Here is a 56,341-nt window from a genome sequence, read left to right on the forward strand (position 1 = left end):
CGGCGCGTTCCGGCTGCTGGCGGACAAGGCGTACTCCCATCCCAGTACGCGGGCGCACCTGCGGGCGAAGAAGATCGCTCACACGATTCCCGAACGCAGCGACCAGATCGCACGCCGCAAGGCCAAGGGCTCGGCCGGTGGGCGACCACCGGCCTGCGATGCCGAGCTCTACAAGGACCGCAACACCGTCGAACGCGGGTTCGGCCGGCTCAAGCAGTGGCGCGCTATCGCCACCCGCTACGACAAATACGCCACCACCTACCTCGGCGGTGTCCTCCTCGGCTGCATGATCATCCATCACCGCGTCCGCAGTTAGCAGACACGCTCTAGGCACCGGCCCGGGGGCGGGACAGGATCGCCGCCCATGGAGAAGAAGACGCTCGTCCTGGACTGCCTGCCCGGTGAGCCCCTGGAGATCCCCTACGCCCGCATCGAGGGCCGTCGGGGCGAGGGCCCGCACCTGACCGTCCTCGCCGGGGTGCACGGCGGGGAGTACACCGGCCCGGCCGCAGTGCTGCGCCTGCTCCGGGAGCTCGACCCCGCCCAGCTGCGCGGCACCGTCACCGCGGTGCCGGTCCTCAACCAGCCGGCCTTCTGGAGCCGGACGGCGTTCGTCGTCCCGGCCGACGGCAAGAACCTCAACCGGTGCTTCCCCGGGGACCCGGCCGGGTCCTACACCGACGTCCTGGCGCACGAGGTCTTCACCCGGCTGATCGCCCCCAGCGACGCCCTGCTCGACCTGCACGCCGGCGACCTGCCCGAGTCCCTCGAGCCGTTCTGCCTGTACGAGGAGTCCGCGGTCGAGGAGCGGTCCCGGGCGTTGGCGCTGGCGTACGGCCTGGGCCACGTGGTGCGCCAGAGCCGGGCCGTGCGGACGGTCGGGGGCAGTACCAGCAGCGCCGCGGCCGACGTCGGCATCCCGGCGATCATCGCCGAGATCGGCGCCAACGGGATCTGCGACGAGACGTCGGTGGCCGGCCACCTCCGCGGTGTGTTGGCCGTCTGCGCCTCGCTGGGCATGCTGCCGGGAAGCCCGGCCGCACCCGCGTCCGCGCCGGCCGAGCACACCGGCTGGGCGTGGCTGCGCAGCCCGGTCCGGGGCTTCTGGCTGGCGGCGGTACCCGCCGGGACGCAGGTCGCTGCGGGCGACGTGCTCGGCGTGCTGCTGGACCCCTACGGGGAGGAGCTGCACCGGGTTCTCGCTCCGGTCGCCGGCTGCCCGCTGTTTGTCACCAGCAGCCCGGCAGTGGTCCCCGACGGCCTGCTCCTCGGGCTCGCCACCGCCTGAGGGCGGCGGGCGAGCGGTTCGTGACGTGTCGGAACGAGCCGTTCCGGCACGTCCTCGGGCCCGTTCCAAACGTAACAGGAAAGAAATGCTTGGCGCCCGCTGTAATGAACGCTACGGTCCCTCCACCCGGTCGGGACGCGTTCCCCGGCCTCGCTCCGCACCGCGCACGACCAGGCCACTCCCACCACAACCCGCTGCGGCGGGCAGGACGATGAGGCAGTCGATGACACGTTCAACCCGAATCAGGTCAGCCGGGATCGCGGCGGTCGCCGCGGTCACCCTCGCCGCCTGCGGCGGTGGGTCCAGCGGCGGCTCCAGCAGCTCGGCCGCCGGGAGCTCCGGGCCCGTCGAGGGTGGCGACCTCACCATCGCGCGGGCGGCCGACATCATCTCCATGGACAAGACCACCACGTTCGACAACAACTCGATCTACGTGATGGAACAGATCATGGAGCCGCTGTTCACCGTCAGCGCCGACGGCACGAAGGTCGAGCCCTGGCTGGCCACGGACTACGCGATGTCCGATGACAAGCTCACGTACACGATCAAGCTCCGCGACGGCGTGACGTTCTCCACCGGTGCCCCGATGACCGCCAAGGACGTGAAGTTCTCCATCGACGAGGACACCAAGACCGGCGCCGACGGCTGGGGCTTCATCAACACCGCGATCGACTCGGTCGAGGCCACCGACGACTCCACGGTCACCGTCAAGCTCAAGTACCCCTGGGCGCCGCTGCTGGCCGACCTGTCCCTGTTCTCCAACGGCGTCATCCCGGCCGACTACGGCGGCAAGACCGCCGAGGAGTTCTACCAGGCCCCGGTCGGCACCGGCCCGTTCATCTGGAACGAGTGGAAGAAGGGCCAGTACGTCAAGATCGACAAGAACCCCGACTACTGGGGGGAGAAGGGCCCGTACCTGGACAGCGTGACCTGGACCGTCGTCCCGGACGCGAACACCCGGAAGCTGCAGGTCCAAGGTGGACAGGTCGACATCGACGAGTTCCCGGACTGGTCCAGCTTCAGCTCGCTGAAGGACAGCCCCGGCATCACCGCCACGGCCTTCCCCTCGACCCGCATCGACTACGTCGCCTTCAACGAGCAGAAGACGCCGTTCTCCGACGTGCACGTGCGGCGGGCGATCGCCTACGCCCTGGACCGCGAGTCGATGGTGAAGTCGGTGCTCTACGGCAACGGCAGCGCCGCGGACTCCCTGCTGTCCCCGGGGACCCCGTACTACGCGAAGAACCCCGACGCCCCGAACCTCGACGTGGACAAGGCCAAGGCCGAGCTCGCCCAGTCCTCGGCGGCCGGCGGCTTCTCCACCAGCATCACGATCAACGCCGGTGACCCCAACCAGGCGTCGGTGGCGCAGATCATGCAGTCCGAGCTCAAGGAGCTCGGCATCACGCTGGAGATCAAGACGCTGGACCCGACCGCGCTCAAGCAGGCGCGCAACAGCGGCGACTTCAACATGATCATCAGCGGCTGGACGATGGACATCCCGGACCCGGACGAGTGGACGTCGTTCGCCGTGGACCCCGAAGGTGGCTCGCACTCGGCGTACACGTACTACGACAACCCCGAGGTCATCGCACTGAACAAGCAGGCCCAGGCGGAGACCGACGACGCCAAGCGGGCCGACCTGTACCAGCAGCTGCAGGAGAAGACCGCCTCCGACGCCTGGGCGGCCTACCTCTACTACTCGCCCTACGCCTACGCGACCACGGACAAGGTCCAGGGCTTCCACGTCACGCCGCTCGGCAACTACCACCTGGAGGACGTCTACAAGACCCAGTGACCGCGATCCGGGGGGGCGCCGTCGATCGGCGGCGCCACTCCCCGGCCCGGCACCGCAGAGCCCGCACCACAGAGGGGGAAACGTGCTCGACCGGCTCAGGTTCGTCCCGGCACGGCTGCTGCAGTCCGTACCGGTCGTCTTCGGGGTCACCGTGGTGGTCTTCTTCATGGTCCACCTGCTGCCGGGCAATCCGGCGCTGACCATCCTGGGGCAGACCGCGACCCCCGACCGCGTCGCAGCGCTCAACACCCAGCTCGGCCTGGACAAGCCGCTGGTGGACCAGTACTTCATCTTCCTGGGGCGGCTGTTCCGGGGCAGCCTGGGAGACAGCCTGACCTACCAGCGACCGGTCCTGGAACTGGTCCTCCAGGCCATTCCGATCACACTGTCGCTGCTGGTGTTCGCGCTGGTGCTGTCCCTGGTCATCAGTGTTCCGCTGGCCGCGCTCGCGGCCACCGCACCCGGCCGCGGCCGGGACCTGGCCGTGCGGGTCTTCACCCTCCTCGGGCAGGGCATGCCGCAGTTCTGGGTCGGGATCATGCTGATCCTGCTGCTGGGGGTGAAACTGCGGCTGTTCCCGGTCGGCGGCTACGGGATGACCTTCGGCGAGCACCCCTACTACCTGTTCCTGCCGGCGCTCACGCTGGCCATCGCGATGTCGCCGACGACGATCCGGAGCCTGCGCGCCTCGACGATCAACGTGCTCGGCTCGGACTACGTCGGGACGGCGCGGTCCAAAGGCGCCGCCGGGGTGTCGTTGTTCCGCGGCCACGTGTTGCGCAACGCCGCGATCCCGACCGTCTCGATCATCGGGGTCAACCTCGGCTACCTGGTCGGCGGCTCCCTGGTCATCGAGAAGGTCTTCGCCATCCCCGGGCTGGGCTCGCTGATGATCAACGCGATCTTCACCCGGGACTTTCCGACCATCCAGGCGGTGGCGCTCTTCGTCGCCCTCTTCGTCATCGTCGTCGGCATCCTCACCGACGTCGTCTACACCCTCATCGACCCCCGGGTGGACCTGTCCAGCAAGGAGCGCGCATGACCACCGCCGTCGCCACCGCGGCCCGGGCGATGCGCCGGCCGGCCCGGTCCCGGTCGCTGCGACCCTGGTACCGCAACGGCACCCTGGTCGCGGGTCTGGTGATCGTCGGACTCCTGCTGCTGGCCGCGGTCCTCGCCCCGCTGCTGACGCCCTTCGACCCGATCGAGCAGGACCTGCAGAACGCGCTGCAGTCACCCAGCGGGTCGCATTGGCTGGGCACCGACAAGTACGGCCGGGACGTGCTCACCCGGCTGCTCTACGGCGCCCGGGTGGACCTGCGGATCGGCTTCCTCGCCGTCCTCATCCCGTTCGTCGTCGGATCGGTGCTCGGTGCGCTGGCCGGCTACTTCGGCGGCTGGTTCGACGTCGTCGTGATGCGGATCGTCGACGTGTTCTTCGCCTTTCCCTTCTACGTGCTGGTGATCGTGCTGGTCTTCGTGCTGGGCGCCGGGGAGAGCAGCATCTACCTGGCCATCGCCGCGGTCTCCTGGGTGTCCTACGCCAAGATCATGCGTGGCGAGCTGCTGGTCGCGAAGAAGCAGGACTACGTCGTCGCCGCCCGGCTGGGCGGCATGTCGCACGGCCGGGTGCTGATCCGGCACATCACCCCGAACGTGCTCTCGCAGGCGCTCATCTACGCGATGAGCGACATCGTCATGGACATCATGGCGATCGTGACCCTCGGCTACCTGGGTCTGGGCATCGCCCCGCCCACCGCAGAATGGGGCTCCATGATCCTGGACGGCCAGGAGTTCATCACCACGCAGTTCCTGCAGGCCACCATCCCCGGCCTGGCCGTCGTCGTCACCAGTCTGGGCCTGTCCCTGCTGGGGGACGGCCTGTCCGACCTCCTCTCCCCGGAGCGGAGGAAGTGACCATGTCGCAGGGTTCCAGTGACGTCATCTCATCGACCGGCATCGCGCCGGCCGACGAGCCGGCCTCCACGGCCGAGCTCAGCCGGGGCGGCGTGCCGCTGCTGAGCGTGCAGGACCTCAGCATCGGCGTGCGGCTGCCCGGCGGCCGCACGGTGTCGATCGTCGAGGGCGTCTCCTTCGACGTCGACCCCGGCCAGCGGATGGGAATCGTGGGGGAGTCCGGGTCCGGGAAATCGCTGACCCTGCGGGCCGTCGCCGGGTTGCTGCCCAAGCCGGTCGAGGTGCTGTCGGGCCGCGTCGAGTACGGCGGCACCGATCTGCTCACGATGCCGGCCAAGCGGCGCCGCGCGCTGATGGGCCCGGAGATCGCGATGATCTTCCAGGAGCCGATGAGCGCGCTGAACCCGGTGATGCGGGTCGGCGACCAGATCGCCGAGGGGCCTCGCCGGCACCTGGGGCTGTCGGCCAAGGAGGCCGGTGAGCTGGCCGTGTCGATGATGGCCCGGACCGGCATCCCCGACCCCGTGCGCCGGGCCCGGGCCTATCCGCACGAGCTCTCCGGCGGCCTCCGCCAGCGGATCATGATCGCCATGGCCGTCTCCTGCGGCCCGCGGCTGCTGCTGTGCGACGAGCCGACCACGGCACTGGACGTCACCGTGCAGCTGCAGGTGCTGCGGCTGCTGGAACGGCTGTGCGCCGACACGGGCACCTCGCTGGTCTTCGTCACCCACGACCTCGCCGTGGTCAACCAGACGTGCTCGGAGCTGGCGGTCATGTACGCCGGGAACATCGTGGAGTCCGGCCGGGTCAAGGAGGTCTTCCGCCAGCCGCGGCATCCCTACACCCGCGGCCTGCTGGAGTCCGCGCCGGACTTCGACCGCCCCGACCGCGAGCTGGTGCCGATTCCCGGGTTCCCGCCCAACGTCGCCGACCGGCCCTCCGGCTGCCCGTTCGCACCGCGCTGCGGCTACGTGCGCGACCACTGCAGGCAATCCATGCCGCCGCTGGCCGAGGTCGCCCCCGGCCGGCAGGCCGCCTGCTTCGAGAGCTCCCGGCTGACCGAGGTGCTCGCATGAGCGACACCGCGATGCTGCGGGTGGCCGGGCTGACCAAGACCTACAGCCTGGGGACGTCGTGGCTGTCCCGGCTGACCTCGAGAGCCTCGGGAACGCTGAAGGCGCTGGACGGCGTGGACCTGCACCTGTGTCGCGGGGAGATCCTGGCCCTGGTGGGCGAGTCCGGCTCCGGCAAATCGACGCTGGCCAAGATCCTGGTCGGCAGCACCGCGCCCAGCGGCGGCGAGGTGCGGTACCGCGGTGAGGCTGCGCCCGCGCGGCGGGACAAGGAGTCCTCCCGCCGGGTGCAGATGGTCTTCCAGGACCCCTACTCCTCGCTCAACCCGCGGCTGACCGTCGGTGCGATGCTCGCCGAGCTGCTCCTGCTGCACCGGGTGGTGCCGCGCCGGGAGGTGCGGGCGGAGAGCATCCGGCTGCTGAACCTGGTGGGCATGGAGGCCGACGTGCTGAGCGCCTATCCCAGCCAGTTCTCCGGCGGGCAGCGCCAGCGGCTGGCCATCGCCCGCGCGCTCGCCGTGCGGCCCGACGTCCTCATCGCCGACGAGCCGGTCTCCGCGCTGGACGTGTCGGTGCAGGCCACCATCCTGGAGCTGTTCGCCTCGCTGCGCGCCGAGCTGGGCGTGAGCATCCTGTTCATCGCGCACAATCTCGCCGTGGTGCAGCACCTGGCCGACCGGGTGGCGGTCATGTACCTGGGCCGGATCGTCGAGGTGGCCACGACCGCGCAGCTGTTCGCCGCCCCCCGGCATCCCTACACGCGGGCGCTGATCGACTCGATCCCGCGGATGACCGAGGCCAGCGTCAACGACGAGTTCGAGCTCGACGGCGAGCCGCCGAGCCCCTACGACGTCCCGGCCGGCTGCCGCTTCCATCCGCGCTGCCCGCTGGCCAGCGAGATCTGCGTCGCCAACGACCCACCGCTGCTCCCGGTCGGCCCCGCGCACGAGAGTGCGTGCCTCAAGGCCGGCGAGCTGGCGCTGATCCCCCTTCCCGACACCCCGCAGGAGCACCGATGAAGATCTGGATCTCGTTCGACATGGAGGGCGTTGCCGGGATCGTCGACTGGGATCAGTGCCGTCCCAGCGGCGGTGCCCGGTACGAGGTGGGCTGCCAGTTGATGCTCGCCGAGGTCAACGCGGCCATCGAGGGTGCGCTGGCCGGCGGCGCGACCGAGGTCGTGCTCAACGACTCGCACGGCACGATGGCCAACCTCGACCCGCGGGCCATCGCCGGCAACGCCACCTACGTCGCCGGCCGGCACAAGCCGCATTACATGATGCAGGGGCTGGACGAGACCTTCGCCGCGGCCTTCCTGGTCGGCTACCACGGGTCCATCTCCGGGCCACCCTCCACGCTGTCGCACACCTACAACCCCGAGGTGTTCGCCGCCGCCCGCGTCAACGGCGAACTGGTCGGGGAGAGCGGCATCAACGCCCTGGTCGCCGAGCACTACGGCGTCCCGATCGCCTTCGTCTCCGGCGACTCGGTGACCTGGGCGGAGACCGAGCGCTTCGCCAAGGGGGCCGTGCACGTCACCACCAAGGAGTCGATCACCCGGTTCAGCGCGGCCAACCTGCACCCGGCGGAGTCCTGCCGGCTGATCCGGGAGGGGGCCGAGCAGGCCGTGCGCCGGGTGGCCGAGGGCGGCGTCGACACCCCCGGCATCGCCCGGCCGGCGACGCTGGACCTGGAGCTGCAGACCGGCGACATGGCCGAGGTGGCCACCTGGGCCCGCGGCACCGAGCGCACCGGCGAGCGCTCGGTGCGCATCGCCGCCGACGACCTGCTGGAGATGTTCACCTCCTTCGTCGCGGTCACCTACATCACGCGTCAGGCCGGTGGCCGTTGAGCCGCCCGGCTGATCCTCCACACCTCGACCGGCACGCGGGAGACGCGACCCAGATGCACCTGTTCCAGGCCGCCCCGGCGGCGAGCGGTTGGGCCCTGGCCCTGCACGGTGGGGCCGGCGGCCGCGTCGAGGAGCTGTCGCTGGAGGTGGGCGGCTCCTACGGCGAGGGTCTGACCGGGGCCTACCTCGCCGGCGCCGCTGTGCTCGCGGCCGGCGGCACGGCGCTGGACGCGGTCTGCGTCACCGTCTCGCGGCTGGAGGACGACCCGCTGTTCAACGCCGGCCGGGGCGCGGCGCTCACCGCCGCCGGCACCGCGGAGCTGGACGCCTGCGTGATGACCGGCGACGGCCGGGCCGGGGCGGTGGCGGCCTGCCGGCACGCCCGCAATCCGGTGTTCGCTGCCCGGAAGGTCATGGAGGAGACGCCCGCGGTGCTACTCATCGCCCCGGACGAGGACCGGCTCTGCGGCTGGGCGCTCGAGACCGTGCCGCCCGAGTACTTCCTCACCCCGGCCCGTCAGCAGCAGCTCCGCAACGTCCAGGAGCGGACGCTGGAGGGCTCACGGCACGGCACGGTCGGCGCGGTCGCGATCGACGTGCGCGGGCGGGTCGCGGCGGCCACCTCCACCGGGGGCATGGTCAACCAGAGCGAGGGTCGGATCGGGGACACCCCGATCGTCGGTGCGGGCACCTACGCCCGGGACGGCGTCGGCGCCCTCTCGTGCACCGGGCAGGGCGAGGCGTTCATGCAGGGCGTCGTTGCCCATGACGTGGCCGCCCGGGTCCGCTACCTGGGAACGCCGATGGCCGAGGCCATCGAGGCGACCGTGCAGGCCGAGCTCGCCGCGCGGGCGGCTACCGGCGGGCTGATCGCCGTGGCCGCCGACGGCTCGGTCGTCGTCGCTCACAACTCTCCGGCGATGTTCGCCGCCTACCACGACGGCGACCGCCTCGTGATCCACAGCTGACCGGCGGCGGGGCACGGTCATGACCCAGATCAGAGACGCCGTCTTCGCCCGGATGGACGAGCTGAGCCCGGCGGAGAAGAAGGTGGCCCGCTCACTGCTGGCCAACTACCCCAGCGCCGGGCTGGCCAGCGCGGCCACCCTGGCCAGGGCCGCCGGCACCAGCACCCCGACCGTGCTGCGGCTGGTCGCCCGGATCGGCGTCGGGAGCTACCCGGACTTCCAGGAGCAGCTGCGCGAGGAGATCACGCAGCGGATGAACTCCCCGGTCAGCCGGGCCGCGCACCGGCTGCGCGGGGACGGCGACGGGACGCTGTTCCAGCGGTCCACGGCGCAGCGCCTGGAGCTCGTGGAGCGGCTGACCTCGACGGTGCCGCCGAGTGAGTTCGAGGCCGCGGTGGCACTGCTGGCCGCCCCGGCCCGGCGGGTCGTCCTCAACGGCGGCTACTTCTCCCGGCACGTCGCCCGGATCCTGGCCATGCAGCTGGACCAGCTGGTGCCCGGGGTGAGCTACGCCGACGAGCCGCTGGGCCGCGACATCGGCACCTACCTGGACCTGGGCAAGGACTCGGTGGCGATCGTGTTCGACCTGCGCCGCTACGAGCTGCCCGCCAAGCAGGTAGCGGCGCTGGCCCGCCAGCGCGGCGCCGCGGTCATCGTGATCACCGACGAAGGGCTGTCCCCGGCGGCCGACGACGCCGACGTGGTGCTGCCGATCGCCGTCGAGGGCACGCCGTTCGACTCCTTCGCCGGGCTCATCGTGCTGGTCGAGGGTCTCGTCGAGGCGGTCTTCCAGCGGGTCGGCAGCGCCGGGCTGGACCGGATGCGGCAGTGGGAGGAGTCGGTGCTCATCCACCGCGCCTTCCGCGCCGGCCCCGAGCCGGTGGACAGCGACAGCGACGACGCCAGCGACAGCGACGACACCGACGACACCGATCCCGACGGGGAGGACTGAGCCCATGGCCGAGCTCGACGGCAGACTCGACGGTGCCGTCGCCGTCGTCACCGGGACCGCACAGGGCATCGGGCAGGCGATCGCCCGCACCCTCGCCGACGCCGGCGCCACCGTGCACGAGGTCGACAAGGACGACGTCGACCTGTCCGTCAGCGCAGCGGTCGAGGAGTTCTTCGCCGGCATCGGCGACGTCGACGTCCTGGTCAACAACGCCGGGGGCGTCACCGGGCAGACCCATACGCCCATCGACGAGCTGACCGACGCCGCGTGGGACGCGGTGGTCGACGCCAATCTGCGGACGACGCTGAACTGCACCCGGGCCGCCGCCCGGTCGATGAAGCGCCGCCGCTACGGGCGGATCGTCACCATCTCCTCCGGTGCCGGGCGCAGCGTCAGCCTGACCGGCATCCAGGCCTACGCCTCGGCCAAGGCCGCGCAGATCGGCTTCACCCGGCAGATGGCGCACGAGCTGGGGCCGTTCGGGATCACCGTCAACTGCATCGCCCCGGGCTTCGTGCTCTCCAACCCCACCACCCAGCGGCAGTGGGAGAGCTACGGCGCGGACGGCCAGCAGGCGCTGCTCGAGCGGATCGCCGTGCGGGCCACCGGGAAGCCCGCCGACATCGCCCGCGGCGTGCTGTTCTTCGCCGTCCCCTCGGCCGGGTGGGTCAGCGGCCAGACGCTGTCCATCGACGGCGGCCACTCGCTCTTCTGACCCAACCCCTCCCCGAAGACAGGACCCATGCCCCACCCAATTCCCCCGGACGCCTCGACGGCGCTCGCCGAGCTCGGCGAGCGGTACTTCCGCACCCAGCACACCTACGACCCCTACAACGCCACGCTGCTCGGCATCACCGAGTTCGACCACCTCGCCGGGGATCCCGGCCAGGCCGCCAGCGAGCGGGCCGCCGCAGACTTCGCCACCATCGACGCCGAACTCGCCGCGTTGGACCTCGCGGGCCTGGACCCGGCCGGGCGGGTCGACCACGGCGTCCTGACCGTGCTCTCCCGCGGCGCCGGGCGCGACGCCCACCACGCGCTGTGGGCGGCCAACGCCTCGGCGAAGGGCTACGTCAGCCGGCAGGGGCTGGTCTTCCAGGCCGTGCCGGCGATGACCATCGCCGATACCGACGGCGCCGAGCGGTACGAACACCGCCTGGCCGGCCTCGGATCCTTCCTGCGGGCGCTGGGCGAGCGGTATCGGGAGGAGGCGGCGCGCGGCCGGGTCCCGACCGCGCTCGGGGTGACCCACGCGGTCGCCCAACTGGAGGGCCACCTCGGCCTGGATCTGGACGCGGACGCGCTGCTGGGACCGGCCACCCGCGCCGGGAACCCGGAGCTGCGCGATCGGGCGGGGGAGACGATCGCCTCCTCGGTGCGCCCGGCGATGGCCGCCCTGGCCGACCTGCTGCGCACCGAGCTGCTGCCGGTAGCCCGCCCCGACGACCGGGTCGGCATCGCGCACGTGCCCGGTGGCGAGGAGGGCTACGTCGACGCGGTCGCCCGGCACACCACCACCGAGCTGAGCCCGGCCGAGATCCACCAGATCGGCCTGGATACGCTGGCCGAGCTGGAGCCCCGCTGGTCCGAGGTCGGCCGCCGGGCGCTGGGCGTGGGCGACTTCCCGGCGATCGCCGAGCGGCTGCGGACCGACCCCGCACTGCGGTTCCGCACCCGCGAGGAGATCGTCGACGTCGCCGAACGGGCGCTGGAGCGCGCCCAGCAGGCCCAGGACGACTGGTTCCCCCGATACGACATCCCGCCGTGCGTGATCGAGGAGATCAACCCGATCGACGCCGAAGGGTCAGCGCTGGCCTACTACCGGCCCCCGGCCGTCGATGGCAGCCGGCCCGGGGCGCACTGCCTGCTCTCCACCCACCCGCAGCAGCGCTTCCGCTTCGAGTACGAGGCCCTCGCCTTCCACGAGTCGGTGCCCGGCCACCACCTGCAGCTGGCCACCGCGCAGACCCTGGACCTGCCCCGCTACCGCCAGCACCTGGACGTCGAGGCATGCAGCTTCAACGAGGGCTGGGGGTTGTACGCCGAGCGGCTGGCCGAGGAGATGGGTCTCTACAGCAGCGACATCGCACTGCTGGGCATGCTGTCCTTCACGGCGCTGCGGGCCTGCAGGCTGGTCATCGACACCGGGGTCCACCACCTGGGCTGGTCCCGCGGTCAGGCCGTGGAGTTCATGTGGCAGCACACCGCGACCACCCGGGAGAACGCCACCAGCGAGGTCGACCGCTACATCTGTTGGCCCGGCCAGGCGCTGGCCTACACCATCGGCCAGCGGGAGATCGTCCGGCTGCGGGAGCGTGCCCGCCGCGAGCTCGGGCCGCGCTTCGACCTCGTCGGCTTCCACGGTGCCGTGCTCGGCAGCGGTGCGCTGCCGCTGCCGGTCCTGGACCAGACCATCGCCCGCTGGACCGCGGGCATCGCCGGGCCCGCCCGTGGCCCCCTCACAGAGGAGGCGTCCGCATGGACGTGACCATCAACGGCTGCCGGCTGAACGTGGAGGTGCTCGGCCCGGAGGACGGCCCGGTGCTCATCGCCCACCACGGCGGCGGCGGCATCGGCTCGCTCGCCGAGCCGAAGGCCACCTTCGGGCCGCTGGCCGACCGGTTCCGGGTCGTCGTGTTCGACGCCCGCGGGTGCGGCCTGAGCGAAGGCATCCCGCCCTACTCCCACGAGCAGTGGGCGGCCGACGTCGAGGGCCTGCGGGAGTGGATCGGCGCCGAGCAGGTCGTCATCGCCGGCGGGTCCTACGGCGGGTTCATCGCCCTGGAGTACGCCGTCCGGTATCCGGGTCGGGTGTCGGCGATCGTGCTGCGCGACACCTCCGCCGACGGCAGCAACCTGAAGCTGGCGTTCGAGAACGCCCGCAACCAGGACCGGGTGGAGATCGACTGGGAGCGGTTCAACCGCTACTGGCACGGCGAGGTGCACGACGACGCCGACCTCAAGTCTCTGTGGTCCGAGCTGATCCCGCTCTACGACTACGAGTACGACCCGGTGAAGTCCACGGCGGCGGTGGAGGCCGGCATCTACCGGCACGAGGCGCACAACTGGTGCTTCCAGCACAACTGGGGCTCCTACGACCTCAAGGACGCGCTCCCCGCGGTGACCGCACCGACGCTGGTGACGGTGGGCCGGCGGGACTGGGTCACCCCGGTCAGCTCCTCGGAGATCATCGCCCGGCTCCTGCCGAACGCCGAGCTGGTGGTCTTCGAACGGTCCGGGCACTCCCCGCAGGTCGAGGAGCGGGAGCTGTTCCAGTCGACCGTCCGCGGCTTCCTGGACCGCGCCGTCCCGGTCGGGACGCCCGCATGAGCGGCCCGCTGGTGATCATCGGCGCCGGCGCCATCGGCGGCTCCCTGGGAGCCCACCTGGCCCGGGCCGGGCACGACGTCCTGCTCTGCGATGCCGACGCGGCGCACGTGGCCGCCATCCGGGAGAACGGCCTGCGGATCGAGGGCCCGGTGGACGAGTTCACCGTGACCGTCCCGGCGGTGACCCCCGACGAGCTCCCCGACCGGATCGACCGGGCGATCGTCGCGGTCAAGAGCCTGCACACCCGCGCGGCCGCCGACCTGCTGCGCACCCGGCTCGCCCCGGACGGCTACGTGCTCACTGTGCAGAACGGGCTCACCGCCGACGTCCTGGTCGAAGCCGTGGGCGCCGACCGGGTGGTGTCCAGCTTCGTCAACTTCGGCGCCGATCTGATGAGCCCGGGCGTGATCCTGCAGGGCAACGTGGCCACGTTCCGGGTCGGTGAACTGGACGGCGGCACGATCACCCCGCGGGTGCGAGAGCTGGCCGAGCTGCTGCCCTACGCCGAGCCGACCGGGAACGTGCTGGGCTATCTGTGGGGCAAGGAGGCCTACGGCGCGATGCTGTGGGCCGGGGCCGTCTCCGACCTGCCGATCGCCGAGACCCTCGAGCGGTCCGCCTACCGCCCGGTGATGACCGCCGTCGCCCAGGAGGTGCTGGACCAGGCACCGGTGCCGGTGGAGAGCTTCGACGGCTTCGTCCCCGACGACCTCGAGGGGTCGCTGGACCGGCTCGCCGCCTTCAACCGGCGCAGCGCCAAGACCCACAGCGGCATCTACCGCGACCTCGCCGTCCGCAAGCGCAAGACCGAGATCGACGAGATGCTCCGCGACGTCTCCGGGCCGGTCTTCGACAAGGTCGCCGAGCTCATCCACGACATCGAACAGGGTCGGCGCGTCTGCGAGGCGGCGAACCTCGACGAGCTGGCTGAGTTCGTCGCGGCCCGCACCGCGGCCTGATCACCCCTCGAGAGGAACCCACCATGCGCGCTGCCCTCTACCAGGCGGCCGGCACCGTCGTCGTCGACGACGTCCCGGACGCCGCTCTGGGCGAACCCACCGACGCCCTCGTGCGGGTGCTCCGCTCCTGCGTCTGCGGCTCGGACCTGTGGGCCTACCGCGGGGTGGCCACCCGCGCGGCCGGCTCCCGGCTCGGCCACGAGTTCATCGGCGTGGTCGAGGAGATCGGGTCGGCGGTGACCACGCTGCGGCCCGGCGACTTCGTGATCGCTCCGTTCCAGTGGTCGGACAACACCTGCCCCGCCTGCCGGGACGGCATCCAGACCCGCTGCGACAACGGCGGCACCTTCGGCGCACCGGGCACCGACGGCGGCCAGGGCGAGGCCGTCCGGGTGCCGCAGGCCGACGGCACCCTGGTCGCCGTCCCGGGCGGGACCGCCGGCGTGGACGCCGCCCTGCTGCCGGCCCTGCTGGCACTGACCGACGTCGCCGGTACCGGCCTGCACGGCGCGGTGCTCGCCGGGGTCACGGCCGGCTCGACCGTCGCGGTCATCGGGGACGGCGCGGTCGGGCGGGCCTTCGGTGCCACCGACGTCATCGCCGAGCGCGGCGAGGCCGGCATCGCCTCGGTCCGCGAGCTGACCGGCGGCCGGGGCGTGGCGCACGTCGTCGAGGCGGTCGGCACTCCCGAGTCCTGGGACATGGCGATCGGGATGGCGCGCGCCGGCGGGTCGATCGGCGCCGTCGGCGTGCCGCACACGACACCGCAGCTGGGCCTGTTCCCCGCCTTCCGGCAGCACCTCAGCATCAGCATGGGCGTCGCGCCGGTGCGCCGGTACCTGCCCGATCTGGTCGAGCGGGTGCTCGCCGGAACCTACGACCCCGGTCCGGTCTTCGACCTCACGCTGCCGCTGGAGCGGGTCGCCGAGGGCTACGCGGCCATGGACGTGCGCCGCTCCATCAAGACGATGCTGGCCGCCTGACGTGCCGGCCCTGCGGATCGCCGAGGTGCTTCCCGTGCCCGTCCGCGGCGGGTTCTTCGCCGACGACCAGGCGGCGATCCGCGCCGGGGCGCAGCACGACGGCTTCGGCTACGTCGGGTCGCCGCTGACCCCGGGGTTCACCGCGGTCCGGCAGCCGGGAGAGGCGCTGTCGGTCGTCCTGGTGCTCGACGACGGCTCGGTGGAGTTCGGCGACTGCGCCGCCGTCCAGTACAGCGGCGCCGGCGGCCGCGATCCGGTGTTCTCCGCGGAGCAGGCGGCCGACGACGTGCGGTTCCACCTGGCACCCCGGCTCGTGGGTGTCGAGCTCGACAGCTTCCGGAACCTGACCGGTGCGCTCGACCGGGTGTGCACCGATGCCGGGCCGCTGCACACGGCGGTGCGTTACGGCGTGAGCCAGGCAGTCCTGGCGGCCGTGGCCCGGGCCGCCCGCGTGACGATGGCCGAGGTCGTCCGGGACGAGTACCGGACCGGCGCCCCGCTGCTGCCGGTGCCGCTGTACGCGCAGACCGGCGACGACCGGTACGTCAACGCCGACAAGATGATCCTCAAGGGCGTCGACGTCCTGCCGCACGGGCTGTTCAACTCCCCGGCGGTCCTGGGGCCGGCGGGGCGGGGGCTCGAGGAGTACCTGCGCTGGCTGGTCGCCAGGATCGGTCAGCTGCGCCCGGACGGCGACCACCGCCCCCGGCTGCACGTGGACACCTACGGCACCCCTGGTCTCGCCTTCGGCGGCGATGTCGCCGCGGTCGCGGCCTACCTGGCCCGGCTCGGGGACCTGTGCGCGCCCTTCGAGCTGGCCGTCGAGCACCCGATCGACGCGGGCGGCCGGGACGCGCAGATCGAGGCGTACGTCCGGCTGCGCGCCGAGCTGGCCCGGCTGGGCAGCGGCGTCCGGGTCGTGGTGGACGAGTGGTGCAACACGCTGGACGACGTCCGGGCCTTCGTCGCCGCGGCGGCGGCCGACGTCGTGCACGTGAAGACGCCGGATCTCGGCTCGCTGACCGACACCGTCGAGGCGCTGCTGCTGGTGCGCGACGCGGGGCTCGAGGCCTACTGCGGCGGCACCTGCAACGAGACCGACCGGTCGGCGCAGGTGTCCGCGCACATCGCGATGGCGTGCGAGGCCAGTCAGGTGCTGGCCAAGCCGGGGATGGGCGTCGACGAGGGCCTGATGATCGTCGGCAACGAGATGGCGCGCACCGCGGCGCTGGTCGCCGCCCGGCGCACCCCGGTCCCGGCTGCCCGGCCGGAACCCGACGACGACCGGAGGACCCGCTGATGACCAGCACCGTGCCGATGCGACCGGAGGCCGAGCTGCTCGCCGGGCTCGCCGAGTACGTGGCGATCCCCAGCGACAGCCGCAGCGCCTCGGCGGAGACCATGCGGGCGGCTGCCGGCTGGCTGGCCGGCCGCCTGTCCTTCGCCGCCGGCCGGGTGGAGGAGACCGACGGCTTCCCGGTGGTGCGCGGGGAGTGGCTCGGCGCGCCGGGTGCGCCGACCGTGCTGGTGTACGGCCACTACGACGTCCAGCCCACCGGGGACCTCGCCGAGTGGCACACCCCGCCCTTCGAGCTGGTCGTGGACGGCAGTGTCCACGGCGGGGTCGTCCGGGGGCGCGGAGTCACCGACGACAAGGGTCCGGTGCTGCTCGTGGTCGAGATGGCCCGGGCGATGCTGGCCGAGCGCGGCGCGCTGCCGCTGAACGTGCAGTTCCTCGTCGAGGGGGAGGAGGAGATCGGCAGCCCGCACCTGCCGGCCTACGTGCACGCGCACGCCGACGAACTCGCGGCGGACCTGGTGATCTCCGCCGACGGCGCGATGTGGCGGCCCACCGAACCGTCGATCTCGATCGCCTCCAAGGGCCTGGTGTCGATGGACATCGTCGTCACCGGCGCGGCCGAGGACCTGCACTCGGGGCGGTACGGCGGAACCGTAGCCAACCCGGTGCACGCGCTGAGCACTATCCTCGCCGGCCTGCACGGCCTGCACGGCCTGCACGGCCTGCACGGCCCGGACGGCTCGGTCGCCGTCCCCGGCTTCTACGACGGCGTCGACGACCTGTCGCCCGGGCGGCGCACCGAGATCGACGCGGTGCCCTTCGACGAAGAGGAGTACCGGGCGACCGTCGGGGCGCCGGAGCTGTTCGGCGAGGCCGGCTACGGCACCCTCCACCGACTGTGGGAGCGGCCGACGCTGGAGGTCAACGGCATCACCGCCGGCGGCAAGTACACCGTCATCCCACACCGCGCCGTCGGACACGTGTCCTGCCGCCTGGTCGGCCGGCAGGACCCCGACCGGGTCGTCGCGGCGATCGGCGCGCACGTCGCCGCGCTGGCCGTGCCCGGCGTCCGGGTCGAGGTGCGGGTCGACGAGGGGCGCGTGCCGGCCTACCGGATCGACCCCGACCACCCGGCCGTGACCGCGGCGCGCGAGGCGCTCGCCGAGGTCTACCCCGGGCAGGAGGTGCTGCTGGCGGTCATCGCCGGGACCCTGCCGGCAACCACGCTGTTCGAGACGGCGCTGGGCGCCAAGACGCTGTTCTTCTCCTTCGCGACCGCGGACGAGAAGCACCACGCGCCCAACGAGTTCCTGCGCATCGCCCGGATCGCCGAGGGCATGCGCGCCTGGGCGGCGCTGTGGGACCGGCTGGCCGCCTGGACGCCGGCGGAGGTGGGTCGATGAGCGCCTACTCCTCCTACGACTACCTGGACGGCGATCTCGGGCTGCCGGTCGTGGAGCTCGCCCCGGAGTCCGGCCGGGTGCCGCCCTACGACGGCGAATTCACCCCCGAGCAGGTGGAGCGGGCCGAGCGGCTGCTGGCGGAGAACGTCACCATCAGCCTGCACGACCACCCCGTGCTCTTCCCGGCGGACATGGCCGACACCCCGCGGTACAACCGGACCGGCCGACAGCACACGGCCTTCGCCGGACTGCGGGCTTCCGGGCTGACCGTCGTGTTCGACAACATGATGGACGGCACCGCGTGCGTCACCGGCAACGCGCCCTGGCAGTGGGACGACGTCGTCATCGACCTGGGCATGCGCCTGGCCGACCTCGCCCACCAGTCCGAGGTCGTGGTCGTCCGGACCGTCGAGGACATCGAGCGGGCACATGCCGAGGGGCGGGTCGGCCTGGTCTTCGGACTGGAGGCGGCCACCCCGATCGGCAACGACCTGGACAAGCTGGACGTGCTCTACGGGCTGGGCATCCGGCAGATCGGCATCGCCTACTCCGACGCCAACGCGCTCGGCTCGGGGCTCAACGAGGCCGTCGACGGCGGGCTGACCGCGCTCGGCCGGCGCGCGGTGCGCCGGATGAACCAGTTGGGGCTGGCCATCGACGTCTCGCACTCCTCCGACCGCACCGGCATCGACGCCTGCGCGGCGTCGGAGGCGCCGGTGTTCATCACCCACGCCGGCGCGCGGGCGGTCTGGGACATCCCGCGGCTCAAGGGCGACGACGCCCTCCGTGCCGTCGCTGGCACCGGCGGGGTGATCGGCATGTCCGCAGCGCCGCACACGACCGTCTCGGCCGCCCATCCGCGGCACAGCATCGCCTCGGTGATGGATCACTTCCGGTACTGCCTGGACCTGGTCGGCATCGACTCCGTCGCCTTCGGCCCGGACACCCTCTACGGCGACCATGTCGGGCTGCACAGCACCTTCGCCGGGCTGCTGGCGACCGAACCCCGACCCGGCGCCCCGGTGCCCGAGCGGGTGCCCTACGTCGACGGCCTGGAGAACCCGACGGAGTCCTTCCACAACATCGCCGCCTGGCTGGTGCGGGACGGGTTCACCGACGAGGAGATCACCAAGGTGCTGGGCGGGAACGTGCTGCGGGCGCTCCGGTCGATCTGGGTCTGAGCCCCCGACCGGGTGTCCGCCGTCCGGCGGCGGCTACCGCCCGGCGCATGACCGAGCACACCCCGAACGTGACCGAGCCCCAGCTCGAGCCCCTCGCCCTGGTGACCGGTGCTTCCAGCCGTATCGGCTTCGAGCTGGCCAAGCAGTTCGCCGAACACGGCTTCGACGTGGTGGTCAACGCCGAGGACGAGGGGCTGCAGAAGGCCGCGATGCTGGTGCGGGCCGAGGGCGCCGACGTCATCGCCGTCCGGGCCGATCTGCGCGCCCCGGCGGGCATCGAGCAGCTGTGGACCCGGGTGACCGCCCTGGACCGGCCGCTGCAGGCCGCCGCGCTCAATGCCGGGGTCGGCGTGGGCGACGCCTTCGTCGAGACCGATTGGGCCCGCGACCTCGAGATCATGCAGCTCGACGTGGTCTCCACGACCGCCCTGCTGAAGCTGGTCCTGGTCGAGATGACCGCGCGCAACGAGGGCCGGGTGCTCGTCACCTCCTCGATCGCCGCGACGATGCCGGGCTCCTGCATGGCGGTCTACAACGCCTCCAAGTCGTTTGTGCAGTCGCTCACCGAGGCGGCGCTGAACAAGGTGCTGCCGGACTCGGTCAAGGCCCTCGGCAACCGGGTGATGGCCAGGCCGCGGGACTGACGCCCTCCCGTCGACCCGCGACGCGCCGGGGGCGGAATCGGCTGGCACAGTGGAGGGCATGGACGACGTCGTCATCTGCTCCCCCGTCCGTACGCCGGTCGGCCGCTTCGGCGGCGTGTTCGCCGGCCTGTCCGCCAACCAGCTGGCCGCCGCCGCCCTGCGCGGTCTGGTCGAGCGCACCGGCCTGGGCGAGGGCGAGGTCGACGACGTCATCCTCGGCAACTGCAGCCCGAGCGGCGAGAACCCGGCGATCGGCCGGCTCGCCGCCCTCGACGCCGGGCTCGGCGTCGAGGTCCCCGGCCTGCAGATCGATCGGCGCTGCGGCTCGGGGCTGCAGGCGGTCATCTACGCGGCCATGCAGGTCGCCGCCGGCGCCGGGAAGGTCGTCGTCGCCGGCGGCGTGGAGTCGATGAGCAATGTCGAGCATTACGCCCTCGGGCTGCGCACCGGCGCCAAGGGCGACGGGGTCATGCTGCACGACCGGTTGGCCCGGGCCCGGGAGACCGCGGGCGGCATCCACCACCCGGTCCCCGGCGGCATGCTGGAGACGGCGGAGAACGTCCGCCGCGAGCACAAGGTCGACCGGCTGGAGCAGGACGCCTGGGCGCTGCGGTCCCAGCAGGCCGCGGCGGCCGCCGTGCGCGAGGGCCGGTTCAAGGACGAGATCATCGGCGTCGCGGTGCCCGGCACCCGCAAGGCGCCGGCCCGGGTGGTGACCGAGGATGAGCACCCCCGTCCCGAGACCACGATGCAGGACCTGGCCAAGCTGCGCCCGGTGATGGCGATGGTGGACCCGGAGGCCACTGTCACCGCCGGCAACGCCTCGGGCCAGAACGACGGCGCGGCGCTGTGCGTGGTCACCACCCGCGCCGAGGCCGACCGCCGCGGCTGGGAGCCCTTCGTGCGGCTGACCGGCTGGGCGGTGGCCGGCGTGCCGCCGGAGACCATGGGCATCGGCCCGGTCCCGGCCACGGCGAAGGTGCTGCAGCAGACCGGTCTGTCGCTGGCCGACATGGACCTCATCGAGCTCAACGAGGCCTTCGCCAGCCAGGTGCTCGCCTGCCTGAACGCCTGGGAGCTGGGCGCCGAGGACCGCGGGCGGGTCAACGTCAACGGCTCGGGCATCTCGCTGGGCCACCCGGTCGGCGCCACCGGCGCCCGGATCCTCGCCACGCTGGCGTACGAGATGCGTCGTCGCGAGGCACGTTACGGGCTGGAGACCATGTGCATCGGCGGTGGTCAGGGGCTCGCCGCGGTCTTCGAGCGGGTCAGCTGACCCCAAGGTCACGCCGCGGGGGAGCGGTCGACCCCCGGATGACCAGCCGGGGCTCCAGCAGCTCGGCGTGGCCGGGTGCGACGGCGTCGTCGTCCCCGGTCAGCTGGGCCAGCAGCAGGTCGGCGGCCCGGCCGGCCTGGTTTTCCGCGCGGTTGTCGACCGTGGTCAGCGGCGGGGTCCACCAGCTGTAGAACGGCTCCTCCTCGGTGCAGATCACCGAGATCTCCTCCGGCACCCGCAGGCCGGCCTCGCCCAGCACGGGCAGTGCGCCCAGGGATGCTTCGTGGTTGCTCATCAGCAGCGCCGTCGGCGGGTCCGGCCGGCGCAGCACCGCCTCGGCGGCCGAGCGCCCGAAGGACATGCCGAACGGCCCGCGCACCACCAGGTCGGGCACCAGGGCGACGCCGGCCGCGACCAGCGCCCCGGTGAAGCCGGCGTGGTGCAGCCGTCCGGAAGTGATCTCCGGCGGCCCCTCGATCGCCGCGATGCGGGTGTGCCCCAGCGCCAGCAGGTGCTCGGTCGCCAGTCGCGCGGTGGTCTCGTAGTCGGTCATCACCGAGGGCGCCCGCGAGCCGGGGACCTCCCGGTTCATGGTCACCACGGCCCGTCCCTCCTCGAGCAGGCGGTTGACCAGGTCGGCGTTCGCCCCCGAGCCGGCGACGACCACCCCGTCCAGATGGTGCATCCGGGCGGTCTGCAGGAAGGCGGCCTCCCGCGCCGGGTCGCCGCCGGTCGTGCAGACCAGCACCTGGTAGCCGTGCGGGCCCGCCCACGCCTGCAGGGTCTCGGCGATGGTGTGGAAGGTGTTGATCCGCAGGTTGTTGACGACCAGCCCGAGCAGGCCCGAGCGGTTGGTGCGTAGCGCGCTGGCCATCCGGTTGGGCTGGTAGTGCAGCTCGGCCGCCGCCGCCAGTACCCGCTCACGGGTCGCCGGGAGCACCGAGGGATGACCGGAGAGCGCGCGGCTGGCGGTGCTGGTGCTGACCTGGGCGTGGGCGGCCACGGAGGACAGGTTCGCGGGCACGGCTGATTAGTACCGGTATCGACCTCCACACACACGTGGGTCGCCCCACGGCCCCCGGCCGTACCGGCGACCATCCCTACACCGCCGTCCGTGCGTGGGTGCGCGCCGGCCGGGCGGCTGCGCGGGGTTGGGATTGCGCCGTCGTCCAGGTGTGGTTGTGTGGTGGTCATCACGACCGGCCCGTCCAGGCCGGGGGAGCACGACGGAGCGCAGTCGGCCCCGTCGGGAGGAGGAGACCCCGTGCGGGAGACCCGAACTGTCAGTGCGTCACCCGCCGCGAGTTCTGCGGCCGTCGCCGGGAACCGGGCATGAGCGCGGCGCCCCGGGCGGACGGCGACCCGCGTCGGACGGCGGCCGGACCGCCCCCGGAGTCCGCCTCCCAGGCCGTCCCCGCGCCGGGTTCGGCCACCGGTGGGGACACCGGGCCTGAGGACGTCGCCGATGCCGCGACCGGCCTGGACATGATCCTTACCGATGCCGCGCTCGGACCGTTGCGGCGCCTGCTACCACCGGTCGGCGGCAGCCTCCGGTTCGCTGCCGCCCTCGCCCGGCACCCACGCACGGTGCTCACGCACACCGGTCAGCTGGTCGGGAAGATCGGCCGGATCGGGTTCGGTCGCTCCGAGGTGGCGCCCGGCCCGAAGGACAAGCGCTACGCCGACCCCGCGTGGTCGGGAAACCCCCTCCTCAAGCGGGCGATGCAGGCGCACCTGGTCGCGGCGAAGACGGCGACACAGCTGGTCGACGACGCCGAGCTGCCCTGGGCGTATGACGAGCGGATCCGGTTCTCGGTCACCAACATCGTCGAGGCGCTGGCGCCCAGCAACAACCCGCTGCTCAACCCGCTGACCTGGAAGACCGCGATCGACACCGGCGGGCGCAGCGCCGTGTCGGGGACCAGGCGGATGGTCCGCGACCTGTCTTCCGCGCCGCGGGTGCCCGCGATGGTCGAGCCCGACGCCTTCGAGGTGGGCAAGGACCTCGCCCGGACGCCGGGTGTGGTGGTGCTGCGTACGCCGGTCTTCGAGCTCATCCAGTACCAGCCGACGACGCCCAACGTGCGCGCCGTCCCGATGGTGCTGGTGCCGCCGACGATCAACAAGTTCTACATCGCCGACCTGGCCGAGGGCCGCAGCATCGTCGAGTACATGGTCGCCGGTGGGCAGCAGGTCTTCATGATGTCGTGGCGCAACCCCGACGCCCGGCACGCCGACTGGGGTCTGGACACCTACGGACAGGCAGTGCTCGACGCGATGGCCGCCGCGGAGCGGATCTCCGGCTCGCCGCAGACCGGCCTGATGTCGTTCTGCTCCGGCGGGATCATCACCGCCATGGTGCTGGGCCACCTGGCCGCCATCGGCGAGCAGGACCGGGTCTCCTCCGCCTGCTTTGCGGTCACCGTGCTCGACCAGTCCCGTGGCGGGACGGCGGGCGCGTTCCTGGACGAGAAGTCCGCTCAGGCGGCGACCCGGGCCTCGGCGAAGAAGGGCTACCTGGACGGCGCCACACTGGCGGAGGTGTTCGCCTGGCTGCGGCCCAACGACCTGATCTGGAACTACTGGGTCAACAACTACCTGCAGGGCAAGCCCCCGCCGGCGTTCGACATCCTGTACTGGAACGCCGACACGACCCGGATGACCGCGGCGCTGCACCGCGGCTTCCTGGGCATGTCGGTGCGCAACAAGCTGACCAAGCCGGGCGCGACCACCATGCTGGGGTCACGGGTCGACCTGTCCGCGGTGACCGTCGACTCCTACGTGGTCGCCGGGATCGCCGACCATATCTGCCCCTGGCAGTCCTGCTACGCGACCACCCAGCTGCTGGGCGGAGACACCCGCTTCGTGCTGTCCACCAATGGGCACATCGCCTCCCTGGTCAACCCGCCGAGCAACCCCAAGTCGACGTGGCGGACGGCGACGCCCAACACCCCCGACGCCGACGAGTGGCTGGCCTCGGCGCACACCGAGAAGGGGTCGTGGTGGACCGACTACCGGCGCTGGGTGGGGGAGCGATCCGGCGAGGAGGTAGATGCGCCGACGGAGCTGGGCGGCGGCCAGCCCACCCTGGGCGCGGCCCCCGGCACGTACATCTTCGACAAGTGATCGGGCGGAGGAGCACCCGGCCGGCGCGGGACCCGCAGCTGCGGACGGTCACCGTCGGCGGGCGGACGCTGCGGGTCTCGGTCCGCCCCGGCGACGGCACGCTTCCCCCGCTGCTGCTGATGAACGGCATCGGCGCCAGCCTGGAGGTGCTGCAGCCCTTCGTCGACGCGCTGGACCCCCGGCGGGAGGTGATCCGCTTCGACGTCCCCGGGGTGGGCGGGTCGCCGCGGCCGGTGCTGCCGTACACGATGGTCACCTTCGCGCGCGTGGTCGCCGGGCTGCTGACCCAGCTCGGGCACCGCGAGGCCGTCGACGTGCTCGGCTTCTCATGGGGCGGTGGACTGGCGCAGCAGTTCGCCGTCCAGCACCGCCGCCGCTGCCGGCGCCTGATCCTCGCCGCCACCGGGATGGGCTCGCTGATGGTTCCGGCTCATCCGCGGGTGCTGTCGAAGATGCTCACCCCGCGGCGGCACCGCGATGCCCGGTACGCCACCGCGATCGCCGGGGACATCTACGGCGGCACGATGCGGCTCCACCCCGAGCGCGCGGCGCGGGTCCTGCACGCCGAGTCGCGGCTGGGTCCCCGGCGCGGGTACTACTACCAGCTGGCGGCCGGGGCCGGCTGGACGAGCCTGCCGCTGCTCCCCATGATCAGGCAACCCACCTTGGTGATCGCCGGCGACGACGATCCGATCATCCCCGCGGTGAACCCGCGGCTGATGGCCCGGCTGATCCCGAACTCCGAGCTGCACCTCTACCGCGGCGGCCACCTCGCCCTGGTCACCGAGGCCCCTGAGCTCGCGCCGGTGGTGGACCGCTTCCTGAGCTGACCGGCCCTCGCTGGCCATGATCGTCGGAACGGCGGGCGGTTCCGCGGAACCGTCCGTGGGGGCCCAGGGCAGTCGACCACCCCGTCCGGTGCCCTACGGTCGGGACGCCGGGATCGACCCGGCGCCGGAGGAGGTCCCGTGCTGCTGCGCTTCCTGCTCGTGCTGCTCGTCGTCTGGGTGGTCATCACCGTCATCGGCGCCGTGGTGAAGGGCCTGTTCTGGCTCGCCGTCGTCGGCTTCCTACTCTTCCTCGCCACCGCCGTCCTCGGCTCCGCCCGGCGCCGCTGACCCGGTGACGGTGCTGCTGGTCGACACGGCCAACGTCGTGGGTGCCCGCCCCGACGGCTGGTGGCGCGACCGCGCCGGTGCCACCAGCCGGTTGCTCGACCAGCTGGCTGCGCTGCCGGGCCGGACCGTGCCCGGTCCGGACGGCGATCCGGGGCCGGTGACCGGGCTGGTGGCGGTGGTCGAGGGCCGGGCCCGGGAGGTCCCCGTTCCGGACGGGATCCAGCTCGTCCGGGCACCCGGCAGCGGGGACGACGCCATTGCCGCGACCGCGGCCACCCTGGCCGAGGGCGACGACGACCTGCTCGTGGTGACCGCCGACCGGGGCCTGCGGGATCGGCTGCCGGCCGCCGCGCGGACCGCCGGCCCGGGATGGTTGCTGGACCGGCTGGGCACCCTCAGCTGAAGGCCACCGCGTGGGCGTAGCGGGCCGGCGGCTCACCGACCACCCGGGTGAAGTCGCGCACCAGGTGCGCCTGGTCGGCGTACCCGAGCTCCGCGGCCAGCCCCGCCCGGTCGACCAGGCCGCCGGCCGCCCGCGCCGCGGCCTCGTGCAGCCGCGCACACCGGACCACCCAGGTCGGCCCCACCCCGACCCATTCCGCGCACAACCGCTGCAGGCTCCGCACCCCCAGGTCGGCCCGGTCGGCCAGGTCGGCGGCCCGGCGGATGCCCGGCTCGGCCTGGACGGCGGCGACCAGCGCGGCCACCCGGTCGACGGTCGGATCGGGCGCGGGGCGGTGCGGCACCAGCGCGGCGTCCACCAGCGCGGCGGCGGTGGCGGCGTCCGGGGCGGCCCGGACGGCGGACTGCACGGCCGCCGCGTCGAACGGTGCGCCGACCAGCTCGGCCACCGGCGCCTCCCGGTCGGTGAACACCGACACCGGGCCGGCCAGCCACGGCCGCGCCCCGCCCGCGCGGAACCGGACGCCCACGACCCGGCCGGCACCGGTGAGCTCGTAACGGAACGCGGTCCGCCGGCGGGACAGCCCGGTCACCCGGCTGCGGTCGGGTTCGAACGACAGGTGCACCGCGGGGTTGGGCAGGATCTTCTGCACGTGCGGCGGGCGGCCGGTGCGGTCCCACTCGACCGACCACAGGTAGTCCACGAACGGCACCAGCTCGGGCGACGGGTGGTGGCGGGCGAAGGCGTCCGCGGCCGCGCGGGCGTGCAGGATGCCGCGCGGGTCACCCGCCGGCTCCGCTGCGATGTCGGCACTCTCCACGGCGGCATTGTGTCGCGGAAGTACAAGAACCGGCGCCGTCCCCGGGCCAGGGTGGGGACATGACCGAACTGGACGCCTCTGCGATGACCTCGGCGGTCCGCGCCGCGGCCGGGCAGGCGGGACGGGCGCTGGCCGCCGTGCCGCCCGACCGGCTGGGCGCTCCCCCCCTGCCCGGACTACGACGTGCTCGCCCTGCTCGACCACCTGGCCTGGGGCGCGGTGCTCTCCCAGCGGGCGGCCACCCGGACGCCGTTCGAACACGACTGGAGCAGTGGTGAGCCAGCGCCCTACCTCAGCGGCCTGCCGGTGGAGCAGTGGGGACCCGCGATCGCACCCGAGCTGGATGCCGCCGCGGACGCCTGGACCGACCCGGCGGCCTGGGCGGGGGAGACCTTGATGGGCACCGCACCGATGCCGGCCGCGGTGGTCGGCCCGATGATGCTGGCCGAGTTCGTGCTGCACGGCTGGGACCTGGCCCGCGCGGTCGGCGCGCCCTACGAGGTCGCCGAGGAACTGGGCGCGGTCACGCTGGCCGCCGTCCAACCGCTGGCCGCGATGGGCCGGGACGGCGGGTGGTACGGCCCCGAGGTTGCCGTCCCGGCCGACGCCCCGGCGTTCGACCGGGCGCTAGGGCTGACCGGCCGCGACCCCGCCTGGACCCCCTGACCGGGCAGGTCACTTCGGCACGGCCGCCAGGGTCGGCCGCCGGGTCGGCTGCCGTCCCGGCAGGCAGGCCAGCGCCGCGAGCAGCAGCGCGACGCCGTCCTCGAGGACGGCGGCCTGCCAGTCGGGCACCTTCTTCGACGCCCACCGCCGCCAGGCGATGCCGCCGAAGGACCCGGCGGCCGCGCCCGTGATCCCGGCGAGCACCGGCCAGGCCGAGTTGGCGCCGTCCCGCCCGGCCAGCAGCGCGGCGCCGCCGGCGCCCAGCGCGAGCCGGGGCGGCAACCCGGCCGGGCTGGTGCGGTCCGGGGTGGTCGGCATCTTGTCCAGCGTCAGCTCCCCGGCGATCGCCGCTGCCGAGGCCAGTTTCTTCGGCAGGCCGGTGCCGGGCGTGGTCAGCGTGGGCGCGCCCAGGCCCAGGGAGCTCCGGCCACCGGTCGCCAGCCCGAGCAGTGCGGCGCGCAGCGTCAGCCCGGCGCCGGCGGGTCGCAGCGCCCGGGTCCGCTCGCTCGTCGTCGGCACCGCGGACAGCACCGCCTGCGCAGCCGCGCCGTAGGCCAGGTGCGGCACGGCGTCGCTCACCCAGTCCGTCCGCGACCAGCGGCGCGGGTCGGTGACGTGCAGGGCCGTGGCCGGCAGGTCGGTGGCGGCCATCGCCGCGACGCCGGTGACCACCGCACCCACCGGGGCGGACAGCCGCAGGCCGGCCGAGCGGACCACGCTGGCGAGCACGCCGAGGGCCAGGCCGTTGCCGATGCCGGACAGCTCGCCGAGCGCGGTGCGCCGGTTGTCCCGGGTGTCGCCGCGGCCGGGCACCGACCGGCCGGCTGCCCCGGCGAGGGCGTCGATGGTTTCTGCCGGCATGGTGCTGGCCGGGCGGCCACGCAGGGCCATGTCGAGGTAGGTGACGGCGTTCAGGACGGTGGTCCCGGTCGCGCCGGCGAGGAGTCCGCGGAGAAGTGGCCCGGTCATGCCCCGACCCTGGCTGCGCCTGGCGACGGCGGCAACCCGGGCGACACCGGCGTGGGCACACTCACGTGCGCTGGACACGTCGCGTACATGCGAAGCCAATCTCCGCCTGGGACTGTGGAGTCAGCGCCCGAGGTCGTGTGCTCCTCCGACCCTCCGGCGGCCGTTTCCGGCCGCCCGCGTCCCTGTTGAAGGTTCCATGTCGCTCCCTGCTGTCGTGTCCCGCTCCGCTCTGTCCCGCTCCGCTCCGCCTCCGCTTTCCCGGCTGCGCACCGCGGTCGCCGTCCTGTTCGCCCTGGACGGCTTCGTGTTCGGCAGCTGGGCCGCCCGCGTTCCCGACGTCAGCGCGGCCACCGGCGCGAGTTCCACCACCCTGGGCTTCGCCCTGCTGTGCCTGTCGCTGGGTGCGCTGGCCTGCATGCAGCTCACCGGCGCCCTGTGTGCCCGGCTCGGCGCGGGTCTGGTCAGCGCCCTGGCCGGCGTCGGGGTGAGCCTGGCCGCCGTGCTGCCCGGGCTGTCCGGCTCGGTGCCGTCGCTGTGCGCTGCGTTGCTGGTCTTCGGCGCGGCGACCGGGATGGCCAACGTGGCGGCCAACAGCCTGGGTGTGCAGGTCGAGGCCCGCGCCGGCCGCCCCGTGCTGTCCGGGCTGCACGCCGCCTTCAGCGGCGGCGGCCTGCTCGGTGCCCTGGCCGGTGGGCTGGTCTCGGCGTCGCTGGCGGTGGCTGCGCACCTGGTCGCCGTCGCCGTCGTCGGGCTGGCCGCAATGGCGTGGGCCGCGCCGGTGTTGGTGGCCGCCGAGCGCGCACCGGCCCGGGCCCGGCGGGTCCGGGGCGCCGGCCGGGCCGAGCACCGGCCCACCGCCGCGCTGGTGCTGCTGGGCGCGGTGGCCGGCGCGACCGCCTACGGGGAGGGCGCGCTCAGCGACTGGGGCGCGCTGCACCTCCGGGAGAACCTGCACGCCGTGCCGGCGCTGGCCGCCGCCGGGTACGCCGGCTTCTCCTGCGCCATGGCCGCCGGCCGGCTGGCCGGTGGACAGCTGGTCCTCGCCCTCGGCGAGCGGCGGCTGCTCGTCGGCGGTGCGCTGCTCGCCGCGGCGGGCTCGCTGACCGCAGTGACCACCTCCTCGCTGCCGGTCGCGCTGGCCGGTTACGCGGTGGTGGGGCTGGGCCTGGCCAACGTCTTCCCGCTGGCCATCGCCCGCGCCGGCGCGCTCGGCGGGCCCTCCGGCGTCGCGCTGGCCACGACCGTTGGCTACACCGGCCTGCTCGGCGGCCCCCCGGTGATCGGCTTCCTGGCCGAGCACGCGGGCCTGCCGACGGCGCTGGGCACGGTCGCGCTGCTCGCGGGAGCCGCGGCCGTGCTCGTGCTCGGCCTCGACGGCGACCGGATCCGGCGGCCGGTCCTGCCCCGGGCGGGCGACAGCTGGGTGGTGCCGGTCGCCGCCGGTCTGCGCCCGGTCGCGGTGCGGGTCCGCGGGGGCGCGGGCAGCTACGTGCGCGACCTGCAGCAGCTGTCGGTCGGCTGATTCCGGCGTTCCGATCGCCGGCAGCCGTTGACCCGGCGTCCTCCCGACGGCGAGGCTGAGGGCCGCGCCGCTCCCCGGCGGCCCGGGAGCAGGAGGCGACGTGACCGTCCGGCGGACGACACTCGGTGGTCACACCTTCGAGTTCCCCGACCTGGCCGACCTGCTGGCCAAGGCGACCCCGGCGCGCTCGGGTGACGTGCTGGCCGGAGTGGCCGCGGAGTCGCAGGCGCAGCGGGTCGCCGCCCAGGTCGTCCTGGCCGACGTCCCGCTGGCGACCTTCCTCGACGAGCAGGTGGTCGGCTACGACGAGGACGACGTCACCCGGTTGATCCTCGACACCCACGACACCGGCGCGTTCGCCCCGGTCGCCTCCCTGACGGTGGGGGGGTTCCGTGACTGGCTGCTGACCCGGGCGGCGGCCGGCGACGAGGCGGCGATCAGCGGCCTGGCCCGCGGGCTGACCCCGGAGATGGCCGCGGCGGTGTCCAAGCTGATGCGCAACGCCGACCTGGTCGCCGTCGCCCGCGCCACCCGGGTCGTCACCGGGCTGCGCAGCACGATCGGGCTGCCCGGCCGGCTGGCGTCGCGGCTGCAGCCCAATCACCCGACCGACGATCCGGTCGGGGTGACCGCGAGCATCCTGGACGGGTTGTTGCACGGCTGCGGCGACGCGGTCATCGGGATCAACCCGGCCACCGACTCCCCGGCGCAGACCATCGCGCTGCTGGAGCTGGTCGACGCCGTCATCAGCCGCTACGAGATCCCCACCCAGTCCTGCGTGCTCGCCCACGTGACCACCACGCTGCGGGCGCTGGAGCGCGGCGCACCGGTGGACCTGGTGTTCCAGTCCGTGTCGGGTACCCAGGCCGGCAACGCCGGCTTCGGAGTCACCCTCGACCTGCTCGCCGAGGCTCGCGCCGGCGCGCTGGAACTGGGCCGGGGCACGGTCGGGCGCAACGTCACCTACTTCGAGACCGGCCAGGGTTCGGCGCTGTCGGCCGACGCGCACCGCGGGGTCGGCGGCCGGGCGGTCGACCAGCAGACGCTGGAATGCCGCGCCTACGGGGTCGCCCGGCACTACGACCCGCTGCTGGTGAACACCGTGGTGGGCTTCATCGGCCCGGAGTACCTCTACGACGGCAAGCAGGTGATCCGGGCCGGACTGGAGGACCACCTCTGCGGCAAGCTGCTCGGCCTGCCCATGGGCGTGGACGTCTGCTACACCAACCATACCGAGGTCGACGGCGACGACACCGACACGTTGACCCTGCTGCTGGGGGCGGCCGGCTGCTCGTTCGTCATCGCCGTCCCGGGGTCGGACGACGTGATGCTGCACTACCAGTCGCTGTCGTTCACCGACGTGCTGACCGCCCGCCAGGTGCTCGGGCTGCAGCCGGCACCCGAGTTCGTTGCGTGGCTCGCGCGGATGGAGCTGCTGGACGACGACGGGCGGGTGCGCTCGCTGACCCCCGACGCCCCGGCGGCCCGCGCCCTGCTCGCGGCGGCCCGCCCGACCGCCAAAATAGCCATCTCGGCGGACTCATGAACAGGACGCCGAACTTGGACGGGGCCAAAATGGCCATTTGGGCCGACTCGGACCCGTGGGCGGTGCTCCGGCAGGCGACCCGCGCCCGGGTCGCGCTGGGCCGCGCCGGCGACGCGCTGCCCACCGTCCGGGAGCTGGAGTTCCGCGCCGCGCACGCGGCCGCCCGGGACGCCGTGCACACCGCCCTGGACGCCGACCGGGTGCGGACGGCGCTGGTCGCCGCCGGGGTGGGCATCGACGTCCTCGAGGTGCGCTCGCAGGCCGGCGACCGGGCCACCTACCTGCAGCGCCCGGACCTCGGACGCCGGCTCGCCGAGGGCACGGACCTGCCGGCCGGCCCGGTCGACCTGGCGATCGTGCTGGCCGACGGGCTGTCACCGCGGGCCGTGCACGACCACGCCGCGGGCACCGTCGCGGCGGTGCTGGAACGGCTGCCGGGATGGTCGGTCGGGCCGCTGGTGCTGGCGCACCAGGCACGGGTGGCGCTGGGCGACCCGGTCGGCGCGGCGTTGGGGGCGCGGTGCGTCGTCGTCGGGGTGGGGGAGCGACCGGGCCTGAGCTCGGCGGACAGCCTGGGCCTCTACCTCACCTGGGACCCGCGTCCGGGACGGAGGGACGCCGAGCGCAACTGCATCTCCAACGTCCGCCCGCCGCACGGGCTGGGTTACGCGCAGGCCGCGGACACGCTCGCCGGTCTGCTGACCGCCGCGCGGAAGCTCGGCGCCTCGGGCGTGCTGCTCAAGGACGAGGGCGTCGCCCTGCCGCCGGGCGCGGGCTGACCGGACCCGCAGGCACCCGGCGCTTCAGCCGAAGACCGCGTCGACGGCGTACTGGTCACCGCCGGTCTCCCCGAACTCGGTGACCCGGTCCCCGGCGAACCGGAACACGTGCGTGTTGGTCACCGCGAAGGAGCCCTCCCCGCGGCGCGCAGAGGCGAAGGCCTCGTAACCCTCGCGGATGCGGGCCGCGTGGGGGTGGTCGGACATGACGTGCTTGTCCCGGTCGTGTCCCCCGTGGGAAAGGGACCACGCCGTCCACTGTCGTCCGGTTCGGCGGGACGGCGCCGGTGGGTGACCGGAGTGCGCTCGCCCGCCGCCGCGCAGAGTTCCGTCCGGTCCGCCGTCCGGCGATCCGCTCACCGAGGGGAGCAGCGGTACCCCGGGCGGAGGTGCTCAGGCGGTCACCCACCCGCCCACCAGCGGGGTGGGTGCGCACACGGTCGGGCGACCGTGGTTAGGTATGCCTCACCTAAACCGACGGAGGATGCACGTGACCAGGACCGACCGCCGCTTCGCCACCGTGATCATCCCGCTGACCGTGACCGCCCTGCTCGCCGGTTGCGGGAACTCCGGCAGCTCGGGCTCCGCGGACGCCGCGTCCGACGCCGGGCCGCTCACCCTCTACAACGCCCAGCACGAGGATCTGATCACCGCGATGGTCGACGGGTTCACCGAGCAGACCGGCATCGAGGTCGAGCTGCGCAGCGGCGACGACGCCGAGCTGGCCAACCAGATCGTGGCCGAGGGCGACGCCTCCCCGGCCGACGTCTTCGTCACCGAGAACAGCCCCTCGATCGACCTGGTCGCCGAGGCCGGCCTGCTGGCGCCGATCGAGGAGTCGACCCTGGCGCAGGTGCCGGACCAGTTCAGCCCGGCCGATGGCTCCTGGGTCGGGTTCGCCGCGCGGTCGACGGTGCTGGCTTACAACACCGACAAGCTCACCGAGGCGCAGCTGCCGGCGTCCCTGCTCGACCTGGCCGACCCGGCGTGGAAGGGCCGCTTCGGCATCGCCCCCGGCGGCGCGGACTTCCAGGCGATCGTCGGCGCCGTGCTCGCGCTGCGCGGAGAGGACGCCACCCGCACCTGGCTGGCCGGCCTCAAGGACAACGCTCAGGTCTACCAGGGCAACACCGCGGTGATGACCGCGGTGGACCAGGGCGAGATCGAGGCCGGGGTGATCTACCACTACTACTGGTACAAGGACCGCGCGGAGTCCGGGAACAACAGCGCGAACGTGGAGCTGCACTACTTCGGCAACCAGGACCCGGGCGCCTTCGTCAGCGTCTCCGGCGCCGGCGTGCTCGCCTCCTCCGACCAGGCCGACGAGGCCCAGCAGCTGGTCGCCTACCTGACCAGCCCGGCGGGCCAGCAGCGCTCCGCGCAGAGCACCGCGCTGGAGTACGCCGTAGGCAACGACGCCACGTCGGCCGAGGTGTTGCCGCCCCTGGACGGCCTGGACGCTCCGGAGGTCGACCCGGGCATGCTCAACGGGCCGCAGGTCACCGAGCTGATGCAGGAAGCGGGTCTGCTCTGACCACGGACACCACCCCGACCGCAGGTACCGGCGCCCCGGCGCGCCGGGGCCTGCGGTCGTCCGCGCGCCGGGGCGCCGGCGGCACGCTGCGGCGCTCTCCGGTGCTGCTCGCGCTCGCGGTGCTCGTCGCCGCCCTCGCGCTGCTGCCGCTGGGCTACATCGCCGGCTTCACCGTGGACGTCGGCTGGAGCGGCGTGCGCGAGCTGGTCTTCCGCCCCCGCGTCGGCGAACTGCTGTGGAACAGCACCCGGCTGGTCGTAGGCACCGTCGCCTGTTGCGTGGTGCTCGGGCTCGGGGCGGCCTGGCTCGTCGAGCGCTCCTCGGTCCCGGCCCGCCGCGTGTGGCACGTCCTGCTCGTCGCCCCGCTCGCCGTCCCCGCGTTCGTCAACAGCTACGCCTGGATCTCCCTGCTCCCGGGGCTGGACACCTACGGCGGCGCGCTGCTGGTGGTGACCCTGTCCTACTTCCCGTTCATCTACCTGCCGGTCGCGGCGGCCTTCCGCGGGCTGGACCCGGCGCTCGAGGAGACCGCCCGCGGCCTCGGCCTGAGCGCCTGGGCGGTCTTCCGGCGGGTGCAGCTGCCGCAGTTGCGGGTGGCGGTCCTGGGCGGCAGCCTGCTGGTCGCCCTGCACCTGCTCGCCGAGTTCGGGGCGCTGCAGATGCTGCGCTTCCCGACGTTCACCACGGCGATCTACGACCAGTACCGCGCCACCTTCAACGGTCCTGGTGCCACGATGCTCGCCGGCGTGCTGGTGCTCCTCTGCCTGGGGCTGCTGCTGGCCGAGCTGCGGCTGCGCGGGCGCGCCGCCTACGCCCGTTCCGGCCGCGGCGCGGCGCGCCCGCATCGGTCGGCGCCGCTCGGCCGGCTCACCGGGCCCGCGCTGCTGGGCCTGGGCCTGCTCGTGGGTCTCGCCGTGCTGGTGCCGCTGGCCAGCCTCACCTACTGGATGCTCACCGGCTCCTCCAGCGCGCTGCCCGTCGGCGAGCTGCTGTCCACCACCGGCACCACGCTGGGGCTCGCGGCGGGTGCGGCGGTGGTGACCACGGCGCTGGCGTTCCCCACCGGCTGGCTGGTGGTCCGCGCTCGCGGGCGGATCGCCACGCTGCTGGAGCGCTCTACCTACCTCGGCAGCGCGGTGCCGGGCATCGTGGTGGCCCTCGCCCTGGTCACGCTGAGCATCCGCGCGACCCCGTGGCTCTACCAGACGGTGCCGGTGCTGGTCGCCGCCTACGCGATCCTTTTCCTGCCCCTGGCGATCGTGAACGTCCGGTCGGCGGTCGAGCAGTCGCCGCGGATCTACGACGACGTGTCCGCTGCGCTGGGGTCCTCGGCGTTCGACCGGCTGCGCCGGGTGACGCTGCCGCTGCTCGCCCCGGGCCTGGGTGCCGGCGCCGCCCTGGTCTTCCTCGCCGTCGTCACCGAGCTGACGGCGACCCTCCTGCTCGCCCCCACCGGGACGACGACGCTGGCGACGGCCTTCTGGTCGGCGACCAGCGGCCTGGAGTACGGCGCCGCCGCCCCGTTCGCCGTCCTCATGGTGCTGCTGTCGGCACCGGCTACCGTGCTGCTCTCCCGCGACGCCCGACGAGGTCTGACCACATGAGCTCCCTGACCGTCTCCGAGGTCACCAAGTCCTTCGGCGCCACGCCCGTCCTCACCGGCATCGACCTGCACGTGCCCAACCGCAGCCTGACGGCGCTGCTCGGGCCCTCCGGGTGCGGCAAGACGACCCTGCTCCGGCTGATCGCCGGCTTCGACGAGCCCGACACCGGGGCGATCGCCGTCGGCGACCGGACGGTGACCGGCGCCGGGCGCGGCGTGCCCGCCCGGCGGCGGGGGATCGGCTTCGTGCCCCAGGAGGGCGGGCTCTTCCCGCACCTGTCCGTGGCCGCGAACGTCACCTTCGGGCTGCCCCGGCGTGAGCGCCGCGACCCCGGGCGGGTGCGGGACCTGCTCGCGCTGGTCGGGCTGGACGCCGCGCTCGCCGAGCGGCACCCCCACCAGCTCTCCGGCGGGCAGCAGCAGCGGGTGGCCCTGGCGCGGGCGCTGGCTCCCCGGCCCTCGCTGGTGCTGCTCGACGAGCCGTTCTCCTCCCTCGACGCGGGGCTGCGCGAGGACACCCGCCAGGCCGTCGCCGAGGCGCTGTACGCCAGCGGGGCCACCGCCGTGCTCGTCACGCACGACCAGGCCGAGGCGCTGTCGATGGCCGATCAGGTGGCGGTCATGCGCGCCGGCCGGCTGGTGCAGCTCGCCGATCCGCAGACGCTCTACCGGCACCCGCTGGACCTCGACGTCGCCACCTTCGTCGGGGACGCCGTCGTGCTGGACGCCGACGTCCGCGGCGGGCAGGCGCACTGCGAGCTCGGCGTGCTCCCGCTGGAGCGTCCCTGCCCCGAGGGCCCGAGCCGGATCCTGCTGCGGCCCGAACAACTGCAGCTCGGCGGGCGCACCGCGGCCCCGACCGGCACGATCGCCCGGGTGCACAGCGTCGAGTTCTACGGCCACGACGCCCGGGTGCTGCTCGACCTGCCGTCGGGGCTGCAGGTCACCGCGCGGCTGGACGGGTCCGTGCTGCCCGCCGACGGCGCGGAGGTCGCCGTCGCCGTCAGCGGAGCGGCGCTGGCCTTCCCGGCCCGCGCGGCCGGGCGGGATCAGGCCGGGCGGGATCAGGCCGGGCGGGATCAGGCCGGGCGGGATCAGGCCGGGCGGGATCAGGCGGTCGCGTAGGACCCGGAGCTCAGCTCCTCCAGCAGCGACGGGCCGGTCGGCGCCCAGCCGAGCTCGCTGCGGGCCTTCGCGCCGGTGGCCTGCTGGTCCAGGTCGAACGCCCCGGCCAGCGGGCCCAGCCGGGCCTCGGTGTCCTCGTTCGGCGAGCCGACCACCCGGCAGTCGCGGCCCGTGCCGCGGCTGCCGGCCCCGCCGATCTCGCGCACCGTCGGGTTCTGGCCGTTCACGCCCAGGTAGTAGGAGCCGGATTCGGCCGAGGCGAGGGCCAGGGCGTAGAGCCGCCCCAGGTCGTCTGCGTAGACGGTGGTCCAGTGCTGGTCGCCGCTGCCGGGCAGCACGAGCGCGCCGTCGGCGTCGCGGGGTCCGTCCGGCACCATGGTCGGCAGGCCCCCCGCGCGTCCCTCGACGATGCCGGGGCGAGCACGACCGACCGACCGGACGCCGTCGCCGGCCGCCGCGCGCACCCGGGCGTCCAGCGGCAATCGCCAGGCGGTGAGCTGCGGCGGGTCGAACGGTTGTGGTCTCGTCGACCGTGCCGGCGCCGTGCACCCAGACGCCGCTGGTGCACGTACGGCTTGCCGGTGCCGGCCAGGGCGCCGAGCACGGCGCCGAGCAGCCCGCGGTCGAGCTCCCCTTCCGTGCCGTCCGCGGCCGCGGCGGCGGCCTGCAGCGCGGCGGCCGAGGCGTCACTACAGGCGAGGGCGGTGACGGTCGGCCAGCAGGGCGGAGAGGACCGAGGAACCCACGAGACTGGTGTCACCGGTGAGGAAGACGTCCATGTCCGCCTCAAGGTCCCGGGGACGCCGGGTTCTCCTGCGCGGCTCAGCGGCGGACCAGCTTGCCCACCGCCATGACCCTGCTGAGCAGCGCCTCCATCGGGTGGCGCTCCGGCGGCCCCACGGTCGCCGGCCAGTCGGGCACCAGGTCGGGATCGGCGCCGATGGTGGTGGCTGCCTCCTCGGTCACGGCGGTGGCGCGGTTGTGCAGCCGGTCGCGGACGTCGTCGGGCGAGTAGGCCCGCCGATGCCGTTCGTGCCGGACCAGGACGGCGCTGGTCGCAGCAACTCCTGCGAGACCGGCGACTCCGAGCAGCTTCCAGGGGCGCATGTCGCCTACGGTATCGGCGTGGCAGACATCACATACCGATCCGGCACGGCCGACGTCCGGGCGCTGTCGCTCGACGAGGCCGTCGAGCTGACCCGCACCGGCGACATCTGGGTGTTCCGCGGCGCCTCCCTCGCCGACCGGGCGATCCAGACGCTGACCAACGCCCCGGTGAACCACGTCGGCATGGCCGTCGTGATCGACGACCTGCCGCCGCTGCTCTGGCACGCCGAGCTGGGCCACGGCCTGCCCGACGCCTGGTCCGGGCGGCACCAGCGCGGGGTGCAGCTGCACGACCTGCACGACGCCGCCTGCGTGTGGCGCAACCGGTACGGCCAGCGGCCGTGGTTGCGGCAGTTGGTCGGCCCGGCCGACGACGGCGGTATCACCCGGGAGATGGAGGACGCCGTCCTGTGCACCGTCGCCCGGCTGGACGGCAAGCCGTTCCCCACCACCCGGGGGCTGGCCCGGGGCTGGCTGAACGGCCGGCTGCGGCGGCACGCCACCAATGACACGGTCTTCTGCGCGGAGCTGGTCGCCGCCACCTACCTGGAGATGGGGTTGCTGCCGGCGAAGCGGCCGGTCAGCTCCTACGACCCGGGCAGCTTCTGGTCCGGTGACCGGCTGGACCTGGTGGATGCGAAACTCGGCGCCGAGGTGGCGGTCGACGTCCCGATCGTCTGAGCGGGCGGCTCAGCCCGCGCCCCCGGCGCCCACCTCGGAGGGATCGGCCCGGCCGCTGACGACGTCGGCGGCCAGGTCGTCCACCGTGCGGCCGGTCGCATAGGCGTGCGCGCGCAGCACGGCCAGCGCCTCCGTTGCGGCGAGGTCCAGTGCCAGGCTGGTGAGCCCCATCGCCTCCCAGACCCGCGCCCGACCGGTGGCGAGCGGGCTGGAAAGCCAGTCCGGCCCGTGGCCGCCGACCTCGGAGGACCACACCGCGGCCTCGGCGAGCGCCGCGGTGACCAGGTCGCCGACGCCCACGGCGGCGAGGACGTCGAGGGCCGCGACGGCCGCGGGGTCCTCGAAGTACAGGTCGATGGCGCCCCCGCCGGCCAGGCCGCGCCGCAGGGGCAGCGCCACGATGCCCCGGTAGGGGGTCTGCCCGACCAGCAGGTCGTGGAAGGCCGGCCAGCGCCGGAGCATGTCCTCCTCCACCACGAACACCGGCTGCTGGGTGTGGTTCGCCCGCAGACACGGTCCGGCACCCACGGTGAACTGCAGCCGTTCGGCGAGCTCGGACTCGGGGCCGCTGGCCCCCAGCGGCACGTGCCGGTCCGGCGAGGTGAGCGCGCTGATCCCCGCGCCGTCCGCCGGCAGCACCTCGGCCGCGGCACGGCTCAGCCGCACCGGCAGCAGGGCGGGATCGGCCGGCGGGGCGTCCTGCGCGTCCTGAAGCGCCAGCGCGGCGGCGAAGCGCTCGGCCAGGGACGTCCCGCAGGTCATGCGGCTGCCATGCCCCCGCGCGCCCGGCTCAACCCACCTCCGCCGGCTGCTCCTGCCTGCCCAGCCGCAGCACGCTGTCCTCCGCCCCGGCCAGGTCGGGGTCGTGCGTCACGCAGACCACCAGCCGGCCGGCGAGTGCGCGGCGCACGTCGGCCACGAGCGCCCGCGCGGCGGGCGGGTCCAGGTGAGCGGTGGGCTCGTCGAGCAGCACCACGTCCCGGTCGGCCAGCAGGGCGCGGGCGACGGCCAGCCGGCGGCGCTCCCCACCGGACAGTGACGTCCCGCCGGCGCCGACCGGGGTGTCCAGCCCGGCGGGCAGGGCGTCGAGCAGCGGGCCGAGTCCGGCGGCGGTCAGCGCGCCACGCATCGCCGGTTCGCCGGCCGGGCCGGCGAGCTCGCCGCGGGGGCGGGCGAGCGCCAGGTTGGCCCGCAGGGTCGCATCGAAGACGTGCGCGTCCTGCGGGCACCACGCCATCGCGGCCCGGACGTCGTCGCCGGTCAGCGCCGCGGCCGAGACCGGGCGCCGGCCGTCGCCCAGCACGTAGTCCCCGGCGGTGGGCCGCAGCGCTGCCATCAGCACGCTGAGCAGCGTCGACTTCCCGGAGCCGGACGGGCCGGTGACGACCACCCAGCCGCGCCCGGCCGCGGCGTTGAGGTCCAGCCCGGTCAGCACGGCGGGGCGGCCCGGCCAGCCCGCGGTCAGCTGTTCGGTGGCCAGCTCCCGCACCGGGGCGGGAGCGGTCCGGCGGTCGGCCGGCGCCGGGTCGCTGGCGACCGGTTCGGCGAGCACCGCCTCGACCCGGCTGCGCGCGTCCCGCCAGGCCGAGCGGTTCCGCCGGGCGGCACCCAGGGCGGTCAGCGGCTCCAGCAGCGCGAGTGGCGCCAGGGCCAGCACGGCCGCGGCCGGCGCGGACAGCTCCCCGCCGCGCACGGCGGCGGCGCCGGCGGTCAGCGCCAGGACGGCGGCCACTCCGGTGGCCAGCACGGCCAGCGCGTCCCCGACGGCGGTGGCGACCGCTCCGGCCTGCGCCGCCCGTCCCTGCTGACGGCCCAGCTCGTCGAGCCGGGCGACCTCCGCGGCTGCCAGGCCGTGGGCCCGCAGGTCGGCGGCGGCCTCCAGCGCGGCGCTGGCCTCCCGCAGAGTTCCCGTCTGCAGCTCGGCGGCCGATCGGGACACTCCCCGGTCGGCGGCCCGGTGCACGCCCAGCACGGCGAGCACGGCGAGCAGCAGAACTCCGCCGGCCAGGGCACCGGCCAGCGGGTCCAGGACGGTGAGCACCGCCGCCGTCCCGGTCAGCACGAGCGCCGATACCAGCGGCGGGGAAACCACCCGCACCGACAGGTCCTGAAGGATACCGACGTCGCCGACCAGCCGGGCCAGGGCGCGTCCCGGTGTCCGGTCGGCCGCGGGGCCCTGGGCGACCAGCGCCGACCACAGCCGCAGCCGGGTGCGCTCGGCCAGCTGCAGGGCGGCGTCGTGCCCGGCCAGCCGGTCCAGCCAGCGCAGCAGCGCACGGGCCAGCGCGGAGGCCCGGACGCCGACGATCGCAACCATCAGGGTCAGCATCGCCGGCTGCTCGGCGGCCCGGACGATCAGCCAGCCGGAGACGGCGCTCAGCGCGATGCCCGCCGCGCTGGAAGCCGCGCCGGCGAGCACCGAGCGGGCGATCGCCCGGCGCGGCCAGCTCAGCTCGGCCCCCACGCCGTCCCCGCCGGCCGTCGTGGCTGCGCCCCCCTCCGCCTTTGCAGCGGGAATGGCGGTCGCTGCGCTCGCCATTCCCCCTGGAAAGGCGGGCTCGGGGGTCACCTTTCCAGCGGTAATGGCGGGGAGGGTGACGGTGCGGTCGGCGAGGGCGGCCAGCGCGGGCTCGTGGGTGACCAGCACGGTGCACAGCGAGCCGCGGAGCCAGTGCAGCAGCTCGGCGACCTGCGCGGTCGCAGCGGCGTCCAGCGAGGCGGTCGGCTCGTCCAGCAGCAGCACCCGGGCGCCGCGCTGCACCCGGACCAGCGCCCGGGCCAGCGCCACCCGCTGCAGCTCACCGGGGGAGAGGGTGCGGCAGGCGCGGTCGGCCAGGTGCTCGCCGCCCACCCAGGACAGCGCGGTGGCCACCAGCTCGGCGGGGTGCCCGCCGCCCGCGGCGTGCCGGTGCAGCTCGTCGGCGACGGTGTCGCCGACCGTGCGGGGGAACTGGGGGACGACGGCGGCGTCCTCGGGCCGCAGCACCGTGCCGGCGACCTGCGCCGAGGCGCCGTCGAGCAACTGCCCGGCCAGGACGGCGAGCACCGTGGACTTTCCGGACCCGCTGGGCCCCCGCAGCGCGACCAGCTCGCCCGGGGCGACGGTCAGGTCGAGGCCGGCGACCGCCGGCGCGGCCCGGCCGGGAAAGCGGACAGTCAGGCCGATGACGGTGATGCCGCGCAGCATCCCGACGGCGGGGGCGGTAACCACCGGGCGGACGCGCGGGGTGGCGAGCACGCGGCGCGCGGCGGCGGCGGCCTCGGTGGCGTCCTCGGCCGCGTGGTGTGCCGCGCCGAGCGCCCGCAGCGGGGCGAACGCCTCGGGGGCCAGCAGCAGCGCGAGCAGTCCGACGTCCAGGGGCATGCTGCCGTGCACCAGCCGGACGCCGACGGTGACCGCGACCAACGCCACCGACAGGGTGGCCAGCACCTCGAGCACGAGCGCGGAGAGGAACGCGACCCGCAGCGTGGCCAGCGTGCGGCGACGGGCGTCCCGGCCGAGCTCGGTCAGCGCGGTCAGCTGGTCGGCCGCGCGGCTCAGCCCGACCAGCACCGGCAGGCCGCGCACCAGCTCGGCGACGTGCCTGGCGATCCGGTCCAGCGCGCGGGCGGCGGCGGTCGTGGCGTCGCGGGTGTGCAGTCCGACCAGGGCCATGAACACCGGGACCAGCGGCAGGGTGACGGCCACGAGCAGGGCGGAGAGCCAGTCGGTGATCCCCAGCACGATCAGCAGCACGGGCGGGACGACGGCGGTCTGCGCGAGCGCGGGCAGGTAGGTCGCCAGCGCCGGGCCGAGGTCGTGCAGCCGGGTGGTGGCCAGCACCGCGGCCGGCCCCTTCCCGCCGGCGGCGTCGACCGCCTCGCCCTCGCCGTCCAGCAGCCGGGTGAGCAGCTTCTGTCGCAGGGCGTCCTCTGCGCGGCGGGCGTCCCGGGCGGCGAGCACCGCCCCCAGCCCGCTACCCGCGGCCCGGACCGCCGCGCCCAGCACGGCCACCGCCAGCGCCGTCCCGGGGACGACGCCGTCCGTCACATCGGCGACCGCGCGGGCCAGCCCGGCGGCGAGCAGCACCATCCCGGCGGTCTGCACCAGCGCGGCGACCGCGGCGCGGACCAGCGCGCCGGGCAGCCCGGGCACGCCGGCCAGCGCGCCCAGCGGCCCCCGGCCTGCCTCAGGGCGGCCATTGTGGCCACTTCGGCCGGAGGGGGTCATGCGGGCACCGGCTCGGCGTGCGGCGTCTCCGGCTCGGCCGACAGCCGCTTCCGGAAGACCCAGTACGTCCAGGCCTGGTAGGCGAGCACGACCGGCAGGCCGATCCCGGTGGCCCAGGTCATCACGGTGAGCGTGTAGTCGCTGACCGAGGCGTCGGCGAGGGTGACGTCGAAGGCGGCGTCGACCGTGGAGGGGACGGCGACCGGAAAGGCCGCGCCGAAGATCGTCGCCGCCGAGCCCAGCAGCACGACCGCCCAGGCGGCGAAGGCCTGGCCCTCGCGGTCCACCCGGATCCGGGCCCAGCTGACCAGCACCGCCAGCGCCGCCACCAGCCACAGCACAGCGGTGGCCGGCGTCCCCGAGCGCAGGTGCACCAGTCCGGCCCAGGCCAGCAGCGGCAGCGCGGCGACCGGCGCCCAGCGCCGGGCGAAGGCCCGGGCGGCCAGCCGCACCGGCCCGTCGGTCTTCAGCGCCAGGAACACCGCCCCATGCACCAGCGAGTACGCCAGCACGGCGACCGCCCCCAGCAGCGCCGGCCAGCCCAGCCCGGCGAACGGGCCGCCCACCCGGTTGCCGTCGGCGTCGATCGGCAGTCCGAGGGTGGTGGCGCCCAGCGCGGCGCCGATGCCCAGGGCGGCGATCAGCGAGCCGGCGGTGATCACGTGGGTCCAGGTGCTGTCCCAGCGCTCGGTGTGGTGCGAGTGCCGCCACTCGAAGGCGACCGCCCGGATGATCAGGCCGAAGAGCACCAGCACGAACGGCAGGTACAGCGCGGGCAGCCAGGTGGCGTACCAGCCGGGGAAGGCCGCGAAGACCGCACCCGTGGCGGTGATCAGCCAGACCTCGTTGCCGTCCCACAGCGGGCCGATCGACCGCAGCATGAGGTGCCGGTCGACCGGGCGGCGGCCCAGCAGTGGGAGCAGGGCGGCGACACCGAAGTCGAAACCCTCGAGCAACAGGAAACCGGTCCACAGCACCGCGACGGCGGCGAACCAGAGGGTCTGCAGGTCCATGGTCGTCTCTCCTCGGATCTCAGTACGCGAAGGACAGGACGTCGTCGGCGTCGCGCCCGCCCGGGAGGTCGTCGTCCGGGGTCCCCTCGGGGGTGTGCCCGGGGGTGGGGGCGCTGTCGGCGGTGGTCACCCCGCGGCGCACGAAGCGGGTGATCAGCCACAGCTCGACCACCGCGAGCGCGCCGTAGACCGTGGCCAGCCCGATGAGCGAGGTGAGTACCTCGCCGGCGGTGACGCCGGGGGAGACGGCCTGGGCGGTGAAGAAGTACACCTGCTCGGCCCGCGGGACGTCGGGGTTGGGGTAGACCACGAACGGCTGGCGGCCCATCTCGGTGAAGATCCAACCCGACACGTTGGCGACGAACGGGGCACCGACCGCGAGCAGTGAGCCGTAGACCCCGATCCTCGAGGTCGGCACCCGCCCCCGGCGGGTGGCCCAGAGCGCGTAGGCGGCCACGCCGGCCGAGACCATCCCCATGCCGACCATCAGCCGGAAGTTCCAGTAGGTGACCGCCAGCAGGGGGGTGTAGTCGATCGGCCGGCCGGCCTGGTCGCCGTAGTGCGCCGGGTCGTCGGGATAGGTGGCCCCGTAGGCCGCCGCGTAGGACTCCTGCAGCTCGTTGACCCCGGGCACGGCGGTGGAGAAGTCGCCGTGGGCCAGGTAGCTCAGGATGCGGGGAATGGTGATCGAGTGGACGTCGTCGCACTCGTTGCTGCCGAGCTTGCCGAACGCGAAGACCGAGAACGGCGCGGGCGCCTCGGTCTCGCACAGCGCCTCGGCCGAGGACATCTTCAGCGGCTGCTGGGCGTACATCAGCTTGCCCTGGTAGTCACCGGTCAGGGCGACCAGCGCGAAGGCGGCGAGCGAGACGAAGCCGCCGAGCCGCACCGACCGGCGCCAGACCGAGTGGTCCACGTCCGTAGTCGGTGCATCGGCCATCGTCCGCCGGCGCAGGTGCCACAGGCCGATACCCACCAGCAGGGCCCCGGCGACCATCAGCGAGGCAACGATGGTGTGGCTGAAAGCGGCCAGCGCGGTGTTGTTGGTCAGGACGGCGAGGAAGTTGACCTGCCGCGGCCGGCCGGTCGCGTCGTCGGTCACGACGCCGACCGGGTGCTGCATCCACGAGTTGGCCGCGATGATGAAGTACGCGCTGACCACCGAGCCGATGACCGCCGCCCACAGCGCGGCCAGGTGCAGCTTTTTCGGAATTCGGCCCCAGCCGAAGATCCACAGGCCCAGGAAGGTGGATTCCAGGAAGAAGGCCAGCAGCGCCTCCAGGGCGAGCAAGGAGCCGAAGACGTCGCCGACGAAGCGGCTGTACTCGCTCCACGCCAGCCCGAACTGGAACTCCTGGACCAGCCCGGTGGCCACGCCGAGGACGAAGTTGATCAGGTAGATGCGGCCCCAGAAGCGGGTCATCCGCAGCCACTCGGGCTTGTCCGTGCGCGCCCACATGGTGTGCATCACGGCGACCAGCACACCCAGTCCGATGGTCAACGGGACCATCAGGAAGTGGTAGACGGTGGTGATCCCGAACTGCCAGCGGGCGATGTCGAGCACGTCCACCGCGGTCTCCTCTGCGACTGTCGTACGATCGTCGAGTTCTTTCTACGCCCCGTAGAGAGACTTTTCTACGCGACGTAGAACAGCTCGGTGTGAGCTGTCCGACAGGAGATCGATGAACTCGCTGGGTGAGCTGGAGCGCGCGGTGCTGGAGCACCTGTGGGCGGTCGGCGGCCCGGTGACGGCCGCCCGGCTGCGCGAGGTCTTCGCCGACCGGGGGCTGGCGCTGACCACGGTGCACACGGTGCTGACCCGGCTGGAGCAGAAGGGCTTCGTCGTCTCCGACACCGCCCGGCCGCGGCAGTTCACCGCCCGCGCCTCTCGCGAGGAGCACGCCGCCGAGCTCATGCACGAGGTGCTTGGGCAGGCCGGCGACCGACAGGCCGCGCTGGCCCGCTTCGTCGGATCGGTCAGCGCCGACGAGGTCGACCTGCTGCGCCAGCTGCTGGCAGCGCACCCCGAGGCAGGGCACCGCACGGGCGAGCCCGGCGCCGGCTGAGCGTGCTGCCGGCCACCGCGGTCTCCCTCGCCGTCCTTGCCGGGCTGCTCGCCTGGCCGGTCCCGGCGGCGCTCGCCCGGGCCGGCTGGCCGCGGCGCGACCCGCTGGTCGCGCTGCTGTGCTGGCAGGCGGTCGGGCTGGCCGGCGGTCTGTCGATCATCGGCGCGCTGCTGGTGCATGGGCTCGCCCCGTGGGGGCGCTCGCTGCCGGCAGCCGCCTGGGCGGTGCTGACCGGGGACCCGGCGAGCAGCCGCGTGCGCGGTGACCACTGGGTGACGCTGACGCTGGCCGCGGTGTTGGCCGCCGAGCTGCTCGGCGTGCTCGCGCTGTCGTTCGTGCGGACCGCCCGTACCCGGCGCCGGCACCGGGCAATGCTGGAGATGCTCGTCCGTCCGAGCGGGGTCGCCGGCGACTCCGTGGCAGGGGTGACACTGCTGCTGGAGCACCCCGCGCCGGTGGCCTTCTGCATCCCCGGCGCGCGGCCGCTGCTGGTGCTCTCCTCCGGGATGCTCGCCGAACTGGACGAGGCGCAGCTGGCCGCCGTCGTCGCCCACGAGCGGGCGCACCTGCGTGAACGTCACCACCTGCTGCTGCTGCCCTTCGTCGCCTGGCGGGCGGCGCTGCCCGTCCTCCCGGCGGCCGACCGGGCGCACGACGAGGTGCGCGACCTGGTCGAGATGCGGGCCGATGACGTCGCGGTGGCGTCGCTCCGCTGCCCGGAGCCCCGCCGCACCCTGGCCGCGGCGATCGTCGCGGTGGCCGGCGGCGCGGGCGGCGAGGTTCCGGCCGGTGCCCTCACGGTCACCGGCGGGGCCGTCGCGGTGCGCGTGCGGCGGCTGCTCGCCCCGGCCCGGCCGCTGCCGGCTGCCGGCCGGGTGGGCGCACTGGTGAGCGCACTCGCCCTGTTGCTGGTGCCGACGCTGTTGCTGGTCGCGCCCGCCGTCGTCTGATTCCGGTCGGAGCCGGTCAGTCGGTCCGGTCTGCGCCGCGTTCGCGGCGCGCGGCGTCCCGCTCGTCACGGGCCGTGTCGGCGTCGGCGCGCGCGTCGGCCAGGTCGTCCTGCAGCCCCAGGATCACCTGGGCCGAGGTGAGCTGGTGGCCGTCGTCCAGGAGCCCGCGGACCCGGGCGGCCACCTCGAGCTGGTTGCGGGAGTAGCGGCGGTGGCCACCGGAGGACCGTCCCGGGTGCAGCACGCCGGCGGAGTCCAGGCTGCGCAGGAAGGCCGCCTGGACGCCGAGCAGTTCGGCGGCCTGGCTCATGGTGAGCACGGGGTGGTCGGGGTCGTCGAGTGCGCCGAGGGGGTCGGTGGTCATCGCTTCCTCCGGAGTCGGGCGCTGGGACGACGGAGGGGCGGGGCCGTCCGGCCCCGCCCCTCCCGAGTCGGCGTCGGTCAGCTCTCGACCGACCGCTGGGCGGACTCGCCCTCGATGGTGTGCGCCTCCACCGAGGCCGGGCTGTCGGCGCGTGTGACGCTGATCTTGCGGGCCTTGGCCTTCTCCTCGACGGGGATGCTGACGGTCAGCACCCCGTCGTGGTAGCTGGCCTCCAGCCGGTCGGTGTCCAGGCTGCGGCCCAGGACCAGCTGGCGGGTGTAGCTGCCGAAGGGGCGTTCGGCGACCGCCCACTCGGCGTTCTCGAGCTGTGGCACCGACCGCTCGGCGCTGATCGTCAGCGTGGTGCCCTCCACGGACAGGTCGATCGAGCCGGGGTCGACGCCGGGCAGGTCGAAGTGGGCGACGAAGTTGTCGCCGACCCGGTAGGCGTCCATCGGCATGCCGGCCAGCGAGCGGGCGGTGGTGGTGCCGCTGCGGCCGGTCAGCTGGTCCAGCGCACGCATGGCGGCGGACGTGGCGGCGAACGGGTCGTAGGCGGTCAGCATCATGGCGGGGTACCTCCTGAGCGTGCGGTGGTCGTTTCTCGGCAGCGTGGTCGCTGGTATTTCCAGTGGCAACTGCAGATTATCTCTGCAGCGCCTGCAGGTAAACATCTGTTGTCGAGGACATCCCGTTGTGTCGGCTGGCAGGCTGTAGGCGTGCCCGGACCGGCCTTCACGCCCGCTGCCGAGCTGTCGGGCCGGTTCTACGTCGCGGTCGTGCGCCCTCTTCTCGCCGGACGACCGCACGCTGCCGCGCTGCTGGGCGGGGGCTCCGACGTCCTCGGTCACGACACGCCTCGCTCGACCGACCACGGCTGGGGCCCGCGGCTGCTCGTCCTCCTCGACGACCCGCGTGAGGTCCCTGCGTGCCGGGAGCTGATCGACGCACGGCTCCCGGAGCACTTCGCCGGCTGGCCGACCCGCTTCGGCTGGGACGACGTCGCCCCCCGGCACCACGTCGAGGTCACCACCCTCGCCGACTGGCTGACCGGGTTCCTGGGTGTGGACGCGTCGGCGGGGATGTCGACCCTCGACTGGCTGCTCACGCCGCAGCAGCGGCTGCTCGGGGTGGTGGCCGGGCGCGTGCACGCCGATGACTCCGGTTCGCTGCGCGCCGTCCGGGAGTCGCTGCGCTGGTATCCCGACCAGCTGGAGCGGTGGTTTCTGGCCTGCCAGTGGCACCGGATCGCCCAAGAGGAGGCCTTCGTCGCCCGCACGGCCGAGGTCGGGGACGAGGTCGGCTCCGCGGTGGTCGCGGCCCGGCTGGTCCGGGACCTGATGCGGCTGGCGTTGCTGCTGGACCGGCAGTACGCGCCCTACAGCAAGTGGCTGGGCACCGCGTTCGCCGCGATGACGCACCCGGACGACCTGCCCGGGCACCTGACCGATGCGGTGCACGCGCCGGACGACGCCGGGCGCGAATCCGCGCTGGCCGACGCCTACCGGGCGCTGGCCCACCGGCAGAACGCCCGCGGGCTCGTGGCACCGCTCCACCCGGCCATCACCGCCTATCACCGTCGGCCGGCCCAGGTGCTGATGGCGGACCGGTTCGCCGAGGCGATCCGGGCGAGCATCGCCGATCCGGGACTGCGCTCGCTGCCGCTGCTCGGCTCGGTCGACCAGGCGGTCGACAGCGCCGACATCCTGTCCGACCCGGTGCGCTACCGGCGGCTGGCCGCGCTGTACGGCGACCTCCGCACCTGAGGCCGATCAGTGCCGCCAGCGCACCGCCGCCGCGACGCCCGCGGGGGAGACCCCGTCGAACAGCGCGATCTCGCCGCGCCGGACCTCGGCGATGCTCACTGACAGCTCCTCGCCGAACGCCTCGGTCAGCACGGCGTCGGACTCGAAGGCGCGCACGGCCTCCTCCAGGGACGTCGGCAGCCCGCGGATCCCGGCGTCCCGCCGTCCCTCGTCGGTGAGCGTGCCCGGGTCGATGCCCACTGGCTCGGGCAGCGTCGACCCGGCGCGCAGCCCGGCCCGGCCGGCGGCCAGCAGACCGGCCATCAGCAGGTACGGGTTCGCCGCGGCGTCGACACTCTTGACCTCCACGTTGGCCGCCGACTGCCGCTCGCCGTCCGCGCCGGTGACGAACCGCAGCGCCGTCTCCCGGTTCTCCAGCCCCCAGGCCGCGTAGGCGCCGGCCCAGTGCGACGGCACCAGCCGGAGGTAGGAGGCGACGCTGGGTGCGCCGAGCGCCAACAGCCCCGGCAGGTGGTCCAGCACCCCGGCCATGAAGGCCTCGCCGTCCGCGGTCAGCCCGAAGGTTCCCGGGCCGCCGTTCATCAGGTTCTGGTCCTCACGCCACACCGACAGGTGCACGTGCCCGCCGTTGCCGACGCCCTCCGCGGTCACCTTGGGGGAGAAGGACACCCGCAGCCCGTGCTGGGCGCTGATCGCCCTGATCGTGGCGCGGACCAGCACGCTGGTGTCCGCGGCGCCGATCGGGTCCTCCGCGGCGACCGACACCTCGAGCTGGCCGGCGGCGTACTCGGGGTGGAACTGGTCGACGACGACGTTCTGCGCGTCGAGGGCCTCCAGCAGGTCCCGGCCGTAGTCGGAGACCTCGATCAGCCGGGTCAGCCCGTAGGCGGGGCCGGTGAGTGCGGGAACGAAGGCGTCCGGGTCGTCGGGCAGGCCAGCGGCCTGCGACGCCACCCATTCGATCTCGAACGCGGCCTTCACGGTGAACCCCTCGCCGGCCAGCTCCCCGGTCAGCCGGCGCAGCAGCGAGCGGGAGTCCTGGACGTGCGGCTGGCCGTCCTGGCGATAGCGGTCGACGGGCGCCCAGGCCCAGCCGGGTTGGCCGGCCAGCAGGGTCAGCCGGGACAGGTCGGGGTGCAGCCGCAGGTCGCCGAGGGCGCTGCCGGCGTACCGGCCGGCGACGATCGAGTCGTCGAGCAGGAAGCCGTCGAAGACCGGGCTCATGCCCACACCCCAGGCGGCGGCGCTGGGCAGCTTGCCCAGCGGCACGCTCTTCGTCCGGGTGATGCCGCTGGTGTCCACCCACGGCAGGACGACGCCCACCACGCCGATCTCGGACAGTTCCTCGACGGCGGCCTCGGCCACTGCCCGTCGCTCGTCCCGTTCCTGCAGGTCCATCGGTCGTCCTCCGGGTGCTCGTCGACTGCGCGCCGTCCGCGCATGCTGCCCCGTCGCTGTAAATGTTGAGTCAGAGGGGTCCCGGCGGCCGCCTGATCGGGGCACACTTCCTGCGCGCTGTGGCCGTTGAGCGCAGCAACGACGTCAAGGAGGTCCCATGGCCATCACCACCCCACGTCCGGACGACGCCGGGCCGGGAACCGCCGAGGCCGGTGGACTGCCGGGGCCCGGCGGGCTGCGCCGCACCCTGTCGGTGTGGCAGGCGGTGGGCCTGTCGGTGGCGCTGATGGCGCCCAGCATGGCGGCCAACATCAATCCGCAGGGGACCGCCGGGACGGTCGGCCGCGCCGTGCCACTGGCGTTCCTGCTGGCCGCGATCGGCGTCCTGCTGGTGGCCTACGGCTTCGTCCGGCTCTGCCAGTACTTCCAGCACGCCGGCTCGGTGTACGCCTTCGTGGGCGCGACCCTGGGCCCTCGGACCGGACTGGCGTCGGGCTTCGGGCTGCTCGGCACCTACGTCTTCTACGGCGTGGTGACCTCCAGCGCGACCGGCATCTTCGGCACCGCGTTCCTGCAGGCCGTCGGTATCTGGCCCAATCCGCCGTCGTGGGCGCCGTTCCTGCTGGCCGGGGTCGCGCTGCTCGGTGCGCTGGCGCTCACCATCGCGCCGGCGAAGCGCGGGACGACGGTGCTGCTCACCGTCGAGGGCCTCACCGTGCTGCTGATCCTGGTCGTCAGCGCGATCGTGCTGGTGCGCCTGGTCTCGGGCAGCGTGCCGGCCGGTGCGCCGTCCCCGGACGCCGGGTTGGACCTGTCGGTGTTCACCGTGCCGCCGGGCACCGAGACCTCCGCGGTATTCCTGGGCGTGGTGTTCGGGTTCCTGTCCTTCGCCGGCTTCGAGGCCGCGGCGACGCTGGGGGAGGAGGCACGCAACCCGCGCCGGGACATCCCGCGGGCGATCCTCGGGACGGCGGTCTTCGGCGGCGTCTACTTCGTGGTCGTCACGGCCATCGAGATGATGGCCTTCGGCACCGACGAGGCCGGCGTTCAGTCGTTCATCGCCTCGCCGTCGCTGCTCGGTGACCTGGGCAGCAGCTACATCGCCGGCTGGGTCGGCGACGTCATCACGCTGGGCGCGGCGATCAGCGCGTTCGGCAGCTGCCTGGCCTGCGTCGTCGGCGCCGCCCGGCTGACCTTCGCCTTCGCCCGGGACACCGCACGGAACCCGGGCCGGGCGAGCGGGCTGGCCGCCACCACCGCGGCGGGCACGCCGGCGCTCGCCGCCATCGTCGTCACCGCCGCGATGGCGCTGGTCCAGCTGGTCTGCGCGGTATTCTTCGACGCCGAGGCCTTCGACACCTTTCTGTGGTCGGGCACCATCGGCACGCTGATCCTGCTGGTGGCCTACCTGCTCACCACGGTCGGGGCGATCCGGCTGGTGTTCGTGCAGCGGAAGCTGGCGGTGCCGAGGTGGCAGGTCGTCATCCCGGTGCTGGCCCTCGTCGTCCTGGGCTACACGATCGGGCGCAACGTCGCCCCCTACCCGGCGTACGCCGACGGCCCGGCGTTCTGGTTCCCGATCGTGGCGGGGCTGTGGCTGCTGGTCGGCGTGGTCGCCGTGCTGGCCGCCCCGGCGCTGGCGCAGCGGGCCGGTGCGGCGCTGACCGCGGCGGAGCTGGGCGGCCTGGAGGCGGTCGACAGCCGCTGAGCCGGCGGGCCAGGGCGGTGGCGGGTCAGGGCGCTTCGCGGTCGGTCGGCTCGAAGGTGACGTGCACCTGCTCGAACCCCTTGCTGCGCTGCGCCTTGGCCTGGTCGGTGTAGCTCCGCCGGTCGCCGGGGGTGAGATGGACGTCGTCGGTGAACGGGGTCAGCAGGGCCCGCGGATAGAGCTGGTCCACGCGCACCACGTTGATCTCCACGCAGAGGACCCCGGCCACCGCGGCGAGGTAGAGGAATGCCAGCAACCCGAGCACCAGGGCGAACACCCCGTTGCTGGCGCTGGCGTTGCCGACCACGTAGCTGACGTAGCCCACCCCGAAGGTCTGCAGCAGCTGCCACAGGACGGCGGCGATCAGCGCCCCGGGGGCGACCTGGCGCAGGGTGAGATGCCGGGCGGTGGCGAGCCGGAACGCGAAGACGAACACGATCGCGTTGACCGCGATCGAGAGCACGAGGACGAGTACCCGCAGCGCCATGCCGAGGGACCCGGCGTTGCCCGAGCCGAGGGTGGACAGGGCGGTGGTGCCGATGACCGCCAGCCCGGCCGTGCCGAGGAGCAACAGGCTCCGGCCCCGGGCCAGGAACGGGTTGGGCCGGCTGTTGCGCGGCACCGACCAGGCGGTGTTCATCGCGTACTGGACGGCCTGGGCGACGCCGAGTCCGCCGTAGAGGGAACCGAGGACGCCGATTACGACGCCGGCGACGCCCCCGTTGAGCTGCTCGGGTGTGCCCAGCTGTTCTCCCACCACCGGGAACTGGCTGAGCGCGGAGTCGATCAGGCGCGCCTGCAACCCCGGGTTCCCGGCCAGGACCGTGCTGAGGATCGTCGAGGACAGCAGCAGGAGTGGGAAGAGCGATACGAACGCGTAGTAGGTGATCAGTGCGGCCAGGTACGGACCGGAGTCGTCGATGTACTTGTAGACGACCGCGATCGGAAACCCGGCGACCGGGTGTCGACGCTGGAGCCGGTCCAGCTTGTCGGCGAGGGACACGGGCGGAGTGCACCACGTTCGCGGGTTGCCCACCACGGCAGGACGTCCGGGACGGAGCGGCCGCTGCGCCCGATGGGGGACGATGGGCTCATGCGTCTCCTCTTTCGGCTGCTCCTCGCGCTGGCCGCCGGCCTGCTCGCCGTCCTCGTGGGCGCCGGCCCGGCACTCGCCGTCGCCCCGTTCGCGCCGACCGACCAGATCACCGACCAGGTCGGAGTTCTTGACGGCGGTGAGCAGGACACGGTGCAGGCCGCCCTCGATGCGCTCCGCGACGACGACGGCACCCAGCTGTACGTCGTCTACGTCGACTCCTTCGACGGGCTGTCCCCCGCCGACTGGGCCAAGCAGTCGTTCCAGCTGCGCGGGATGGGCGCCGGCGACGTGCTGTTCGCGGTGGCGACCGGCACCCGGAACTACGGCCACTGGGAGCAGGACTTCCGGCTCACCGGGGACCAGGTCGACGAGCTCATCGTGTCCGACGTGGAGCCTCGCCTGGCCGAGGACGACTGGGCCGGGGCGGCCGTGGCGCTGGCCGAGGGACTGCAGCCTGGCAGCGGCGGAGCCGGCGCCCTTGCGGTCATCGCCGGGGTCGCGGTCGTCGGTGGCGGTGGGTACGTGCTGGTCCGCAACCGGAACCGCAAGAAGGCGACCGCCGCCTCGGCCCGCGCCGCCGACGAGCAGGCCGCCGCCGAGGCTGCCGCCCGCGACCCGCACAACGGGACGTCGACCGAGCAGCTGACCTTCCGGGCGAGCGAGGAACTGCTGGCCCTCGACGAGGCGGTGAAGACATCCGAGCTGGACCTGACCTACGCCCGCACGCAGTACGGCGACGAGCCGGTCGCCGGGTTCGGAGAGGCGCTGGACCAGTCGAAGACCGAGCTGTCCCGGGCTTTCGCCATCCGGCAGGAGCTGGACGACGACATCCCCGAAGACGAGCCGACCCAGCGCCGGATGCTCACCGAACTCCTCCAGCTGACCGCCGCCGCCGACGCGCGGCTGCGCAGCCAGGCCGAGGCCTACGCGCGGTTGCGGGGGCTGGAGCAGAACGCCCCCCAGGCACTGGCTGAGCTCGGCCCGGCAGCCGAGGCGCTCCGGGCCCGGGTCCCGGCGGTGGAGCGGACCCTGGCCGACCTCCAGCAGCGCTACGCCCGGACGGCGTGGTCGGCGGTCGCCGACAACGTGACCGAGGCCCGGTCCCGACTGGACCTGGCCGAGCAGTTCGTCAGCCACGGACAGGCCGAGCTCGACGCCGGCCGGTCGGCCGGTGCCGTTCCGGCGATCCGCGCCGCCGAGGACGCGCTGGCGCAGAGCCGGACGCTGCTCGACGCGGTCGGCCGGCTCGCCGGCGACCTCCAGGACGTCGGGCCACGGTTCGAAGCGGTCCGCGCCGAGACCGAGAAGGACATCGCCGAGGCGCGCACGCTGCTGCACCGCGGCGTCGACACCCCCGGGCTGCAGGAGCAGTTGGCCCGCGCCGAGAGCGCTCTCGCCAGCTGCACAGCCGCGCTGCGCGCGGGCTCGGGGACGCCTGCGGACCCGCTGGCCGTCGTCCGTCAGCTCGACGAGGCCGACCTGGCGCTGGAGGCGGCGCTCGAGCCGGCCCGGGACGACCGGCAGCAGCAGGCGCGGGCCGGCGCCCACTTCCAGCAGGCCGTGCAGGCTGCGGTCGGCTCGGTGACGGCGGCTGGGGACTTCATCGCCACCCGTCGCGGCGCGGTGGGCAGTGCCGCACGCACCCGGCTGGCCGAGGCCGAGCGGCACCTGGACAGCGCGCTGCGGACGGGCAAGGCCGACCCGCTTGCGGCTCTGCGCAGCGCCCAGCGCGCCGACACGCTCGCCCAGCAGGCCCTCCAGACCGCCGAGCAGGACGTGTTCGACTACCAGAACGGCGGCGGCTACGGCGGCGGCTACGGGGGTGGCTACGGCGGCGGGTACCGGCGCGGCTACGGCGGCGGTGGCTTCGGCGGCGGTCTGGCCGGTGGGCTGCTCGGCGGCATGATCCTGGGCGGGCTGGGCGGTGGCTTCGGCGGCGGTTTCGGCGGCGGCGGCGGCGGCGACTTCGGCGGCGGCGGCGACTTCGGCGGCGGCGGTGACTTCGGCGGCGGCGGGGACGGCGGCGGCGGCAGCTTCTGACCGGGGGCGCAGGCGTCGTCCCGAACCGACAGACTGTCAGGCGTGAGTGATCTGGATCCCGATCTCGCTGCCCTGCCGCTGGTCGACCACCACTGTCACGGCCTGGTGCGCCGCGACCTCGACCGGCCCGAGTTCGAGGCGATGCTCACCGAGGCCGCCGGGCCGAGCGCGCTGGGCGGGTCGCTGTTCGACTCGCAGATCGGCTTCGCCGTCCGCCGGTGGTGCGCCCCGGTGCTCGACCTGCCGGCGCACGCCCCGGCCGATGACTACCTGGCCCGGCGGGCCGAACTCGGCGCGGACGAGGTCAACCGCCGGCTGATGGCCGCGACGGGCACGCAGACGTTCCTGCTCGACACCGGCTATCTGCCCGAGCCGATCACCACTCCGAACGAACTCGCGGCGCTGACCGGCGGTACCGCCCGGGAGATCGTCCGGCTCGAGGCCGTTGCCCAGGACGTGCTGGCCTCCTCCGGCGCGGCCGGCTTCGCCGCGCAGTTCCGCGCGCAGCTCGCCCGGCGCTGCGCCGGGGCGGCCGGGGTGAAGTCGATCGCCGCCTATCGGGTGGGGCTGGAGCTGGAGGGCACCCGCCCGACCGACGCCGAGGTGACCGCCGCCGCAGACCGGCTGCTCACCTCCGGCGGCCCGCTCCGGGTGGCCGATCCGGTGCTGCACCGCTTCCTGGTCTGGTCCGGCATCGACCTGCGGATGCCCGTGCAGTTCCACGTCGGCTACGGCGACGCCGACGTCGACCTGCACCGCTGCGACCCGCTGCTACTCACCGACCTGCTGCGGGCCACCGAGCCGGCCGGCGTCCCGATGCTGTTGCTGCACAACTACCCGTTCCACCGGCACGCCGGCTTCCTGGCCCAGGTGTTCGGGCACGTCTTCGTCGACGTCGGGCTGGCCACCCACAATCTCGGCTCCCGCGCCCCGGCGATCCTCGCCGAGCTGCTGGAACTCGCCCCGTTCGGCAAGGTGCTGTTCTCCTCCGACGCCTTCGGCCTGGCGGAGCTGTACCTGCTCGGCACGGTGCTGTTCCGCCGCGGGCTGGGCCGGTTGCTGGCCGAGGGGGTCGCCGACGACGCGTGGACGGCGGCCGACGCGGCGCGGGTGGCGGAGATGATCGGCGCGGGCAACGCCCGGCGCGCCTACCGGCTCGGCTGACCGGGTCCCCGTTCCACGCCCGGACCCGCCCCGGCGAAGATGGCCCGGTGCCCGCCGTCGAGACCCCCGCCCCCCTGCTCACGGGAGAACCCCCACCCGAGCTGCTGGCCTGGTACGAGCGGCTGTCCGCCGCGGTCCACGCGGAGCTGCCCGCGGCCGTCGAGCTGCGGCACCAGCTGCACGCCGACCCGCGGCTGTCCGGCTCCGAGGAGGACACCGCGGCGGCCGTCGTCGCGGCCCTCGGCGTGGGGAAGGGGCGCACCGTCGCCGGGACCGGCCGGCTGGTGCGGATCCGGGGCGGTGCGGGACCCAGCGTGGCCCTGCGTGCCGAGCTCGACGGGCTGGCGGTCCACGAGCAGACCGGTGTGCCGTGGGCGGCGACGAACGGCGTCATGCACGCCTGCGGACACGACGCCCACCTGGCCGGCCTGGTCGCCGTCGGCCGCGCCGTCGCCCGGGTCGGCGGGCCGGCACCGCTGCTCGCCGTCCTCCAGCCGCGCGAGGAGCAGGCCCCCTCCGGCGCCCGGGACGTCGCCGACTCCGGCGCGCTCACCGAGGAAGGCGTCGGCCCGATCATCGCCGTCCACGTCCAACCGGAGCTCCCCGCCGGCGTGGTCAACGCCACCCCCGGCCCGGTCAACGC

The 56,341-nt window shown here is 73.9% G+C and carries 52 protein-coding genes and 1 pseudogene (1 of these 53 cut by a window edge); 39 read left to right on the plus strand and 14 right to left on the minus strand.

Annotated features, from left to right (window positions below):
- The 20 genes from BLW04_RS11800 to BLW04_RS11895 all read left to right on the plus strand — a co-directional run.
- The coding region (locus tag BLW04_RS11800; protein WP_139306822.1) for a transposase at positions 1-316 on the plus strand (316 nt) is incomplete at its 5' end.
- 48 nt (positions 317-364) lie between these two features.
- On the plus strand, positions 365-1,288 hold the full coding sequence (locus BLW04_RS11805; protein WP_091540757.1) for a succinylglutamate desuccinylase/aspartoacylase family protein: 924 nt from the start codon (positions 365-367) through the stop codon (positions 1,286-1,288).
- A gap of 223 nt (positions 1,289-1,511) precedes the next feature.
- Positions 1,512-3,086: an ABC transporter substrate-binding protein gene (locus BLW04_RS11810; protein WP_175484023.1), complete on the plus strand. Its 1,575-nt coding sequence runs from the start codon at positions 1,512-1,514 to the stop codon at positions 3,084-3,086.
- 82 nt (positions 3,087-3,168) lie between these two features.
- Positions 3,169-4,128: an ABC transporter permease gene (locus BLW04_RS11815; RefSeq protein ID WP_091540763.1), complete on the plus strand. Its 960-nt coding sequence runs from the start codon at positions 3,169-3,171 to the stop codon at positions 4,126-4,128.
- Positions 4,125-5,003, plus strand: coding sequence for an ABC transporter permease (locus BLW04_RS11820; protein ID WP_091540767.1), 879 nt, complete (start codon positions 4,125-4,127; stop codon positions 5,001-5,003). The genes BLW04_RS11815 and BLW04_RS11820 overlap by 4 nt, the downstream gene beginning before the upstream one ends.
- Before the next feature lie 2 nt (positions 5,004-5,005).
- A complete protein-coding gene (locus tag BLW04_RS11825; protein ID WP_254781397.1) occupies positions 5,006-6,079 on the plus strand; it encodes an ABC transporter ATP-binding protein in 1,074 nt (357 codons plus the stop codon).
- Positions 6,076-7,095, plus strand: a complete 1,020-nt coding sequence (locus BLW04_RS11830; protein WP_091540770.1) for an ABC transporter ATP-binding protein — start codon at positions 6,076-6,078, stop codon at positions 7,093-7,095. Before BLW04_RS11825 ends, BLW04_RS11830 begins: the two co-directional genes overlap by 4 nt.
- Positions 7,092-7,928: a M55 family metallopeptidase gene (locus tag BLW04_RS11835; RefSeq protein ID WP_091540773.1), complete on the plus strand. Its 837-nt coding sequence runs from the start codon at positions 7,092-7,094 to the stop codon at positions 7,926-7,928. The genes BLW04_RS11830 and BLW04_RS11835 overlap by 4 nt, the downstream gene beginning before the upstream one ends.
- Before the next feature lie 53 nt (positions 7,929-7,981).
- Positions 7,982-8,896 carry an isoaspartyl peptidase/L-asparaginase family protein gene (locus tag BLW04_RS11840; RefSeq protein ID WP_091540777.1) on the plus strand — a complete coding sequence of 305 codons (915 nt, stop codon included), beginning with the start codon at positions 7,982-7,984 and terminating at the stop codon, positions 8,894-8,896.
- Positions 8,897-8,915: 19 nt separating this feature from the next.
- Positions 8,916-9,848: a MurR/RpiR family transcriptional regulator gene (locus BLW04_RS11845; protein ID WP_091540780.1), complete on the plus strand. Its 933-nt coding sequence runs from the start codon at positions 8,916-8,918 to the stop codon at positions 9,846-9,848.
- A gap of 4 nt (positions 9,849-9,852) precedes the next feature.
- On the plus strand, positions 9,853-10,563 hold the full coding sequence (locus tag BLW04_RS11850) for an SDR family NAD(P)-dependent oxidoreductase (RefSeq protein WP_091540783.1): 711 nt from the start codon (positions 9,853-9,855) through the stop codon (positions 10,561-10,563).
- Between the two features lie 27 nt (positions 10,564-10,590).
- Entirely contained in the window at positions 10,591-12,336 is a 1,746-nt protein-coding gene (locus BLW04_RS11855) for a DUF885 domain-containing protein (RefSeq protein WP_091540787.1), read from the plus strand.
- Positions 12,327-13,178, plus strand: a complete 852-nt coding sequence (locus BLW04_RS11860; protein WP_091540790.1) for an alpha/beta fold hydrolase — start codon at positions 12,327-12,329, stop codon at positions 13,176-13,178. The genes BLW04_RS11855 and BLW04_RS11860 overlap by 10 nt, the downstream gene beginning before the upstream one ends.
- Positions 13,175-14,137 carry a ketopantoate reductase family protein gene (locus tag BLW04_RS11865; RefSeq protein WP_091540792.1) on the plus strand — a complete coding sequence of 321 codons (963 nt, stop codon included), beginning with the start codon at positions 13,175-13,177 and terminating at the stop codon, positions 14,135-14,137. The genes BLW04_RS11860 and BLW04_RS11865 overlap by 4 nt, the downstream gene beginning before the upstream one ends.
- Before the next feature lie 23 nt (positions 14,138-14,160).
- The gene (locus tag BLW04_RS11870) at positions 14,161-15,120 is read left to right on the plus strand and encodes an alcohol dehydrogenase catalytic domain-containing protein (RefSeq protein ID WP_091540796.1); all 960 of its coding nucleotides are present in this window, start codon (positions 14,161-14,163) and stop codon (positions 15,118-15,120) included.
- A gap of 1 nt (position 15,121) precedes the next feature.
- The gene (locus tag BLW04_RS11875; RefSeq protein WP_091540801.1) at positions 15,122-16,420 is read left to right on the plus strand and encodes a methylaspartate ammonia-lyase; all 1,299 of its coding nucleotides are present in this window, start codon (positions 15,122-15,124) and stop codon (positions 16,418-16,420) included.
- Positions 16,420-17,823 (plus strand): M20/M25/M40 family metallo-hydrolase, encoded by a 1,404-nt coding sequence (locus BLW04_RS11880; RefSeq protein WP_091540804.1) that lies wholly within the window; start codon positions 16,420-16,422, stop codon positions 17,821-17,823. Before BLW04_RS11875 ends, BLW04_RS11880 begins: the two co-directional genes overlap by 1 nt.
- Entirely contained in the window at positions 17,820-19,004 is a 1,185-nt protein-coding gene (locus tag BLW04_RS11885; RefSeq protein WP_091540995.1) for a dipeptidase, read from the plus strand. The genes BLW04_RS11880 and BLW04_RS11885 overlap by 4 nt, the downstream gene beginning before the upstream one ends.
- 47 nt (positions 19,005-19,051) lie before the next feature.
- Positions 19,052-19,648, plus strand: a complete 597-nt coding sequence (locus tag BLW04_RS11890; RefSeq protein WP_091540806.1) for an SDR family NAD(P)-dependent oxidoreductase — start codon at positions 19,052-19,054, stop codon at positions 19,646-19,648.
- 58 nt (positions 19,649-19,706) lie between these two features.
- The gene (locus tag BLW04_RS11895) at positions 19,707-20,924 is read left to right on the plus strand and encodes an acetyl-CoA C-acetyltransferase (RefSeq protein ID WP_091540810.1); all 1,218 of its coding nucleotides are present in this window, start codon (positions 19,707-19,709) and stop codon (positions 20,922-20,924) included.
- Here the strand turns inward: BLW04_RS11895 and BLW04_RS11900 are convergent.
- Positions 20,917-21,948, minus strand: coding sequence for a LacI family DNA-binding transcriptional regulator (locus BLW04_RS11900; protein WP_091540813.1), 1,032 nt, complete (start codon positions 21,946-21,948; stop codon positions 20,917-20,919). The genes BLW04_RS11895 and BLW04_RS11900 overlap by 8 nt on opposite strands.
- A gap of 308 nt (positions 21,949-22,256) precedes the next feature.
- Between BLW04_RS11900 and BLW04_RS11905 the strand changes: the two genes are divergently transcribed.
- The 4 genes from BLW04_RS11905 to BLW04_RS11915 all read left to right on the plus strand — a co-directional run bounded on the left by BLW04_RS11905 (position 22,257) and on the right by BLW04_RS11915 (position 25,571).
- Positions 22,257-24,050, plus strand: coding sequence for a PHA/PHB synthase family protein (locus BLW04_RS11905; RefSeq protein WP_091540818.1), 1,794 nt, complete (start codon positions 22,257-22,259; stop codon positions 24,048-24,050).
- Entirely contained in the window at positions 24,047-24,880 is an 834-nt protein-coding gene (phaZ, locus tag BLW04_RS11910) for a poly(3-hydroxyalkanoate) depolymerase (protein ID WP_091540823.1), read from the plus strand. Before BLW04_RS11905 ends, phaZ begins: the two co-directional genes overlap by 4 nt.
- A gap of 138 nt (positions 24,881-25,018) precedes the next feature.
- Positions 25,019-25,168 carry a hypothetical protein gene (locus tag BLW04_RS26685; protein ID WP_175484022.1) on the plus strand — a complete coding sequence of 50 codons (150 nt, stop codon included), beginning with the start codon at positions 25,019-25,021 and terminating at the stop codon, positions 25,166-25,168.
- Positions 25,169-25,172: 4 nt separating this feature from the next.
- On the plus strand, positions 25,173-25,571 hold the full coding sequence (locus tag BLW04_RS11915; RefSeq protein WP_091540827.1) for a hypothetical protein: 399 nt from the start codon (positions 25,173-25,175) through the stop codon (positions 25,569-25,571).
- Here the strand turns inward: BLW04_RS11915 and BLW04_RS11920 are convergent.
- Positions 25,564-26,391 carry an AraC family transcriptional regulator gene (locus tag BLW04_RS11920; protein ID WP_217631008.1) on the minus strand — a complete coding sequence of 276 codons (828 nt, stop codon included), beginning with the start codon at positions 26,389-26,391 and terminating at the stop codon, positions 25,564-25,566. The genes BLW04_RS11915 and BLW04_RS11920 overlap by 8 nt on opposite strands.
- A 153-nt stretch (positions 26,392-26,544) precedes the next feature.
- On the opposite strand from BLW04_RS11920, the pseudogene BLW04_RS11925 reads away from it, so the two are divergent.
- Positions 26,545-27,057, plus strand: a pseudogene (locus BLW04_RS11925) (TIGR03086 family metal-binding protein); the annotation flags it as partial.
- Between the two features lie 9 nt (positions 27,058-27,066).
- On the opposite strand, the gene BLW04_RS11930 reads toward BLW04_RS11925, so the two are convergent.
- Positions 27,067-28,026, minus strand: a complete 960-nt coding sequence (locus BLW04_RS11930; RefSeq protein WP_091540833.1) for a hypothetical protein — start codon at positions 28,024-28,026, stop codon at positions 27,067-27,069.
- 214 nt (positions 28,027-28,240) lie between these two features.
- On the opposite strand from BLW04_RS11930, the gene BLW04_RS11935 reads away from it, so the two are divergent.
- The 3 genes from BLW04_RS11935 to eutC all read left to right on the plus strand — a co-directional run bounded on the left by BLW04_RS11935 (position 28,241) and on the right by eutC (position 31,873).
- The gene (locus tag BLW04_RS11935; protein WP_254781400.1) at positions 28,241-29,548 is read left to right on the plus strand and encodes an MFS transporter; all 1,308 of its coding nucleotides are present in this window, start codon (positions 28,241-28,243) and stop codon (positions 29,546-29,548) included.
- 100 nt (positions 29,549-29,648) lie between these two features.
- Positions 29,649-31,094 carry an ethanolamine ammonia-lyase subunit EutB gene (locus BLW04_RS11940; RefSeq protein ID WP_091540840.1) on the plus strand — a complete coding sequence of 482 codons (1,446 nt, stop codon included), beginning with the start codon at positions 29,649-29,651 and terminating at the stop codon, positions 31,092-31,094.
- Positions 31,091-31,873 carry an ethanolamine ammonia-lyase subunit EutC gene (gene eutC, locus BLW04_RS11945; RefSeq protein ID WP_254781403.1) on the plus strand — a complete coding sequence of 261 codons (783 nt, stop codon included), beginning with the start codon at positions 31,091-31,093 and terminating at the stop codon, positions 31,871-31,873. The genes BLW04_RS11940 and eutC overlap by 4 nt, the downstream gene beginning before the upstream one ends.
- A gap of 24 nt (positions 31,874-31,897) precedes the next feature.
- Here eutC and BLW04_RS11950 read toward each other — a convergent pair whose 3' ends face one another.
- The gene (locus BLW04_RS11950) at positions 31,898-32,080 is read right to left on the minus strand and encodes a hypothetical protein (RefSeq protein WP_091540847.1); all 183 of its coding nucleotides are present in this window, start codon (positions 32,078-32,080) and stop codon (positions 31,898-31,900) included.
- Between the two features lie 277 nt (positions 32,081-32,357).
- Between BLW04_RS11950 and BLW04_RS11955 the strand changes: the two genes are divergently transcribed.
- The 3 genes from BLW04_RS11955 (at position 32,358) to BLW04_RS11965 (ending at position 36,135) form a co-directional block, all read left to right on the plus strand.
- Positions 32,358-33,407 carry an iron ABC transporter substrate-binding protein gene (locus tag BLW04_RS11955; protein WP_091540850.1) on the plus strand — a complete coding sequence of 350 codons (1,050 nt, stop codon included), beginning with the start codon at positions 32,358-32,360 and terminating at the stop codon, positions 33,405-33,407.
- Positions 33,408-33,508: 101 nt separating this feature from the next.
- Positions 33,509-35,011, plus strand: a complete 1,503-nt coding sequence (locus BLW04_RS11960; protein WP_091540854.1) for an ABC transporter permease — start codon at positions 33,509-33,511, stop codon at positions 35,009-35,011.
- Complete coding sequence (locus BLW04_RS11965) at positions 35,008-36,135, plus strand: ABC transporter ATP-binding protein (RefSeq protein ID WP_091540858.1); 1,128 nt, start codon at positions 35,008-35,010, stop codon at positions 36,133-36,135. The genes BLW04_RS11960 and BLW04_RS11965 overlap by 4 nt, the downstream gene beginning before the upstream one ends.
- On the opposite strand, the gene BLW04_RS11970 is transcribed toward BLW04_RS11965, so the two are convergent.
- Entirely contained in the window at positions 36,120-36,617 is a 498-nt protein-coding gene (locus BLW04_RS11970) for a Rossmann-fold NAD(P)-binding domain-containing protein (protein ID WP_139306823.1), read from the minus strand. The genes BLW04_RS11965 and BLW04_RS11970 overlap by 16 nt on opposite strands.
- A 340-nt stretch (positions 36,618-36,957) precedes the next feature.
- On the minus strand, positions 36,958-37,242 hold the full coding sequence (locus BLW04_RS11975) for a hypothetical protein (protein ID WP_091540871.1): 285 nt from the start codon (positions 37,240-37,242) through the stop codon (positions 36,958-36,960).
- An 18-nt stretch (positions 37,243-37,260) separates the two neighbouring features.
- Here BLW04_RS11975 and BLW04_RS11980 point away from each other — a divergent pair, with 18 nt between their 5' ends.
- Entirely contained in the window at positions 37,261-37,923 is a 663-nt protein-coding gene (locus BLW04_RS11980; RefSeq protein WP_254781409.1) for a hypothetical protein, read from the plus strand.
- A gap of 9 nt (positions 37,924-37,932) precedes the next feature.
- Here BLW04_RS11980 and BLW04_RS11985 read toward each other — a convergent pair whose 3' ends face one another.
- The 4 genes from BLW04_RS11985 to BLW04_RS12000 are packed head-to-tail and all read right to left on the minus strand — an operon-like array spanning position 37,933 to position 44,716.
- On the minus strand, positions 37,933-38,685 hold the full coding sequence (locus tag BLW04_RS11985) for an ANTAR domain-containing protein (protein WP_254781412.1): 753 nt from the start codon (positions 38,683-38,685) through the stop codon (positions 37,933-37,935).
- 28 nt (positions 38,686-38,713) lie between these two features.
- Positions 38,714-42,133: a thiol reductant ABC exporter subunit CydC gene (cydC, locus tag BLW04_RS11990; protein ID WP_091540875.1), complete on the minus strand. Its 3,420-nt coding sequence runs from the start codon at positions 42,131-42,133 to the stop codon at positions 38,714-38,716.
- Positions 42,130-43,146: a cytochrome d ubiquinol oxidase subunit II gene (cydB, locus tag BLW04_RS11995; protein WP_091540878.1), complete on the minus strand. Its 1,017-nt coding sequence runs from the start codon at positions 43,144-43,146 to the stop codon at positions 42,130-42,132. Before cydB ends, cydC begins: the two co-directional genes overlap by 4 nt.
- A gap of 19 nt (positions 43,147-43,165) precedes the next feature.
- Positions 43,166-44,716: a cytochrome ubiquinol oxidase subunit I gene (locus BLW04_RS12000; RefSeq protein ID WP_091540881.1), complete on the minus strand. Its 1,551-nt coding sequence runs from the start codon at positions 44,714-44,716 to the stop codon at positions 43,166-43,168.
- A 112-nt stretch (positions 44,717-44,828) separates the two neighbouring features.
- On the opposite strand from BLW04_RS12000, the gene BLW04_RS12005 reads away from it, so the two are divergent.
- Positions 44,829-45,212, plus strand: coding sequence for a BlaI/MecI/CopY family transcriptional regulator (locus BLW04_RS12005; RefSeq protein WP_091540884.1), 384 nt, complete (start codon positions 44,829-44,831; stop codon positions 45,210-45,212).
- Positions 45,213-45,214: 2 nt separating this feature from the next.
- A complete protein-coding gene (locus tag BLW04_RS12010; RefSeq protein WP_091540887.1) occupies positions 45,215-46,162 on the plus strand; it encodes a M56 family metallopeptidase in 948 nt (315 codons plus the stop codon).
- 16 nt (positions 46,163-46,178) lie between these two features.
- Here BLW04_RS12010 and BLW04_RS12015 read toward each other — a convergent pair whose 3' ends face one another.
- Together BLW04_RS12015 and BLW04_RS12020 are read right to left on the minus strand one after the other, a co-directional pair.
- Entirely contained in the window at positions 46,179-46,526 is a 348-nt protein-coding gene (locus BLW04_RS12015) for a helix-turn-helix domain-containing protein (RefSeq protein ID WP_091540890.1), read from the minus strand.
- A gap of 77 nt (positions 46,527-46,603) precedes the next feature.
- The gene (locus tag BLW04_RS12020) at positions 46,604-47,095 is read right to left on the minus strand and encodes an Hsp20/alpha crystallin family protein (protein ID WP_091540892.1); all 492 of its coding nucleotides are present in this window, start codon (positions 47,093-47,095) and stop codon (positions 46,604-46,606) included.
- 150 nt (positions 47,096-47,245) lie between these two features.
- Between BLW04_RS12020 and BLW04_RS12025 the strand changes: the two genes are divergently transcribed.
- On the plus strand, positions 47,246-48,292 hold the full coding sequence (locus tag BLW04_RS12025) for a DUF4037 domain-containing protein (protein WP_139306824.1): 1,047 nt from the start codon (positions 47,246-47,248) through the stop codon (positions 48,290-48,292).
- 6 nt (positions 48,293-48,298) lie between these two features.
- Here BLW04_RS12025 and BLW04_RS12030 read toward each other — a convergent pair whose 3' ends face one another.
- Complete coding sequence (locus BLW04_RS12030) at positions 48,299-49,690, minus strand: glutamine synthetase family protein (RefSeq protein WP_091540896.1); 1,392 nt, start codon at positions 49,688-49,690, stop codon at positions 48,299-48,301.
- Positions 49,691-49,847: 157 nt separating this feature from the next.
- On the opposite strand from BLW04_RS12030, the gene BLW04_RS12035 reads away from it, so the two are divergent.
- A complete protein-coding gene (locus BLW04_RS12035; RefSeq protein ID WP_091540900.1) occupies positions 49,848-51,398 on the plus strand; it encodes an APC family permease in 1,551 nt (516 codons plus the stop codon).
- A gap of 25 nt (positions 51,399-51,423) precedes the next feature.
- On the opposite strand, the gene BLW04_RS12040 is transcribed toward BLW04_RS12035, so the two are convergent.
- Entirely contained in the window at positions 51,424-52,401 is a 978-nt protein-coding gene (locus BLW04_RS12040; protein ID WP_091540903.1) for a YihY/virulence factor BrkB family protein, read from the minus strand.
- Between the two features lie 90 nt (positions 52,402-52,491).
- Here BLW04_RS12040 and BLW04_RS12045 point away from each other — a divergent pair, with 90 nt between their 5' ends.
- The 3 genes in view from BLW04_RS12045 to BLW04_RS12055 are tightly spaced (at most 47 nt apart) and all read left to right on the plus strand, a layout consistent with a single transcriptional unit that may run on beyond the window.
- Positions 52,492-54,534, plus strand: coding sequence for a TPM domain-containing protein (locus BLW04_RS12045; protein WP_091540907.1), 2,043 nt, complete (start codon positions 52,492-52,494; stop codon positions 54,532-54,534).
- Positions 54,535-54,576: 42 nt separating this feature from the next.
- Positions 54,577-55,698, plus strand: coding sequence for an amidohydrolase family protein (locus tag BLW04_RS12050; protein WP_091540910.1), 1,122 nt, complete (start codon positions 54,577-54,579; stop codon positions 55,696-55,698).
- 47 nt (positions 55,699-55,745) lie between these two features.
- On the plus strand, positions 55,746-56,341 hold the 5' end (the start) of the coding sequence (locus tag BLW04_RS12055) for a M20 metallopeptidase family protein (RefSeq protein WP_217631009.1). 667 nt of this gene lie beyond the right edge of the window; 596 of the gene's 1,263 nt are visible here — the first part of the coding sequence; the start codon lies at positions 55,746-55,748; its stop codon lies off the right edge, out of view.

Origin of the sequence: Modestobacter sp. DSM 44400 (assembly GCF_900107175.1) — a bacterium.
GTDB lineage: Bacteria > Actinomycetota > Actinomycetes > Mycobacteriales > Geodermatophilaceae > Modestobacter.

What these genes read in the sequence shown, in the direction of transcription:
- BLW04_RS11805 (WP_091540757.1), top strand. Translation starts at nt 365, where the DNA reads ATGGAGAAGAAGACGCTCGTCCTGGACTGCCTGCCCGGTGAGCCCCTG.
- BLW04_RS11810 (WP_175484023.1), top strand. Translation starts at nt 1,512, where the DNA reads ATGACACGTTCAACCCGAATCAGGTCAGCCGGGATCGCGGCGGTCGCC.
- BLW04_RS11820 (WP_091540767.1), top strand. Translation starts at nt 4,125, where the DNA reads ATGACCACCGCCGTCGCCACCGCGGCCCGGGCGATGCGCCGGCCGGCC.
- BLW04_RS11825 (WP_254781397.1), top strand. Translation starts at nt 5,006, where the DNA reads ATGTCGCAGGGTTCCAGTGACGTCATCTCATCGACCGGCATCGCGCCG.
- BLW04_RS11830 (WP_091540770.1), top strand. Translation starts at nt 6,076, where the DNA reads ATGAGCGACACCGCGATGCTGCGGGTGGCCGGGCTGACCAAGACCTAC.
- BLW04_RS11835 (WP_091540773.1), top strand. Translation starts at nt 7,092, where the DNA reads ATGAAGATCTGGATCTCGTTCGACATGGAGGGCGTTGCCGGGATCGTC.
- BLW04_RS11840 (WP_091540777.1), top strand. Translation starts at nt 7,982, where the DNA reads ATGCACCTGTTCCAGGCCGCCCCGGCGGCGAGCGGTTGGGCCCTGGCC.
- BLW04_RS11845 (WP_091540780.1), top strand. Translation starts at nt 8,916, where the DNA reads ATGACCCAGATCAGAGACGCCGTCTTCGCCCGGATGGACGAGCTGAGC.
- BLW04_RS11850 (WP_091540783.1), top strand. Translation starts at nt 9,853, where the DNA reads ATGGCCGAGCTCGACGGCAGACTCGACGGTGCCGTCGCCGTCGTCACC.
- BLW04_RS11855 (WP_091540787.1), top strand. Translation starts at nt 10,591, where the DNA reads ATGCCCCACCCAATTCCCCCGGACGCCTCGACGGCGCTCGCCGAGCTC.
- BLW04_RS11860 (WP_091540790.1), top strand. Translation starts at nt 12,327, where the DNA reads ATGGACGTGACCATCAACGGCTGCCGGCTGAACGTGGAGGTGCTCGGC.
- BLW04_RS11865 (WP_091540792.1), top strand. Translation starts at nt 13,175, where the DNA reads ATGAGCGGCCCGCTGGTGATCATCGGCGCCGGCGCCATCGGCGGCTCC.
- BLW04_RS11870 (WP_091540796.1), top strand. Translation starts at nt 14,161, where the DNA reads ATGCGCGCTGCCCTCTACCAGGCGGCCGGCACCGTCGTCGTCGACGAC.
- BLW04_RS11880 (WP_091540804.1), top strand. Translation starts at nt 16,420, where the DNA reads ATGACCAGCACCGTGCCGATGCGACCGGAGGCCGAGCTGCTCGCCGGG.
- BLW04_RS11885 (WP_091540995.1), top strand. Translation starts at nt 17,820, where the DNA reads ATGAGCGCCTACTCCTCCTACGACTACCTGGACGGCGATCTCGGGCTG.
- BLW04_RS11890 (WP_091540806.1), top strand. Translation starts at nt 19,052, where the DNA reads ATGACCGAGCACACCCCGAACGTGACCGAGCCCCAGCTCGAGCCCCTC.
- BLW04_RS11895 (WP_091540810.1), top strand. Translation starts at nt 19,707, where the DNA reads ATGGACGACGTCGTCATCTGCTCCCCCGTCCGTACGCCGGTCGGCCGC.
- BLW04_RS11905 (WP_091540818.1), top strand. Translation starts at nt 22,257, where the DNA reads ATGAGCGCGGCGCCCCGGGCGGACGGCGACCCGCGTCGGACGGCGGCC.
- BLW04_RS11930 (WP_091540833.1), bottom strand. Translation starts at nt 28,026, where the DNA reads ATGACCGGGCCACTTCTCCGCGGACTCCTCGCCGGCGCGACCGGGACC.
- eutC (WP_254781403.1), top strand. Translation starts at nt 31,091, where the DNA reads ATGAACAGGACGCCGAACTTGGACGGGGCCAAAATGGCCATTTGGGCC.
- BLW04_RS11950 (WP_091540847.1), bottom strand. Translation starts at nt 32,080, where the DNA reads ATGTCCGACCACCCCCACGCGGCCCGCATCCGCGAGGGTTACGAGGCC.
- BLW04_RS11955 (WP_091540850.1), top strand. Translation starts at nt 32,358, where the DNA reads ATGCACGTGACCAGGACCGACCGCCGCTTCGCCACCGTGATCATCCCG.
- BLW04_RS11965 (WP_091540858.1), top strand. Translation starts at nt 35,008, where the DNA reads ATGAGCTCCCTGACCGTCTCCGAGGTCACCAAGTCCTTCGGCGCCACG.
- BLW04_RS11975 (WP_091540871.1), bottom strand. Translation starts at nt 37,242, where the DNA reads ATGCGCCCCTGGAAGCTGCTCGGAGTCGCCGGTCTCGCAGGAGTTGCT.
- BLW04_RS11985 (WP_254781412.1), bottom strand. Translation starts at nt 38,685, where the DNA reads ATGACCTGCGGGACGTCCCTGGCCGAGCGCTTCGCCGCCGCGCTGGCG.
- cydC (WP_091540875.1), bottom strand. Translation starts at nt 42,133, where the DNA reads ATGACCCCCTCCGGCCGAAGTGGCCACAATGGCCGCCCTGAGGCAGGC.
- cydB (WP_091540878.1), bottom strand. Translation starts at nt 43,146, where the DNA reads ATGGACCTGCAGACCCTCTGGTTCGCCGCCGTCGCGGTGCTGTGGACC.
- BLW04_RS12005 (WP_091540884.1), top strand. Translation starts at nt 44,829, where the DNA reads ATGAACTCGCTGGGTGAGCTGGAGCGCGCGGTGCTGGAGCACCTGTGG.
- BLW04_RS12015 (WP_091540890.1), bottom strand. Translation starts at nt 46,526, where the DNA reads ATGACCACCGACCCCCTCGGCGCACTCGACGACCCCGACCACCCCGTG.
- BLW04_RS12020 (WP_091540892.1), bottom strand. Translation starts at nt 47,095, where the DNA reads ATGATGCTGACCGCCTACGACCCGTTCGCCGCCACGTCCGCCGCCATG.
- BLW04_RS12030 (WP_091540896.1), bottom strand. Translation starts at nt 49,690, where the DNA reads ATGGACCTGCAGGAACGGGACGAGCGACGGGCAGTGGCCGAGGCCGCC.
- BLW04_RS12035 (WP_091540900.1), top strand. Translation starts at nt 49,848, where the DNA reads ATGGCCATCACCACCCCACGTCCGGACGACGCCGGGCCGGGAACCGCC.
- BLW04_RS12045 (WP_091540907.1), top strand. Translation starts at nt 52,492, where the DNA reads ATGCGTCTCCTCTTTCGGCTGCTCCTCGCGCTGGCCGCCGGCCTGCTC.